Raw genomic sequence first — 57,113 nt, forward strand, 5'->3', positions numbered from 1 at the left:
CCAGGTGGGTTTCAACCGCCGCTACGACACCGGCTTCCGCGCCGCCCACGACAAGATCGTCGCCGGCGACATCGGTACGCCCCAACTGCTGCGCTCACTCACCCGGGACCCCGAGCTGAACGACCCGTCCCGCATCCCGCCGTGGACGATCTTCCTTGAGACCCTCATCCACGACTTCGACACCCTGCGCTTCCTCAACCCGGGCGCCGAACCGGTCGAGGTCTTCGCCTGGGCCGACGCCCTGGTCCGCCCCGACTTCAAGGACCGCGGCCTGCTGGACACCGCCGTGGTCACGATCCGCTTCGACAACGGCGCCCTCGCCACCGCCGAGGCCAACTTCCAGGCGGTGTACGGCTATGACGTGCGCGGCGAGGTCTTCGGCTCCGCCGGAATGCTCACCATGGGCGACATCCGCCGCACCCATCTCACCTCGTACGGCCCGGACGGCGCCGCCGCCGACTGCGTCACCTACGACCAGGACCTGTTCCACGACGCGTACGTCGCCGAACTCGCCGACTTCGCCGACAGCGTCCGTATCGGGCGCACCCCGTCGGCCACCGGTGAGGACGCCCGGGCCGCACTGTCCATCGCGCTCGCGGCCGTCCAGTCGGTCACCAGCGGCGTGCCTGTCGGTATCGCGGAACTCAAGGGGGAGTAAGGCCGTAGCCGTAGCTCACGTCCTTCAGTTCAGGTCCTTCAGACCCGTCGCCCGGCCCTCCTCGTCCCACTGGACCTCCAGGACGCGTTCGACGGCGTCGCGGTCGAGGGGGCCGAAGACGTGGGGGAACAGGACACCCTCGTCGACCCCCGGCGGCGGGGTGGGATCCGCCGCCCCCCATACGCACCTCGCGGCGAGCCGGCCCTCGTCGAGGAGCAGTGCCAGCAGGGGCCTCGGCGCGTCCCGGTAAAAGGCGTTGACCACGGCGAGGGTCGTCGCCTCGTCGGGGGAGCAGTGGACGAAACCCTCCTCCGCGAGAGAGGCGGGGGCGTACGGCTGGTCGGGACGGGCGGTCCAGTCACCGAGCGTCACAGCGTGGTAGATCATGGGCTGGTTATACAACGGCGGGCGGGCGTACGGACATGTCGGAGGCCCCTCCCGAGCCGGTTCCGCCACGTGTGCCCCGGGAGGCGTCGGGGGTTCTGCTCCGGGATGTGGCAGCGTGGGGGAGAGCCCCGTGGATCAGCAGAGGTGCGTGCTCCGGACGCCAGACGCACGGGGCGGGACCGTGCAGAACGCGAAGCCATGACGCACATGACGCAAAGGAGAGTCCGTGTCGAAGCCGCCGCTTCCCGAGGCCGTGGTCGCCATGCTGAAGAAGCCCAACCCCGCCGTCATCGCCACCCTCCGGTCCGACGGACAGCCGGTGTCCGCGGCCACCTGGTATCTGTGGGACGACGGGCGGGTGCTGGTCAACATGGACGAGGGCCGCAAGAGGCTCGACCACATCCGCAACGACCCGCGGGTCACCCTGACGGTGCTGGACGAGGCGGGCTGGTACACCCATGTGACCCTCATCGGCCGTGTCGCCGAGCTGCGTGACGACGAGGGCCTGGCCGACATCGACCGGCTGTCCACGCAGTACCTGGGCCACGCCTACACGAGCCGGAAACGCCGCCGGGTCAGCGCGTGGATCGAGATCGACCGCTGGCACGGCTGGGGCAGCCACCGGGACAGCAACCAGGCGATGGGCTAGCCAGAGGCTGCCGCCCTTCGCGACAGCCAGGGGGTGCCGCCCTGCACGACGGGGTCCGATGTCTGGTACCACCGACCCATGGGGATAGAGCGGTTCATCGGCATCGACCTCGCCTGGGCGCACGGCGGAGCGCGGGCCAAGCCCAACGAGACCGGCGTGGCCGCCATCGACGCTCGCGGCGCGGTGATCGACTGCGGCTGGACGCGTGGGGTCGAGGAGACGACGGAGTGGCTTGCCAGGACGGCCGTCGACGGATCGACGCTGGTCTTCGTCGACGCGCCGCTGGTCGTCGACAATCCGGCCGGCCAGCGGCCGTGCGAGCGTGACGTCGGCCGACGGTACGGGCGTTGGAAGGTGAGCGCGAACAGCACCAACCAGGGCTCTCCCCGCCAGGCCGGCGTCCTGCTGCGGACAGGTCTGGAGGAGTGCGGCTGGGTCTACGACGACGGCAGGGGCGGGCCCCCGACCGACGGGCTGGTCATGTCCGAGTGCTATCCGTACACGACCCTGGTCGGCGCCGCGGAGCTGGGTTACGACCAGGAACGCCCCAGGTACAAGCGGCAGGGACGGAGGCCGCCGCAGGGCTGGCGTGCGACGCGGGCCGACACGTGCGACGACCTGATCGCGCGTCTCGCGGCCCTGTCAAAGGCCGATCCGCCGCTGCTCCTCGCCTCCCACCCGGTCTCCCACCAACTCATGACCGAGCCCTCACCGGAGCGGGACGCCCTCTACAAGCACCGCGAAGACCTCATCGACGCACTCCTCTGCGCCTGGACGGCCGCACTGTGGTCGCGACACGGCCTGACACGCTGCCAAGTACTCGGAACGGACAGCCCCGCCCCGCCCGGCCACGCCCCCACGATCATCGCGCCCGCCCGCCCGGAACAGCGGCGGGGCGACGCGACGAACTGACCCGCGAGAAGCGTGGGTTGCCAGCCCGCGCGGGGCGACGACGAGGTCCGCGTCTGGTCACTGGCCGACGGGTGGTCACCGGCCGACGGGCTGGAAGTAGCGCCCCGCCGCCCAATCGGTCACCGCGCGGCCCAGTTGGTTTCCGTCGGTCATAGCCTTGCGGAAGTGGAAGCCCAGCCAGATCCGGGCGCTCATCGTCTCCCGGTTCAGCGCCTTCGCGGTGGTGTAGTGCCGGGTCGTGCCGGTGACGGCCGAGTCCACCGTCAGGTCGATGTGCCGCGCCCCGAACAGGTGGCTGAGGCCGGCCGTGGTGGGGCCGGTGAGGCAGGCGTGTCCGCTCGGGTACTCCGGATAGGGCGGGGTCGCGACGAGCGGGCTCCACGCCGGGTCGGGCGTGGTGGCCGGGTTGCCGTCGGTGCCTGCGAGCCGGATCGCCGTGATGGGCCGCCAGTACGCGTGGTCGTACTTGCCGCGCCAGCAGGCGATGGCCGCGTCCGCGGCGGTCGCGTTGAGGAGGGCGAACATCCGCGCACTGTCGTCCAGATCGAGATGGCGACGCGTGGCCAGGTCGCGGAACGCGGCCTGGTACTGGCGGGGCACGTTGTCGTTCCAGAACAGGGCGGTCTCGGTCTGCGCGGGCGTGCGCGCACTGCCGGAAGCCGCGCCCATCGCCTTGACCTCGGCGACGTCCCGTGCGTACGCCTTGCTGTTCAGCGCGTCGGGGCCGGGGAGCCGGATCTGGGTCGGCGACCTGAGCAGCAGCGGCCGTACGAACCCGAGCCAGGGCACGGCCATCGGCGCGAACGCGGGCGGCGTCGGACGCCACACCCCGGGCGCGGGAGTCACGTTCAGCGTGACGTCGGCGTTGCGGCCGTCGCCCGTACGCAGCCGCACGAGGGTGGCGGCGGCCGCCTTCCCCGCCCGGATGCCGTGTGTCCTGCCGACACCTTCGGGGATCTTCGCGAGCGACGCGGCGTAGTCGGAGCCGAGCGCCTGCGCGGACGCCGGGAAGTAGTGGCTGAGGACCTCGTACGCGGCTGTCGCCGCGGCGGCCTGCGGGGATGCGTGGCGGTGGGCGCGCGGCTGCTTCGCGTGCGGTGCGTATGTGCCGTCGACGGCCGACACCGCGTCGTGCACGGCGATCGAGACGAAGCCCAGGTACAACTGCCCCACGGGCGGCGCCTGCTGAGCCTCGGCGAAGATCGTCCGCACCGCGACGGCGTTCCACTCCGTGATCACCGCCGGATCCGCGGCGGCCGGGCGTGGAGCCGCCTGCGCGGTGCCCACCAGCGCGGTCGAAGTCGCGACCGCCATCGACGTGGCGAATCCGACGGCCAATCGAAAGAACGTTCTGGCAGCCATGATGCCCCCAACCGGAGCCGGTCGGCGGGGCCTTGAGGTGGATCTGCCGCGACGCCATCGGCTCGGTCACGCCAATCTCCTCGCGTCGCCGACCCGCGTCAAGGTTCCCTACCGACCGGTGAACGGACAGGTCCCCGACGGTCGAGGAGACCGTCGGGGACCTGTCCGTTGCGGACGGGCGGTATTTACTGGTCCAGCGCGTCCGGCACCTCCAGGACCGGTCCTGAAGCGGGATCGGGATTGAAAAAGTGGTGGTAGCTCTCCGGTGGTGCGAGGTAGCTGGTGGGCAGGCCGCCGGTGTCGATGACGAGTTGGTCCACGGCGATCGCGGGGTCGACCATGAAGAGCCTCAGGACGTGCTCGCCGGGTTCGGTGACGGTCACGGTGGTGGTCAGTTTCTCGATGCCGTCCTCGACGTTGCGGGCCCAGGCGTCGCCGCGGTTGCCGGTGGCGACGGACTGTCCCGACAGGACGGTGACCGGCTGGTCGTCGAGGGCGACGGCGACCCGGCGATGGCCGCGCTCGTCGAGAGAGGGCAGGCGGAAGACGGTGACCCGGAAGGTCCCGGTCGAGGTGAAGCGCACCCGGTAGCGCAACTCCGGTGCCCGGCTGGCGAGTTCCTCCGTGATCGGGGCCGCCGTCGACGGCACCGACTCCAGGGCGGCCGTGCGGCGGCCGAGTCCGCGTACCATCCGCCAGCGGGCTCCGCCGCGTGCCACCCGGCGATCGAAGTGCGCGGCGTCGATCGAGACGTACCCGTGCGACTCGACGAAGCCGCGGGACCGACTGCGCGCCCGTTCACCGCCGTTCAGCACCCGCAGGGGTACGTCGAAGCTCTGCTCTCTGCCGGTGAAGGTCACCTTCGCGTCGTGCGTGCCCTCGGGAACCCGCTCCCAGTCGATCTCCACCCACACCCGCGTCTGCTCGGTCATCGTGCCGCCCGAGGTGCTCAACCTGACCCAGGGGTGGGTCGCCTCAGCAGTCCAATCCAGCGCCAGGAAACCGGTGTTGAAGACGTCGACGAAGCGTCGGTCCCGGGTGTACGAGGAGAAGGACAGGGGACGCCCGGTCCCGGTCTCGTTGCCCTCGGCCGCCACCCCCAGCCCCGATGCCTCCTGCCGGGCGATCCGGGTGACACTCGGGCGGCCCGGCGCCTGGGGGATCTGCGAGGGGTACGGGTTGACGATCCCGTTCCATTTCCCGCCGGCCACCTCGGTGTTGTAGCGCCTGGTGATGGCCTGTTCCGCGGCGTGGGTGGCGTCGGACAGGTCCGCGAAGCGGTTCACCCCGGCCCCGCGGCCCTGGCGGATCGCGAGCGCGTTGCGTTCCGCCCAGTAGAACTTCAGGTTCATCAAGTACGCGCCGTGGACCGGGTATTCGACCAGCTCGTAGAAGGCGTCCCGGTAGGCGTCGGGCAGCTTGGCGCCGAGTGCCCGGGTCCGCTCCAGGAGCCGGTCGTACGCGGCCATCCGGCGGCCCGCCTCGTCACCGTGGTGGACCAGGGACAGCAGGCCGCGGGCGATGAACTCCGGACGCAGCTCCGCCGCGAGCCGGTAGTACTCGGTGCGGATCGAGGCGATCTCCCGGCCGTGGCGCCGCCCGAACTGCCGGCCTGCCCACTCGACGAGGAAGTCCTCCACGTCGTCGGCGCCCAGGCGGTCCACGTCCCAGGCCATGTCCATGGAAAAGGACAGCCCTGTCTCGATCGACTTGATGTCTCCCACGTTGAAGATCCACATACGGTCGGCGCCGTGCTCGTACACCCGTCTCAACTCCTGCCAGACCTTGGCGAGTTGGGTGGTGTCCAGCCATAGATAGCTCTTGGGGCGGCCCCAGTAGGAGAGGTGGTAGTAGATGCCGTTGCCGCCCGGGCGCCGCCGCTCCGCCTCGTCGGGCAGCTGGCGCATATTGCCGTGGTTGTCGTCCGGCCAGATCAGCGTGACGTCGTCGGGCACCCGGACGCCCGCGTTGTAGAGCTCCAGGACCTCCTTGTACGGGATGAAGATCTGCGGTTCGGCGGCTGCGCCCACCTCCTCGGCCAGGAGTCGGCGCTGGTCCGCGATGATGTCGTTCATCACCACGACCTTCTCGGGAATCGTGGTGGCGTACCGCGTCTCCAGCGGGGTGTCGTGCAGGCCGCGCATCCCCAGCGTCCAGCTGCTCTCGTAGCCGGCGTTCTGCCGCGCCCGCGCTCGCCAGTAGTCGGAGATGACGGCGGGGTTCACCGTGTAGTCGTACACCGGCAGGCTGCCGTCGGCGGACGGGTGTTCCTTGGCCCAGGGGTCCCACTCGTGAACGCCGTTGCGCAGCATGGCCTCTGGATGGCTGGAGCCGACGATGATGCCGTAGTGGTCGGCCAGTTCGGGATTCTCCCGGTGCTTGTTGAAGAAGTCGGAGTACGGATGCATGGCAGGCCAGAGGTAGTTGGCCTTCAGGCGGAGCAGCAGCTCGAAGACGTGCCGGTAGGTCTCGGGGCCGATGTTCTTGTCCGGCTCTTGGGTTCGACGGGACCAAGTGGTGAGGTTCTGCTCGTCGTTGATGAAGATGCCCCGGTAACGGACCGACGGCTCGTACCGCTTGAGCGGACCCGACGGGACCGTCACGGTGTCGCGGTGCTCGACCGGGACGTCGGCCCACCAGTGCCATGGCGAGACCCCGATGCGCTCCGAGGTGTCGTAGATCCCGTAGACGGTTCCGCGCCGGTCGCTTCCGGCGATCACGAGGGCGCGCTCCACTCCGGGCAGCGGGCGGTCGACGACCTGCGTCACCGACGCCTCCCAGCGGCCCTTCACCCGGGAGACGTCCAGCCGCCGGTCCGCCACGAGCCGGTCGATCACCGGGCTCGCGCCGATGGTGCCCACCAGGACCAGCAGTGCGGCCTTCTCCGGCAGCGTGTGCAGCAGTCGCGGCCGCACTCCGCCGACCCGCTCCACGTCCGCCTGCAAGTCTCCGGTCGCGCGGACCACGGCGGGATCATCCGCCGGGTCGACGAACAGGTCGACGGCCGCGCCGTCCCGCACCAGCGCGAAGCCGGAGCGGTCCGACGAGGCGGACGCGGCCCGGGCGGGCGAGGACAGCACCCCGGGGAGCAGCGGGGCCACCCCGACGGCCGCCATGCCCCGCAGGAACGACTTGCGGCTCCACGCGGGCGACGGGTTCCGTGACTCGGTGTACGGCGGTTCGGTGTACGGCAGATCATCCAGCGGCAGTTCATGGTGCAGCGGTTCGTTGTGCAGCGGTTCATTGCGTGGCGGTTCGTTGTGCAGCGGTTCGTTGTGCGGCACGAGGCGCTACCTTTCCGCGTCAGGCATGACCATGTCAGAAAGCGCTTGCTGTGGCACCCTAGGTCAGCCCGGTGGAGGCGTCCAGATCCTGGACCGGCATCCCGTGCGGGGGCTTGCGGAAGGACGCGGAGCAGAAAAACCCGATGCCCCGACCCCGCCCCGTTCCCTAAACTCGCCCCACAACGCGCACCGCACACCTCCGCGGCGCGCCCCGTGACCATCGAGGGGAGCCCAGCCATGCGTTACCGCACCGCTGTTGTTGTTCCCCCGTCGCGGTACGAGGTGATCCTCGTGTCTTCGGGTGTCCGGTGTCGGCTGCGCGGCCGGGACCGGATTGCCCTGACGAACGCCTGAACTCCGCTCGCCCCTCGCCCCACTTCACCCCGCCTCGCATGCGCATCCGCTCGCGGTTGCGATCGAGGTCGCGGGTTCGGGCGTGCCCATGGGACATGACGCGTAGGTCATGGCCCGTTCGTCCGGGAATTGCGCCGACCCCTTCTGGAACATCCCGAAAGGCCACGGGCCGTGCGTACCGAACCCCACCGAAATCCCGTCAACCCACTCGCCGCCGTCCGCAATCTGGGCATCCTCGCCCACGTGGACGCCGGGAAGACCACCGTCACCGAGCGGATCCTGTATGTCACCGGGACAACGCACAAGCGGGGCGAGGTCCATGACGGCACGACCGTCACGGACTTCGACTCGCAGGAGCGGGACCGCGGGATCACCATCTTCGCCGCGGCCGTGAGTTGTGGCTGGGACGGGCATCGGATCAACCTCATCGACACTCCGGGACACGTCGACTTCTCCGACGAGGTCGCGCGTTCGCTTCGGGTGCTCGACGGCGCGATCGCGGTGTTCGACGCCGTCGCGGGGGTCGAGCCGCAGAGCGAGTCCGTGTGGCGCCAGGCCGACCGGTACGGGGTCCCTCGCATCGCCTTCGTCAACAAGCTGGACCGGGCCGGCGCCGACCTCGACGCGGCGGTCGAGTCGATCCGGCAGCGGCTGCACCCGGCCCCGCTGGTCGTGCAGTTGCCGATCGGCGCCGAGGACGGGTTCTGCGGGGTCGTCGATCTGCTGCGTATGCGGGCGCTGGTCTGGGCCGACGGCCGTGACTCGGTCGAGGAGATGCCCGTACCCGATGCGCTGGTGGACGAGGCCCGGCGGCGGCGTCGGGTGCTGGAAGAGGCCGTTGCCGAACTCCATCCCGGCGCGCTGGAGGAGTTCTGCGCGGAGTCCGCCGTCTCCGCGCGGACCCTCGAAGGCGCCCTGCGCGACCTGACCCGTACCGGTGACGGCGTGGTCGTGCTGTGCGGCTCGGCCTACCGCAACCGGGGCATCGAGCCGCTGCTGGACGCCGTGGTGGCCTACCTGCCCTCGCCGTTGGACGTACCCGCCGTGCGCGGTGTCCGAGTCCGTGACCGGGACGGCGGGGAGGAGCAGCGGGCCGCCGACCCCGCGGCGCCGTTCGCGGCACTGGCGTTCAAGGTGAACGCCACCGCCACCGGGCGGCTGACCTATCTGCGTGTGTACTCAGGAACGATCCGGAAGGGAGAGGCCGTGACCGTATGGGACTCCGGCGCGCCACGCACCGAGCGGATCGGGCGGATCCTGCGCGTCCAGGCCGACCGGCATGCCCAGTTGGACCTGGCGGTGGCCGGGGACATCGTCGCGGTCGTCGGCCTGAAGACCGCCCGCGCCGGTGCGACCGTGTGCGCGCCCGGGGCTCCGCTGGTCCTCGAACCGCCGACCACCGCCGAACCGGTCGTCTCCGTGGCGGTCGAGGCCTGTGCCCGCACGGACACGGACCGCCTGGTGTCGGCGTTGACACGGCTGGTCGAGGAGGACCCCTCGCTGGTCGTCCGGACCGACCCCGAAACCGGGCAGACACTGCTGTCCGGCATGGGCGAACTGCATCTGGAGGTGGCGGTGGAGAAGATCCGGCGCGCTCACGGACTGGACGTCCGGGTCGGCCGGCCCAGGGTGGCGTACCGGGAGACGGTCGTACGTGGCGTCACCGGACACGTCCACCGGCACGTCAAACAGGACGGTGGCGCGGGGCAGTTCGCGCATGTCGTCCTCGACGTGGAACCGCTGCCGGACGCCTCGGACGCGGCCGGTGACAGTGCGACGGGCTTCGAGTTCCGGTCGGTCGTCGTCGGCGGACGCGTACCGCAGGAGTACGTGCGGGCGGTGGAGGCCGGTTGCCGGGACGCGCTGGGTGAAGGGCCGCTCGGCGGTCATCCGGTGACCGGGCTGCGGGTGGTCCTGAGCGATGGCGCGACCCATTCGAAGGACTCTTCGGAGATGGCGTTCCGGACGGCCGGACGGCAGGCGCTCCGGGAGGCGTTGCGCGCCTGCGCGATGGTCCTCCTGGAACCGGTGGTCGAGGTCACCGTCACCGTGCCCGAGGACTCCGTCGGCGGAGTGCTCGGCGACCTGGCCGCACGGCGCGGACGGGTCACCGACTCAACCACGCGCGGGGGAGCGGGAGTTGGCACGGGAGCGGGCACGGCGGTCATCACCGCCACCGTGCCCCTGGCTGAGCTGTTCGGCTACGCGACCCGGCTGCGCAGCCGGACGCAGGGCCGGGGAGTCTTCACCACCCGGCCCACGGGCTACGCCCCGGCTCCGGCCTCGGCGTCGGCAGCGGCTCCGGCCTAGGCATCGGCTTCGGCATCGGCATCGAGCCTGGCGTCCGGCGGGACACAGGCCCGATAGCCGGAGCTGAGGTCCGGTCCCGCCCGCAGTGACGGTCCTGCCCGTACGGGGGCGGGACCGTCACTCCGCCGGACCCGCCGGACCCGCCGGACCCGCCGGACCCGTCGGGGGCACTGGGCGTACCGGCGTCCCCTCAGCGCAACGCCTCGCGCAGCAACCTGGCGTTCTTCACCGTCAGGCTCGATCCCTTGCGGTCGGCCACCGCCGTGACCTCGGGGATCTCTCCCTTGGCCCCGCAGCGCGAAGCGCACTCGACGGCGAGGGCGAGCATGGCCGCCGCGCCCCGGACCGGGGTCTCGCCCAGCAGGCCGGGCGGGGCGGCTCTACACACCGCAGCAGCCCGAGAAGGACTCCATCCGCAGGCGGTCTCCGTCGGCCGTCACCACCGGGTCCAGCGAGGCGGACGCCGCCGGCTGGTAGTAGCGGGTGGCCGCCACATCGGCGACCGTCAGCAACGCCGCCGCGGCGGCGGCCGGCGCGGTCAGGAACCCGTGGAAGAACCGCGGGTTGGCGACCTCGCCGGCCGGGGTCGCGCCGCCCGAGGTCTCCAGCGCGAGGGTGCGTCCGGCCGCGGACTCGCTCACGGCCGAGGGCTGTAAGTAGGTGTACGAATGTATGAGTGATGTCACGCGGCCACGCCAGGACCGGCCACCGACAAGGGCGGTCGCGCCACCGCGGAGCACCGGTTCGTGGCCTCCGCCACGGGCCGGGGAGCGGACGGCGGTCCCGCCGCTGCCGACCGGCCACATCTCACCCGGCTGCCCCTCCCACGTCCGCTCGACTCGTGCGGCACACCCTAGAAGAGGCAGTCCGACGCCTCGGCGCCTCCCGGGAACGCTTGCCCGCTCGTCCATGAACGCTTGCCCCGCTTGTCCATCGACGAGGGTCGGATGTCGCGCACTCACGGTCGTGACAGGATTCGTCGCTTTTCTGTGAGGCTCGCTGTTGCGGCCGTGCAGTCGCAAAGCTGTGACTAGACTCGCGCCCCATGCGTAGCGCCAGCCTCATCCGGCAGTGGAAGACGACATCCCCTCGCGCATCGCGCGCCGACGTCCACGGCTGGAGAAGAACGACCCGGCACACGGATCCCCGAGGCGGCCGGACGCGTCTCGACCTGCCCGGGGAACCCGCCGAACACGCCACGCACGAGCCGTACTTCATAGCCGCCGAGAGGGGGGACGACGGCCCGTGAAGGCTCGGCACAAGCAGTCCCGCGACCCGCGCGCACACTGGCTGTTACTGATTCTCGTCCTGCCCGCGATGTTCGCGGCCCTGCTCTTCGAGGGCTGGACCACCCACGAGGTGGACGCCGCGACGACGCGGTCCGCCTGCACCTCACCCGCACCCGACGCCGTGGCCGGCGGTGGTCCCGTGGTGGGGATCAACGGCAACGGGATACAGACCGCCTCGATGCCCGCCCGTACCGTCGCGCTCACCTTCGACGGCGGCCCCGACCCCGTGTGGACCCCGCGCCTGCTCGACCTGCTGCGACAGAACCGGGCGCGCGCCACCTTCTTCCTCTTCGGCTCGCAGGCGGCCCGCCATCCGGACCTGGTGCGGCGCATCCGCGCCGAGGGGCACGAGATCGGTTCCAACACCTACACCGGGGGCGCCCTCGGTGAGGCGTCGTCCGTCCGCTTCTCCGCCGAACTGGACCTGACCCAGGCCGCGTTGGCGGGCACCACCGGCATCCGCACCAATCTGCTGCGGATGCCGCGGACCACCTCGCCCGACACGCTCTGTGGCCGCGAGTGGACCGCCGCGCGGCGGGCCGCCGCCCAGGGGTACGTCCTGGTCGCCGCCGACAAGGGGTCCCGGAAACCGGCTCAGGGCCTGGTCCGGCAGTTCAGCCAGACGGAGACCGCCTACCGGGAGACGGAGAAGCTCCTCAAGAACCCGGGCGTCGACCGCTTCACCACCGTCTCGGCCGGCCTGAGGCTGACCCCGTACGAGCCGGTCTCGGCCGTCGAACGATGGCGCGGCACCGCCCTCGTCTGGGCCACCACCCTCGGGCGCGCGTTCTCGAACGCGATGACCTGGACGCTCGGCATCGCGGGGGCTCTGGGGGTGCTGCGGATGGCGGCGCTCGTCTTCTTCGCCCGGGCGCATGTCCGCCGGCTCGAACGCTCCCGGCCCGGCGCGCCCTGGCTGCGGGAGGTCACCGAACCGGTGTCCGTGCTCGTGCCCGCCTACAACGAAGAGGCAGGGATCGAGTCCACCGTCCGCTCCCTGCTCGCGTCCGACTACCCGCAGCTGCAGATCATCGTGATCGACGACGGCTCGACGGACCGCACGGCGGAGCTCGCCGAAGGCGTCGGCGACCCGCGCGTCCTGGTGGTCCGCCAGCCCAACGCCGGCAAGGCCGCAGCCCTCAACACCGGTCTGGCGCACACGAGTCACGACATCGTGATCATGGTCGACGCCGACACCGTCTTCGAACCGGACGCCATCCACCACCTCGTCCAGCCGCTCGCGCACCCGGCTGTGGGCGCGGTCAGCGGCAACACCAAGGTCGGCAACCGGCGGGGCCTGCTCGCCAAGTGGCAGCACCTGGAGTACTGCTTCGGCTTCAACCTCGACCGCCGGATGTTCGAGGTGCTGGAGTGCATGACCACCGTCCCCGGCGCCATCGGGGCGTTCCGCCGGGACGCGATCCTGGGCGTGGGCGGGGTCAGCGACGACACCCTCGCCGAGGACACCGACCTCACGATGGCCCTGTGGCGGGCGGGCTGGCGCGTGCTCTACGAGGAGTCCGCCATCGCCTGGACCGAAGTGCCCACCTCGCTGCGGCAGTTGTGGCGGCAGCGCTACCGCTGGTGCTTCGGCACCATCCAGTCGATGTGGAAACACCGCGGTGCCGTCCTGGAGATGGGCGTCGCCGGACGCTTCGGCCGCCGCGGACTCACCTACCTCGCGCTCAACCAGGTCGCCCTCCCGTTGCTCGGGCCGGTCATCGACGTGTTCGCCCTGTACGGCGTGCTGTTCCTCGACCCACTGAGTTCGGCCGGAGTGTGGTTCGGCTTCATGGCCATCCAACTGCTCTGCGCCGGTTACGCGTTGAAGCTCGACGGGGAGCGCGTACGCACCTTGTGGTGGATGCCGTTCCAACTGGTCGTCTACCGGCAGCTCATGTACCTGGTCGTCATCCAGTCCGTGGTCGCCCTGCTCCTCGGCAGCCGGCTGAAGTGGCAGCGCATGAAGCGTTCGGGCACGGCCGCTGAACAGATCGAGGGTCCCTCGCCGTATAAGAGCGTGCCGACGAGATGACCCCATGTGATGAGGGACTGGACAGGCCGATGAGCGAAGGGACCGACCTGCCGGTGGGCTACGACCGGAGCGGTGGTGCGGCTCAGCCGCCCAGCGGAGTGACGGGCCGGGTGGCACGCGGGAACGCGTCCCCGCCCTCGACACGTACGGCACCACTGCCGGGCATGCCCTCACCCGCCACCCCGGGCCGCACCGGCCACGGCCGCCGGCCACCGGGGGAAGCGGGAAGCGGCAGGTCCCCCAAGCCGCCCCCCAGCCGGCGCCGCAAGGTCACACGCCTCGCGGTCCTCCTGGTCGTCGCGCTGGTCGCCTCGGCCGCCGGTACGTACGTGTGGGCCGACACCAAGCTCGACCAGGAGGTCGACCTCGGCGCGCTGCCGGACCGCCCGGCGGGGGGAAAGGGCACCAACTACCTGATCGTGGGCTCCGACAGCCGCGCCGGTCTCTCCGAGCAGGCCAGGAAGAGTCTGCGCACCGGCTCCGCCGAGGGCCGCCGCACCGACTCGATGATCCTGCTGCACACCGGCGCGAACGGCACCACGATGATGAGCCTGCCGCGCGACTCGTGGGTGACGGTCCCGCCGTACGTACGCCCCGACACCGGCAAGAGCTTCTCCGCCGAGCCGAACAAACTGAACGCCGCGTTCTCGCTGGGCGGCCCCGACCTGCTCGTACGGGCCGTGGAACGCAACACCGGGCTGCACATCGACCACTACGCGGAGATCGGCTTCGCGGGTTTCGTCGGGGTGGTGGACTCGGTCGGCGGTGTGGACATGTGCCTGGAGCGGGCCGTCAAGGACGAGAAGTCCGGGGCGGACCTGCCCAAGGGCTGCCAGACCCTCGACGGCGCCGAGGCGCTGGCGTTCGTCCGGCAGCGCAAGCAGGAGGCCGAGGGCGACCTGGGCCGTACCCGCAACCAGCAGAAGTTCCTGACCGCGCTCGCCAAGAAGGCGGTCACCCCGGGCACGCTCCTCAACCCGACCAGGTCCTTCCCGACACTCGGCGCGGGCCTCGACACGCTCGTGGTCGACAAGGACACGGGCCTGCGGGACCTCATGTCGCTGTTCCAGGCGATGCAGAGCGTCTCGGCGGGCAACGGCAGGCAGATCAACGTGCCCGTCTCCGACCCCGGTTTCGCCACCTCCAAGGGCAGCGCCGTGAAGTGGGACGACCGCCGGGCGCAGCAGCTCTTCGCGGAACTGCGGGACGACCGGCCGGTGACGCTCCCGTCGGGGAAGTGACGCTCCCGCCCGGGAAGTGGGTCTGCCCGGCCGGGACGCCTCGGAACGGCTGACCTCGGTGGGTCAGACCGGCTGCGCGGAGGAGTGCAGCGCCGCCGGGGTGAGGTCCGGGTCCCGCGTCTCGCGGGTGTGCGGGAAGTTGGCCGCCCGGTGCTGGAACGAGAGGATCTTCGGATTCATCACGACGCCGTCGCGGATCTCGATGGCCTTGCTGATCGTGGCGTCCGCGTCCCATTCCGCGGGGCCGCTCATCACCTTGCGCAGATAGGGGAGGAGCGCCTCACTGATCTCCCACGTGGCCGAGTTCCACAGGTGGGACGGGCTGTGGTCCACCCCGTAGTAGTGGCAGCCGGGGCCGACCGTGGGCATCGGATCGCCGAAGGTGGTCGGGCGGGCCCAGGTGAAGCCCATGCCCTCGTCGCAGGCGACGTCGATGAAGAAGGTCCCCGGCTTGAAGAGGGCGAGCTCCTTGTCGGTGACGAACGTCAGCGGTGCGTCGGTGTCCTGCCGGATGCAGTTGACGATGATGTCGAAGCCGGCCAGGTACTCCGCGAGCGGTACGGGGCCGAGCCCGGTGAGCGCCTGCAGACGCGAGGGATCGTCCGGCCGCTCCTCGAAGTGGCCCATCACGACGGACGGCATCGGCGAGGCCACCGCCGCCGCGGCGCGCTGGGTGAGCACCGTGACGTCGGAGACGCCCATGGCGCCCAGACCCGTGACCGCTCCGCGTGCCGTGGCGCCGAAGCTGAGGACCACCGCGCGCATACGGCGTCCGTAGCTGCCGGTCAGCCCGCCGAGCTGCAGGGCGTGCAGCACCGAGCAGTAGCCCGCGAGCTCGTTGTTCTTGTGGAAGACATGGACACTGAAGGCGCCCGTGGACGTCCAGTGGTTCATGGCCTCCCAGGCGATGAGGGTCAGCTGGCGGTCGATGCCGAGCTGGGTCATCTTCTCGTCCTGTACGCAGTGCGGCCATCCCCACAGCACCTGGCCCTGACGCAGCGCGGCCACGTCGTCGTGCATGGGCTTGGGCAGCAGCAGGACGTCGCACTCGTCGAGGAGCTCCTCGCGGGAGCGCAGGCCCGCCACCTGCGACCGCAGCGCATCGTCCGCGACGCCGAACCGTTCGCCGTAGCCCTGTTCGAGGAAGATCTTCTCGCGTACGTCGGGTGCGATCCGGCCGAGGTGGGCCGGGTGCAGGGGGAGGCGGAACTCGTTTTCCTTGTGGGAGGAGGCGAGTACTCCGAGACTCAGCAGGCTCATGCGCTTCCTCATCATCATTTCGTTCGTGTCATGGCGTTCGCGCCAGGTCGTTCTCGTGGTGCTCGTGCTTCTCGTCGTGCTGCGTGCTGCGTGCTGCGTGCTGCGTGCTGCGTGCTGCGTGCCGCGTGCGGCCGTCCGGTCTCCGGTCGGTCAGGAGGCGGCGGGCCGGTGCGCGCGGACGCGCTCGGTCAGCGGGAGCGGTGTCTCGTTGAGACCGTTCACCGACCCGCACGCCATGCGCGCGCACGTCCCGTGGCAGGCGAGCAGCTGCTTGTCGTCGCGGTGGGAGACCACCACCGCCTCCGGATCGGGCGCGTTGCGGTAGTCGGTACCGCAGATCAGACAGGCCAGCCCGGCGAGCATCTCGGCGGTCGGCTCGGGACGGCCGCGGCGGTGGCCGGAGATCGAGTCCTGTGAATACATGTGTCCGCATCCTCTTGATCGGTTCAGAGCCGTGCGCGGGATGCCGGGACGCGACGGAGGCATCCCGGTGGGCAGGAAGTTCGCTACCGCGCTGCGCGGGAACGGATACGGAAGGCGGCGAGACGGTACGAGCCAGAAGGCATGTGCGGCCCATTTCCGGCCGGATCCGAGGTGCGCCGGCCTGTGCCGTTCCCCGAGGGCGACGCCGAAACGGATGACGGCATGCGAGGTGCGCTCGGTGCTGCCAACCGTACTCCCCTCCGGACCCGCCACGTGCCGCATCGCACAGCCCGGGAACGTTGCCGACATCCCGGACGTTGTAGGGAACGGTTGTAGTTGAAGTTTGCGAACGTGGAAGCGCCCGCGGAGTTCCGGCAGCGGGCGTTTCGTCGTTTCGGGGGTTTTCTTCGACGGCTGACGACCAACAGCCCGGGATCGCGCGAGCGAGCGCGCGACCGCCCGACCGGCTCGTCATCTCGAAGGAGACAACACATGGCTCAAGGCACCGTGAAGTGGTTCAACGCGGAGAAGGGTTTCGGCTTCATCACCTCCGATGAGGGCGGCGCCGACATCTTCGTGCACCACTCGGCGATCGACACCGAGGGTTTCCGCTCCCTGGCGGAGAACCAGCGGGTGGAGTTCACCGCAAGCCAGGGCCCCAAGGGCATGCAGGCCGACCAGGTACGCGCCCTCTGAGGACATCTCGCAAGGACAGGCCCGCACAGCGGGCCTGTCCTGTGCTGCACCCGCCCGTATCCGTCCACACCCGTTCCCGCACCAGGCCGCATCGTTCTGCGTCCATCAGCTTCCGTACGGGCTTTCCGCGTTCGGCGCCCTGCCCCCGCGTCGGTGGTACCGGCCCGCGCATCCCGAAAGGAAAGCCGTGAGCACTGATTTCATCAACCGGGGCACCGATCCGACGGCCCAGCACGCCGAGACGACAAAACCCCCGCCCGGCACCCGGGGCAGCGACTACGCCGCGCTGTCCCGTGAGGTGAAGCAGCGCGGGCTGCTGAAGCGCCGCCGTGGCTACTACAGCGTCAAGGTCGGCGCGAACCTGCTTCTGCTGGCCGCCGGCTGGACCGCGTTCGCCCTGATCGGGCCCTCGTGGTGGCAGCTGCTGACCGCCGCCTTCCTCGCGGTGATGTTCACCCAGACCGGGTTCATCGGGCACGACGCCGGACACCACCAGATCGCGTCCTCCAAGCGCGTCAACACCCTGCTCGGCCGCCTCCACGTCGATCTGCTGATCGGCCTCAGCTACGGCTGGTGGATCGCCAAGCACAACCGGCACCACTCCCACCCCAACCACGTCGGCCGCGACCCCGACATCGCCGAGGGTGCGATCGCCTTCACCGAGGACCACGCCCGCGTCCGCAGCGGGGCGTACGCATGGCTCGCCCGTCACCAGGCCTGGCTCTTCTTCCCGATGCTGCTCCTGGAAGGGTTCGCCCTGCACGTGGCCGGTGTACAGGCGCTGTTCGACCGCACCGGGACCCCGCGCAAGACAAGGCTCGCCGAGGCCGGCCTGCTGGCGGCGCATGTCGGCGGCTATCTCGCCGCCCTGTTCTTGGTCCTGTCCCCGCTCCAGGCCGTGGTCTTCCTCCTTGTGCACCAAGGGCTCTTCGGGCTCTACATGGGGTGCTCGTTCGCCCCGAACCACAAGGGCATGCCCATGTTCGCCAAGGACGACAAAATTGACTTCCTGCGCCGGCAGGTGCTGACCTCACGGAACATCCGGGGGCGCCGGTTCACGGACTTCGCGCTCGGCGGGCTCAACTACCAGATCGAGCACCACCTGTTCCCGTCCATGCCGCGCCCCAGCCTGCGCCACGCCCAGGAACTCGTGCGCACGTACTGCGCCCGGCACGGCATCGCATACCACGAGACCGGCCTGCTCGACTCCTACGGCCAGGTGCTGCGCCACCTCCACGACGTCGCCGGGCCGCTGCGCCTGCGCCCCGAGCTGGAGTACTGACCGGGTCGGTAGGAACCGGGTCAGCGGGACGCGCGTACGCCGTCCAGTGCGACGGACAGGACCCGGTCGCGCTGGGCGTCGTCGTCGAAGGCCGTCGCGGTGATGCCCGCGACCATGCGCAGCAGGTCGACGAAGTCCATGTCCGTGCGTGCCGCGCCGGCCCGCTGGGCCCGTTCGAACAGCGGGCCGCCGGCCGCGTACATCGACTCGCGGCAGGCGGTGAAGATCTCCGACTCGTCGTTGAGTGCCTCCCGGACGGCCCGCTTGGTCACCATGTAGTCGGCGAACCGGTCGAGCCAGGTCGTCAGCGCCTCCCACGGCTCCAGGTCGGCGACCTCCTCGGCGACCCGGCACAGGGCGTTGACCTCGTCCGCGTAGACGCTCTCGAAGAGGTGCCTGCGGGTGGGGAAGTTCCGGTACAGCGTGCCGATGCCGACGCCCGCGCGACGGGCGACGTCCTCAAGTGAGGCCTCCGCGCCGTGCTCCGTGAACGCCTCGCGGGCGGCCGTGAGCAGGGCGTCGTAGTTGCGCGCCGCGTCCTTCCGGTGCGGTCGCCGGGACGCGACGATCTCGCTGACGGGGAACGACTGGGCGGTCACTGCTGCCTCCCGGGGCGGGACGAGGTTGAAGCGGAGGGGTGCCTCCGCTACAGTGGAGGGGTACCTCCACTTTAGCAGTGCGGGGTGCGTACGGCGTGGACGCGTGCGGCCGCACGCATCGACGACGCGACGCCACCCGCACATTCGGGCGGGCCCCCGGGCCACCCCGCATACGGACGGGCCCCGGGCCCGTACGGGTGCAGGTCCTGCGCCGGAGCGCATCGCCCGTCCCCTGACACTTTCCGCGACCTTCCCCCGGCTCTCGGCCGAGCCCGAATCCGGGGGGACCGCCACCCCGCGACCGTCGCCGTGCCCTGTGCTGCCCCCGGGCAGGCGCAGGGCTCGTACGGCCGCGGTCCGAGGCTCTCGGCCGCAACCAGTTCGGAGAGGCTCTTCATGCCCCGCAAGTCCACCCGCCTCACCTTCGCGGTCCTCGCGACCGGTGCGGGCGTGTTCTCCATGCTCCAGTCGCTGATCGCGCCGGCCCTGCCGACCGTCCAGCACGCACTGGGCACCTCCCAGTCCACCGCGACCTGGGTGATGACGGCGTACCTGCTGTCCGCCTCGGTCTTCACGCCGATCCTCGGCCGGGTCGGCGACCTGATCGGCAAGAAGCGCACCCTCGTCGCCGTTCTGGTGGCCGTGCTGCTCGGGTGTCTGCTCGCCGCGCTCGCCCCGACCATCGGCGTACTGATCGTCGCCCGGGTCGTCCAGGGCATCGGCGGCGCGCTGTTCCCGCTGTCCTTCGGCATCATCCGGGACGAGTTCGCCGCGAACCGGGTGAGCCCCAGCATCAGCAACCTGTCCGCCGTGATCGCCGCGGGCGGCGGTGTCGGCATGGTCGCGGCCGGTCCCGTCGTGTCCGCGCTCGGCTACCGCTGGCTCTTCTGGCTCCCCGTCGGCATCGTCGCGGTCACCACGCTGATCGCCCTCCGGTACGTCCCGGAGTCGCCCCGCCGTGCCGAGGGCCGCGTCAACTGGCTCGGCGCAGTCCTGCTGTCGGCATGGCTGGTGGCGCTGCTGCTGCCGCTCAGCCAGGCGGGCCAGTGGGGCTGGGGCTCCGCCCGGGTGATCGGACTGTTCGCCGCGGCCGTGGTGCTCTTCGCGCTGTGGCTGCTGACCGAGTCGCGGTCCCGCTTCCCGCTGATCGACCTGAAGGTCATGCGGCTGCCCGCCGTGTGGACCACCAACACCGCAGCGCTGCTGTTCGGCGCCGGCATGTACTCGATCTGGTCCTTCCTGCCCGGCTTCGTCCAGACGCCTACCTCCGCCGGGTACGGATTCGGCGCGAGCGTCACCGCGTCCGGACTGCTCATGCTGCCGATGCTGATCGCGATGTTCGTCTCGGGCATCCTCAGTGGCCGTCTTGAGCCGGTACTCGGAGCGAAGAAGCTGCTCACCACCGGTGCCGCACTCGGCGCGGTCGCCTGCGGCTTCCTCGCCCTCTGGCACGACGAGCAGTGGCAGATCGCCTTCGTGTCGGGCGTCTTCGGCCTCGGCATCGGTCTCGCCTTCGCCTCGATGGCCAACCTGATCGTGGGCAGCGTCCCGGCCGAGCAGACCGGCGCCGCGACCGGCATGAACGCCAACATCCGCACCATCGGCGGATCCATCGGCGCCGCCGTGACCAGCGTCCTGGTGACCGGCCACCTGCAGCCCTCGGGTCTGCCGTACGCCTCCGGCTACACCCACGGATTCACCCTGCTCGCCCTGCTCTGCCTCGCCGCGGCCCTGGCCGCACTCCTCGTCCCGGTCCAGCGCGCGAACCGTATGTCCCGCGCGCCCCGGGCTGCCGCCGCCAACGACCACGAGATGTCGCGTACGGACCAGGAGACCGTCACACCCGGCGTACGCGGCTGACGTGATCGCGGACCGCCGCACCGGCCGCCGCCCGGACCCTCACCAGGGCCCGGGCGGCGGCCGTCACTGCTCGTCGACGGCCTGGTGCTCGTCGGCGCCGGTCGGCTTCCGGCTCTCGCCGGAGGAGGTCGCCGTCAGACTCCCGAGTATGGCGAGCAGTTCGGCGTCCCGGCTGCCCGGTTCGGCGTGGAAGACCTTGAGGATCAGGCCGTCCGTGCCGTTGATGGCCAGCTTGTTGGACTGCAGGTCGAGGTCGCCGACCTTCGGATGGCGCAGCCGCATGACGCGCGCGTGCTTGGGCCGCACGTCGTGACGGCCCCACAGACGACGGAAACGCTCACTGCGTACGGACAGTTCGCCCACGAGTTCCACCAGGCGGGGATCGTCGACGTCGGGTCCGACGTTGGCCCGCAGGGCGGCGACCCCCGCCTCGGTCAGTTCCTCCCAGTCCCGGCGCAGTTCCCGTTCGGCCTCGTCGAGAAGGATGGCCCTCAGGATGTTGACGCCGGGGGAGTGGGTCGGGGACAGGGCCGTCGCCAGTGCGTTGGCCGCGAGCACATCGGTGAACCTGTTCTCGACGTACGCGGGATTGCTCGGCCATCCGTCGATGAGCTGGAGGATGCCGGGCGGCACGGGCTCGGGCTTTCGTGCGGCCGGTCCACGGTCTGTGGAGCGGCGCGACTGACGCGCCTGGGACGGGCGCGCCTGGGTCAGGCCGATCAGGTGCGCGGTGGCGGGCGCGTCCAGGTCCAGCACGTCGGCCAGGGCTTCGAGGACCTGGAGCGACGGGTTGCGGTCGCGGCCCTGCTCAAGGCGCAGGTAGTAGTCGGCGCTGATCCCGGCCAGCATCGCGACCTCCTCGCGCCGCAGTCCCGGCACGCGCCGCAGACCGCCGTGGCGGATCCCGGCGTCCTCGGGCCGTATCAGCGCGCGACGGGCCCGCAGGAACTCTCCGAGGGCGTTCGTTGCGTCCATGACTCAACCGTAGGTCCGTCCCGGCGCCGGTGACTGCCCCTGTCACTACCAGGAACAGCGGGGTACTGCCGACCGCCGTCGACCAGGCGCAGAGTCGGCATCGGCAGAGGACGAATCAGTCCACTCGGATCAAGACGAACCCGTCTCCCCACAAACACACGCAGAACAGCCATGGATACGCAGTGAAAGGCACACCATGACGGACGCAACCGGCACCGTTTCCGGCGGAACCCTGACCCTGGCGGACGATCTGACGATCACCCGCATGGGATACGGAGCCATGCAGCTGGCGGGCCCCAACGTCTTCGGGCCGCCCAAGGACCGGGACGAGGCCGTCGCGGTCCTGCGGGAGGCCGTCGAGCGGGGCATCACCCACATCGACACCAGCGACTTCTACGGGCCCGTCGTCGTCAACGAGATCATCAAGGAGGCTCTTCACCCCTACCCCGCCGACCTGCGCATCGTCACCAAGGTCGGCGCCCGCCGCGGCGACGACGGCAGCTGGATCCTGTCGCGGGACCCCGAGGACCTCAAGGCCCAGGTCCACGAGAACCTCCAGCACCTCGGAGTGGACGCCCTCGACGTGGTGAACCTGCGCGTCGGCTCCAACGACGGGGGAACGGACGAGGAGCCGCTGAGCGAGCAGTTCGGCGCCCTGGCCGACCTGCGGAAGGAGGGCCTGATCCGCCACCTCGGCGTCAGTGCCGTCTCAGACGCCCAGCTGACCGAGGCCCAGGCCATCGCCCCGGTCGTCACGGTGCAGAACCTCTACAACCTGGCCAACCGCCACGACGACGCCCTCGTCGAGCGGTGCGCGGCGGAGAACATCGCGTTCGCCGCGTTCTTCCCGCTCGGCGGCTTCAGTCCGCTCCAGTCGCAGACGCTGACCGACGTGGCCGCCCGCCTGGACGCCTCGCCCCAGCAGGTGGCCCTGGCCTGGCTGCTCCAGCGCTCCGCGACCACGGTTCTGATCCCGGGTACGTCTTCGCGGGCCCACCTGCGCGACAACATCGCGGCGGCGGAACTGGTCCTGCCGGCCCACGAGATCGCGGAACTGGACAAGATAGGCCGCTGATTCACCACCTAAGGGGCGCGGGGAACTGCGCGCCCAGCCTCCACCGACCCGCAGCTGAGGTATGCCTTCACTGCGGGTTGTGTGTGGCTGGGCGCGCAGTTCCCCGCGCCCCTCAGGTGTGGGCCCTGCCCCTACGGGGCGCCCACACCCGCGGTCTCCCGGTGAAGGAGCTCCACCTCGACCGCCGCCACCTCGCGCCCGGCGGAGCCCCTCGTGCGCCACAGCCAAGCGATGTCCCGCCCGAACGACCACGTCAGCAGGCCGAGGGCGAGGGCGACGACGCCGAACGTGGGGGCGTACGGGAGGATCCCCGAGCCCGCGAGCAGCAGCAGGACGCCCTGGAGGGCGGCCACCGTCTTGCGGCCGGTGCTCGGCGGGAGGGCGTTGTTCAGCCACGGCAGGAACCTGGCCGCCGCCACGAAGGCGTAGCGCATGCCGCCGATCAGCAGGGCCCAGAGGCCCACGGTCGTGGAGACGTACACGCTGAGCACCAGGATGAGGAACGCGTCGACCTCCATGTCGAACCGCGCGCCCAGCGCGGAGGAGGAACCCGTCCGGCGGGCGACCTTGCCGTCGACCGCGTCGAGGATCAGGGCGACCGCGGTGAGGGCGACGAGGACCGTCACGGGCGGCGGGCTCTGGAAGGAGTCCGCGACGAGCGCGGTCACTCCGCCGACAAGGGTGGCCCGGCCCAGGGTCACGCGGTTCGCTGGTCCGAAGGAACGTGGCCGCGTGCGATGCAGGGCGCGTGAGAGCACCGCCCACGTCGCGAGCGCGAACGCCAGTCCCGTCAGCCAGCCGGCGGGCCCCATGCCGAGCGCCGTGCCGAGCACGGTGAGCAACAGAAGCTGCACACCTGCTCCCACGGCCGTCTCCTGCTGCAAGAGCCTCGCGTCGTACGTGTTGTTCAGGGCCACCGCACATCCTCCGGCCAGGTGACAGAGTCGATCAATGCCGCGTACCTTGTGCGCGGCTTCGCAAAGGTCGGTACGTGGCTCGCCGCCCGATCGTTCAGCTGATTTGCTCAGCCCATTCACATGGACCACCCAGGAGGATGCCGAATGGACCGCTCCGCCCGCGCCTTCTGGCTCCGCTCTCCCGGCCTCGGTGAGATCCGGGACGCCCAACTGCCCGAACCCGCCGAGGGCGAGGTCGTGGTGCGAACACTTTTCTCAGGGGTGAGCCGCGGAACCGAGACGCTCGTCTTCCGCGGAGGCGTGCCGGAGAGCCAGCACGCCTCCATGCGGGCGCCCTTCCAGGAGGGCGACTTCCCCGGCCCGGTCAAGTACGGCTACCTGAACGTAGGAGTGGTGGAGGCGGGACCGACGGACCTCCTCGGGCGGACCGTCTTCTCCCTCTATCCGCACCAGACCCGGTTCGTCGTCCCGGCGAGCGCCGTGACGCCCGTGCCCGAGACCGTGCCCGCCTCGCGCGCCGTGCTCGCCGGAACCGTGGAGACCGCGGTCAACGCCCTGTGGGACGCGGCACCGTTGATCGGCGACCGGATCACCGTGGTCGGCGCCGGCATGGTCGGCGCGAGCGTCGCCGCGCTCCTGGCCCGGTTTCCCGCGGCCCGGGTCCAACTCGTCGACGCCAACCCGGCGCGCGCCGACATCGCGCAGGCCCTCGGCGTCGACTTCGCACTCCCGGCGGACGCGGCAGGCGACCGTGACCTGGTCGTCCATGCCAGCGCCACCGAGGCCGGGCTCGCCCGCTCGCTGGAACTCCTCGCCCCGGAGGGCACCGTCCTCGAACTGAGCTGGTACGGCGACCGGAAGGTCAGCCTGCCGCTCGGCGAGGCGTTCCACTCCCGCCGCCTGGTCATACGCAGCAGCCAGGTCGGAACCGTCTCCCCGGCCAGGAGCGCCCGCCGCACCTACGCCGACCGCCTCGCCATCGCCCTCGACCTGCTCGCCGACCCGGCACTCGACGCCCTGATCACGGGCGAATGCGCCTTCGAGGACCTGCCGGAGGCGATGGCGGAACTCGCCGCGGGACACACGACAGCGCTGTGCCACCTCGTGCGGTACGACACCACTCCCGCCCCGGATCACGACACGCGACCCGTCGGGCCCACCGGCCACCCCGAAGACACCCCGTAGTCACCTGGTGTCCATCGGGTGACCAAGTCCTCACACCGGTAACCAAGTTCGCACTACACGTCTCTCTGGCCCGGCTGTCCTGGGCACCATTGTCCGAAACTCCGAGCCGAACCCCCTGAACACGGAGAACGGACCGGCCGTACTACACGGCACGCCCCGGCAGAGGGGTCAGACGCGCCGCACCTGGAGGGTCGTCCGTTGTTCAGCATCACCGTCCGCGATCACCTGATGATCGCCCACAGCTTCCGCGGAGAGGTCTTCGGACCCGCGCAGCGCCTGCACGGAGCGACGTTCCTCGTGGACGCCACGTTCCGCCGCGCCGAGCTGGACGACGACAACATCGTCGTCGACATCGGACTGGCCACCAGGGAACTCGGGGAGGTGGTGGCCGAGATGAACTACCGGAACCTCGACAACGAGCCGGTGTTCGCCGACACCAACACCTCGACGGAGTTCCTGGCCAAGGTCGTCGCCGACCGCCTCGCCGAGCGAGTGGAGAAGGGCGCGCTGGGCGAGGGCGCCCGCGGCCTGGCCGGCATCACCGTCACCCTGCACGAGTCGCACATCGCCTGGGCGAGTTACGAGCGTGCCCTGTGAGCCACAACGCCGACATCATCCCCATGTCCCTGCGCGCCATGCACTTCGTGATGCCCGGCGCGGTCAACGACCCGACCATGCCGAGCGGCGGCAACGTCTACGACGCCCGGGTCAGCCTCGACCTCCCCGGCTTCGGCTGGCAGGTCCACAAGCACGCCATCGACGGCAGCTGGCCCCAGCCCGAGGCCCCGGCCCGCGCCGAACTGGCCCGCACCCTAGCGGACCTGGCCGACGACACCGTCGTACTCCTCGACGGCATCGTCGCCTGCGCGGTCCCCGAGATCGTCATCCCGGAGGCCGAACGCCTGCGGCTGGTCGTCCTCGTGCACCTGCCGCTCGGCGACGAGACGGGACTCACGCCCGCGCTGGCCGCGGACCTCGACGCCCGGGAACGCCGCACGCTGCGGTCCGTGCCCGCCGTCGTCGCCACCAGCGAGTGGGCGGCCCGCAGGCTCGTCGCCCACCACGGCCTCGCGCCCGACCGGGTCCATGTCGCCGCGCCCGGCGCCGACATCGCACCACTGGCCTCCGGTACCGACGGCGTCTCGCGACTGCTGTGCGTCGCCTCGGTCACCCCGCGCAAGGGACAGCACCGACTGGTCGAGGCCCTCGCCGCGGTCACCGACCTGCCCTGGACCTGCGTCCTCGTCGGCGGCCTCGACCACGACCCCGAGTACGTGGCCGGGTTGCGGGCCCTGATCGACCAGCACGGCCTCGGCGACCGGCTCCAGCTGGCCGGCCCCCGGTCCGGCGCCGCGCTCGACGCGAGCTACGCCTCCGCCGACCTCATGGTCCTCACCTCGTACGCCGAGACGTACGGCATGGCCGTCACCGAGGCGCTCGCCCGCGGTATCCCCGTGCTGGCCACGGACGTCGGCGGACTCCCCGAGGCGGTCGGCCGCGCCCCCGACGGCGGGGTGCCCGGGCTGCTCGTACCGCCGGAGAACCCCGCGGCCCTCGCGGCCGAACTGCGCGGCTGGTTCGGCGAGGCCGACGTACGCCGACGCCTGAAGGCCGCCGCGCGCGCCCGCCGGGCCTCCCTCGGAGGCTGGGCCGCCACGGCCCGGAGTCTGTCTGGTGTCCTGGGGCGACTGAAGAGCGAGGCAAGGATCGGGGCGGCATGAGCAGTACGAGCACGACGCCGGCCGGGACTCCGGGGCACGGCACGACGACGGCCGAACCGGGCCTCGACGAGGAGACGACCACCGCCTCGCTGGGACGTGGTGAGGGGACGCACACGGCAGGGCGGGGACGCGACGCGATGACGACGACCGAGACCGAAGCAGTGGTGCCCGGCCAGGGGCGGGACAGTCAGGGACGGGACACAGGAACGATTCGGCTCGGGGACCGCACCCGCGGTGAGGCCACCGACGACACGACCCGCTACGCCCCCGAGTGGCTGGAACTGCGCGAGCCCGTCGACGCGGCCGCCCGGGCGGCCGAGCTCCTCGACCCGCTGCGGATCCGGCTCGCGAACCTGCCGGGGCGTGGCGGGCTCGTCATCCACGACCTGGGCTGCGGCACCGGCTCCATGGGCCGCTGGCTCGCGCCCAGGCTCGACGGGCCCCAGCACTGGGTGCTGCACGACCGCGACCCGTATCTGCTGCACTTCGCCGCCGTCGGGTCGCCCCGGTCGGCCGCCGACGGCAGCCGCGTCACCGTGGAGACACAGCGCGGCGACGTCGCCCGGCTGACCGCGGACGCCCTGGCCGGCGCCTCGCTGGTGACGGCCTCCGCGCTGCTGGACGTACTGACCCCGGACGAGATCGAGGCGCTGGCCGCGGCCTGCGCCGGAGCCGGCTGCCCCGCGCTCCTGACGCTCTCCGTGGTCGGCCGCGTCGAACTCACCCCGGCCCACCCGCTGGACGACGAGATCACCGCCGCGTTCAACGACCACCAGCGGCGCGGCGATCTGCTCGGCCCGGAATCGATCAACGCGGCCTGCGACGCCTTCGCCCGGCACGGCGCTACGGTCCGGGTGCACCCGAGCGCCTGGCGCCTCGGCCCGGACGAGTCCGCGCTGACCGCGGAGTGGCTGCGCGGCTGGGTCGGCGCGGCCGTCGAGCAGCGCCCGGAACTGGCCGCGCGCGCCGACGCCTACCTCAAGGAGCGCCTCGCGGCCTGCGAGGCGGGCGAGTTGAACGTGGTGGTGCACCACAGTGACCTGCTCGCACTGGCCCGCCCGACAGGGGGAGCCTGATGAGCACGCCGGCGATGGCGGACGAGGCACAGTCACTGGCCGCCCTGGACGACGAACTGTCGTCCGCGGTCCGTGACGGCGGTGCGGAGGAACAAGAGACCGGACGAGCACGCCTCGACGGTGAGGACGGCGGGGACAGGGGGGACGGCGAGACCGGTCCGGCCCGCGCCGACGCGGCCGCGGACACGCCCGCCGCGGGTCCGCGCAAGGTCCTGGCCCGCTTCGCGGGTCCCGTCCTGGCGCGCCTCGATTCCCGCGTCCTGCGCACCCACTTCGGCACCATCGCCGGCATCGTCATCCTCACCGTGCTCACCTGGCGGCTCGGCACCGGGGTCTTCCTGGACGGCCTGCGCCGGATCGACGGCCCGACACTCCTCGCGGCGCTCGGCATCGGCCTGCTCACCACCGTGTTCAGCGCCTGGCGCTGGTGCGTGGTGGCCCGCGGGATGAAGCTCAGGCTGCCGCTGGGCCCGGCGATCGCCGACTACTACCGCGCGCTGTTCCTCAACGCGGCCCTGCCGGGCGGCGTGCTCGGCGACGTGCACCGCGCGGTACGGCACGGACAGAGCGCCGGTGACGTCGGCCGCGGAGTGCGCGCGGTCGTCCTGGAACGGGTCGCGGGACAGGCGGTCCTGGCCGCCGTCGGCGTGACCGTGCTGCTCACCCAGCCCTCGCCGGTACTGACCGAGACCCGGCACCTCGCCGTGCTGCTGGTCGCCGTCTCGCTGTGCGGGGTCGTCACCGTGGGCGCGGTCCGCAGCAGGGGCCGGGCGCCGCGCGCGTCCCGCCGCTACCGGGCCGTGCGCGCCGCGCTCACCGAGGCGCGCGGGGCGCTGCTGGCCCGCGGGAGCTGGCCGGGCGTCCTGATCTCGTCGGTCGTGGTGCTCGCGGGACACGTCCTGATGTTCCTGCTCGCGGCCCGGGCGGCAGGCTCATCCGCGTCCGCCGCCGAGCTGGTGCCCCTGGCACTGCTCGCCCTGATCGCCATGGGGCTGCCGCTGAACGTCGGCGGCTGGGGACCCAGGGAGGGCGTCACCGCCTGGGCGTTCGGCGCGGCGGGCCTGGGCGCGACCCAGGGCCTGACCGTGGCCGTGGTCTACGGCGTGCTCAGCTTCGCCGCGAGCCTGCCCGGTGTCGCCGTACTGGTGGCGCGTTGGTACGCGGGGCTGCGGCGCCCGCAGGAGAGCGTGGCCGCCGAGCCGGGCCCGGACTCGCACCTGGAGTCACCGGAGCCCCGGATCCCGGCCCGCGCGGAAGGAAACGGGGACACTCAGTGCCGATCGACGACCGCAGGAAGCCCGGCCTCCGATGTCAGCAGCGAGAAGTACGCTCCGAAGGAGCCGGCCAGCGAGGCGAGGAGTTCCTTCCCCTTCTCGGCGGACGCCCTCGAAGGGCGGCCGATGACACCGGACTTGGTATAGGCAGACATGCCCAGCGTGAGCAGTTGCCGGCGGTCGTCGGCCTCGAAGTCCGAGGTCTCGTAACCCGGCCTGACCAATTCGGGATGCCTGTGCAGCAGAATGGAGGTCTCAATTTCCCCCGCGTGCATATCAGTGAGCAGCGAGGTCTCTATACCGGCCTGCTCCCGCGCCGTCTCCCAGTCCTCCGCGGCCGGGAAAAGCGCCATCCGGGCACCGGCGGCCGTGGATTCCTGCACGACATTGCCCAATACGTAATTGCCGCCATGTCCATTGACCACGACGAGGGTGTCCACACCCGACCGACGCAGCGAGTCGGCGATGTCCCGCACCACCGCATGGAGCGTCACGGAGGAAATGCTCACCGTTCCCGGCCAGGCCGCGTGTTCGTGCGAGCAGGAGATCGTCACCGGAGGAAGGAGGTGAACGGGGAATGCGGCAGCTACCTCTTGGGCTATCGCGCAGGCGACGAGCGTGTCCGTCGACAGCGGAAGATACGCACCGTGCTGCTCGAAGCTGCCCACGGGAAGCACGGCGACCTGCCGGGCAGCGCCGGCACCTCGTGCGCGTACGTCTTCCGTGGTGTCTGTCGGCAACTGCCCTGACACCGTGAGTCGTATTTCCGAACCGCCCGAATTGCCCATGTTCTCGCGACCTTTCGTCTCTGCTTAGGAACCAGAATCATGACAGAAATAGATGGCGTACTCGCCGGGAAAGCCCACTCCGCCGGTGTCGAGCGGGTCGTGAATGCCCCGCTGCCCACGGTGTACGGCGATTTCCAGGCCGTCGGCTACCTGGACCGTACCCGCGGAGACGAACAAGTGGCTCTGGTCTACGGTGACATCCAGAAAGACGGAATGCTCACCCGGCTGCACTCCGAGTGCCTGACGGGTGACGCGTTCGGATCCCGGCACTGCGAGTGCGGTCCCCAACTCTCCACCGCACTGCGGGAGATCGTGGCCGAGGGGCGCGGCATCCTCATCTATCTGCGGGGCCACGAGGGCCGCGGTATCGGCCTGCTCGCCAAGCTCCAGGCGATGAAACTCCAGGCGGAGGGCCTCGACACCGTCGAGGCGAACCTCGCGCTCGGGCTGCCCGTGGACGCCCGCGACTACGGCGTGGCCGCGGAGATCCTGCACGACCTCGACGTCCGTTCCGTGAGACTGCTGTCCAACAACCCGCGCAAGCGCGAGGCGTTGCTCCGCAACGGCATCAAGGTCGACGCGCAGGTCCCGCTGCTGATCCCGCCCTGCGAGGACAACATCACCTATCTGCGCACCAAGCGGGAGCGCCTGGACCACGACCTACCGCACCTGGACGCCGTGGTCGGTCACCGCGTCTGACCCGGTCGACCGGGCCCGCAGCAGGCCCCGCGCGCCGCGCGTCCCCAGTGGCGCGCGGCGGCCGGGGCAGCGGTGTGATCAGGACGAGTGTCACCCGGACGCCCCGACCGCGGTGACATCGGCGCGGACAGGGGAAGGGAAGAGGGATGACCGACGACGTCCTCCACCTCTCCCGCAACCAGGTGGCAGCGCTGCTCGACACCGACACCGCGATCCGGTCCCAGCGGGCCGCCTTCACGGCGCTGGGCGAGGGCACCGCCGAGCTGCCCGGCAAGATCATGCACCCGAGCGGGTTCGACGACAGTGTCGTGTTCGCGTACCTCGCGCGGCTGTCCGCGGACACCGGGCCCGTCGCCAAGATCGGCAGTGTCAACCCGGGCAACGCCGCCGCCGGGCTGCCGACGATCCACGCCGTGATCAACGCGCTCGACCCGGTCACCGGGCAACTCGTCGCCGTCATGGACGGCACGGCGGTGACCACCCTGCGCACCGCCGCGGCCAGTGCCGTGGCCTTCGACGCACTCGCCACCCCCGACAGCACCGAGCTGGGCCTGATCGGCTCCGGCACCCAGGCCCTCGCGCACGCACGCTCCGTCGCCCGGGTCCGGGACCTGCGAGCCGTACGGATCTGGAGCCCGAACCCGGACCGCAGAGCACGGGCGGCGCGGCTCCTCGCGGCCGAACTCGGCATTCCCGTCAAGGCCGTCGGCTCGGCGGAGGAAGCCGTCTCCGGACTGCCCATGGTCGCCGCCTGCACGCTCAGCAGCACGCCCGTCGTCCGGGGCGAGTGGCTCGCGCCGGGCTGCACGGTCGTCAGCGTCGGATCCTTCGAGCCCAGCCGCAGCGAGGTCGACACCGAGGTCGTACGGCGGGCCTCGGCCGTCGTCGTGGACGACCCCGAGACCGCGGCGGAACACGCCGGACCGGTCGTGGACGCGCTGCGCGCCGGAACGCTCACCCGCCAGGACCTGATCCCGCTCGGCGAGGTACTCACCGGCCGCCGCGAGGGACGTACGACCGGGCGGGACATCGTCTACTACAACAGCGTCGGCGTCGGTGTCCAGGACGCGGCCGCGGCCTGGGCGGTCATCGACGCCGCTCGCGAGCAGGGGGTGGGCTTGTGACCGGGGTGCCCGGGCGTGCGGGGGTCGTCGTCATCGGCGGCGGGGTGATGGGCACGAGCATCGCCTACCACCTGGCGCGGGCCGGAGTGGCGGACGTGGTGCTCGTCGAGCGGGACGAACTCGCGTCCGGGTCCACCTCGCGGGCCGCGGGCGGAGTGCGCGCGCAGTTCTCCGACGAGCTCAACATCCAGCTGGGCGCGCGCAGCCTGGAGGCGTTCGCCCGCTTCGGCGAGGAGACGGGCCACGACATCGGGCTGCACCGCGTCGGCTATCTCTTCCTGCTGTCGACACCGGAGGAGGTCGAGGCGTTCGAGGCAGGAGTGCGGCTGCAGAACGGACTCGGCGTGCCCAGCCGCATGCTGGACCCGGCCCAGGCGCGCCGCCTCTCGCCGCTGATCACCACCGACGGACTGCTCGCCGCCGCCTTCTCCCCGGACGACGGCCACTGCACGCCCGAGGCCGTGGTGCACGGATACGCGGCAGCCGCCCGCCGCCACGGCGTCAAGGTCGTACGCCACTGCGAGGTCACCGGCATCGAGACACGCGGCGACGACATCACCGCCGTCGTCACGGACCTGGGCCGGATCGACACCTCGGCCGTCGTCTGCGCGGCGGGCGCCTGGTCGCGGGCCGTCGGCGCGATGGCCGGCGTGGACCTCCCGGTGGAGCCGCTGCGCCGCCAGATCGCCGTCACCGAGCCGGTCCCGGACCTCCCGCCCGGCCTCCCCATGACCATCGACTTCACCAGCAGCCTGTACTTCCACACCGAGGGCCCCGGTCTCCTCGTCGGCATGTCCGACCCGGACGAGACCACCGGCTTCGCCACCGAGACCCACGACCGCTGGATCCCCCGTCTCTGCGAGGCCATGGAGCACCGCGCACCGGCCCTGCTCGACCTGCGCAGGACGGGCGGCTGGGCGGGCCTGTACGAGATCACCCCGGACCACAACGCGCTGATCGGCGAGGCGAGTTCGGTCTCCCGCTTCCTGTACGCGACCGGGTTCTCCGGGCACGGCTTCCTCCAGGGGCCCGCCGTGGGCGAGGTCGTCCGCGATCTCTTCCTGGGGCATGATCCTTTCGTCGACATCACCCCGCTGCGTGCCGAACGGTTCGCCGCCGATGCCCTGAGACCGGAGGTCAACTGCGTATGACCGAGCTCCACTTGTGGCTGCGCCACGAGACCCGCACGACCGAGCGACGCACCCCGATCGTGCCGTCCGACGCCCGGCGGCTCGTCCGGGACGGCGTGACGCTCACCGTCGAGGACTCCCCGCAGCGGGTCTTCCCGACCGGGGAGTACGAGGAGGCGGGCTGCCGAGTCGTCGAGGCGGGGTCCTGGGTCGACGCCCCGGCGGACGCGGTGATCGTCGGACTCAAGGAACTCCCGGACGGGCCAGCCGAGTTGAGGCACCGTCATGTCTTCTTCGGGCACGCCTACAAGGCGCAGCCCGGGGCGGAGGCGTTGCTGCGCCGGTTCGTCGCCGGGGGAGGGGCGCTGTTCGATCTGGAGTACCTGGTGGACGACAACGGCCGCAGGCTCGCCGCCTTCGGCTACTGGGCGGGCTATGTGGGCGCGGCCCTCGCGGTACTGCACCACCGGGGCAGGCTGAGCGCTCCACTGCGGCCGACGTCCAAGGAGGAACTGGACGCCGAACTCCAACCGGCCCCCGGCGACGCCGAGTTCGCCTCGCTGGTGATCGGCGCGCTCGGCCGCTCCGGACGCGGTGCGCGGGTGGCGCTCGCCGAGGCGGGGCTCGGCCCCACCTGCTGGGACCTCGCCGAGACCCGCGACCTGGACCGACAGGCCCTGCTGGAGCACGAGTTGATGGTGAACACCGTCCTCACCACCGGGCCCAGCACCCCCTTCCTCACGGACAAGGACCTGGACGAACCGGCCCGCCGACTGCGCACGGTGTGCGACGTGACCTGTGACGTCGGCTCCCCCTACAACGTCCTGCCGGTCTACGACACGGTCACCGACTGGGCCGACCCCGTGCGGCGCCTGCACGAGGAGCCCGCCCTCGACCTCATCGCCATCGACAACCTGCCGTCCCTGCTGCCCAAGGAGGCGAGCACGGACTTCTCGGCGGCACTGACGCCACAGCTCCTGGAGTTCGGGGTGGCCGGGGCGTGGGGCCGCGACCTGGACCGGTTCCACGAGACATGCCGTGAACTCGGCCTGACACGAGGAGAGTTGCGCGATGTCTGAGACCACCGCCCAGCCTGCCGGCGTCCCCGTTCCCGCCTCCGGCACCGTCCACTGGATCGGCGCGGGCCTGTCCACCGGCAGCGGACTCGCCGCGCTGTGCGACGCGGCCGACCGCGTACGCCTGTGGCACCGCACCGAGGAGCGGGCCGCCGAGAGCCTGGAGAGCCGCGGCCTCACCGGCCGCGCAGAGCCCCGCGCGTACACGCTCACGGCGTTGACGGCCGAACTGGCGCCCGGCGACGTGGTGGTGTCCATGCTCCCGGCGCCCGAACACGCTGGCCTGCTCGCCGCCTGTGTGAGCCGCGGGGCCCACTTCGCCTGCTCCAGCTATGTCTCGGAGGCGGTCCTCGACCAGGTGCCCGCCGCCACGGCCGCGGGGGTCGTCGTCCTCACCGAGTCAGGCCTCGACCCGGGCATCGACCACCTCTTCGCACACAGCCTCATCGCCAGGGCCCGCGAGGAGATCGGCGCGGACACGACCGCCGAGGTGAGCCTCACCTCGTACTGCGGTGGCATCCCGGCCGTCCCGAACGACTTCAAGTACCGGTTCAGCTGGGCCCCGGCGGGTGTCCTCAACGCCCTGCGCTCGCCCGCCCGTTACATCGAGGCCGGTGCCGAGACGACCGCCCCGCGTCCCTGGGAGGTCACACGCCCGCACGTGGTGGACGGCGAACCGTTCGAGGTCTACCCCAACCGCGACAGCATTCCCTTCGTCGACCAGTACGGACTGCCCGCGGCCTGGAAGCCCCAGACCTTCGTCCGCGGCACCCTCCGCCTCGACGGCTGGCTCGACGCCTGGCAGCCGGTCTTCGAGGAACTCCGCCACGGCGACGACCGGCGAATCACCGCCCTCGCCCAGGAGTTGGCCGCCCGCTACCCGACCACCGACGCCGACCGCGACCGTGTCGTCCTCGCCGTGTCCCTGGACGTACACGCCGGCTCGGACCGCACCTGGTCGGGCCGCTACCTGCTGGACCTGGTGGGCGACGCGGAGGAGAGCGCGATGGCGCGGTGCGTGTCGCGGACGCTGGCGCTCGGGGTGCGGCGGATCCTCGGCGACGGTCTGCCGCCCGGCCTCAACCGGGCGGCGGAGACGGCCGAGCGGTCCGAGGACTGGCTCGCCGAACTCGCCCGGGACGGCGTCGACTTCACGCTGCGGACGGACGAGCCGTCCTGATGTCCGGGCCACCACTCCGGAAGTGGGCCTGGGAGTCGGCCGGCGGGCTCGTGCGGGATCGCCGGGCGTGAGGTGGCCGCGCCCGCGAGCCCGGCCGAGGTCGAGGCCGTGGCGCGGGTCGTGCACGAGGGAGTGCTCGGCGATCCACGACTCGCCCGCGCCTGGGCCGAGTTCGCGGGCGGAGTGCGACCACCCGGCCGCACGGTCGGGCGGCCCACACTGCCCCCGTCCATACGGTCCTTCACCGACCCGCGCGACGCGCTGAAGCGGCTCGACGAGGAGGCCCGGCGCACGTCCGACGGCCGGCCCCGGCTCGCCCCGCTGTACGGACCGGAGGGCATGGGCGTCACCACCCTCGCCACCCACTGGGGCGTACGGGCCGCCGAGCGGTTCCCGGACGGCCAGATCCATGTGGACCTGCGCGGCGGCGGCACGGGCACGCCCCTCGACGCGGCCCGGGAGCTCGCCGAGGGACCTGCGGCAACTGGTCCTGCGGGACGAGGAGTTGCCGCCCGCCTTCACGGAGCGGCACGATGGTCAATGCCCTGCCGGGCCCTCCTCAGCCGCCGAGCGCCTCGCTCACGAACCCCTTCAGCTCATGGAAGGACAGCATCCCCGCAGGCCTGACCTGCGTCATGAGCTGGACGGTCAGATCGTTGCGCGGGTCGACCCAGAAGGTCGTACCGCCCGCCCCGCTCCAGCCGTAGGAGCCCTCGCTCTCCGGGGACTCCGTGCGGTCCGCGTCCACCACGACGGAGACGCCGAGGCCGAAGCCGAGTCCCGCGTTGCCCGGCTGGCCGTGGATGGGTTTGCTGCCGAAGGCGTGGAGGTCGGTGGGGAGGTGGTTGGCGGTCATGGTGTCCACGGTCTCGGGGGACAGCAGCCGGACGCCGTCGAGTTCGCCGCGTCGGCGGAGGAACTCCATGAAGCGGTGGTAGTCGCGGGCCGTCCCCACCAGCCCGCCGACGCAGGAGAGCAGGCGCGGGCGCTCGTGCACCGGCGGGCCGGGGATCGGTGCGAACCCGCCGTCCTCGTTCTCCTGGTAGAGGACGGCCAGCCGGTCCGCCTGCTCGTCGGAGACCCAGAAGCCGGTGTCCGTCATCCCGAGGGGTGCGAAGACCCGTTCGGCGAGGAACTCGTCGAGCGGCCGGCCCGTCACCACCTCGATGAGCCGTCCGACCACATTGGTCGCGACCGAGTAGTTCCACTCGGTCCCCGGCTCGAACTGGAGCGGCAGACCCCCGTACACCTCGCAGGCCTCGGCGAGATCCGCGTCCTTCGGTGCCGAGGTCTCGACTCCGGCCGCCAGGTAGAGGGAGTCCACGGGGTGGGTGCGGTACGCGCCGATGGTCAGGCCCGCGGTGTGGGTCAGGAGGTGCCGGACCAGGACGGGGCCCTCGGCCGGGCGGGTCCTGATGTCGTCGCCCGCGCCGCTCTCGTAGACCTGGGGGTCCGCGAAGGCCGGCAGGTGGCGGGCGACGGGGGTGTCGAGGTCGAGCAGGCCCTCCTCGTGGAGCATCAGCGCGGCGACGGACGCCACCGGCTTGGTCATCGAGTAGAGCCGCCACACGGTGTCCGCGGTGACCGGGACGTTGGCCTCCCGGTCGCGCAGGCCGTACGACGTGAGATGCGCTACACGGCCGTGACGAGCCACGGAAATGAGGTACCCGGGCAGTAGGCCGTCGTCCACGCGACGGGCGTAGAACCGGTCGAGACGGTCCAGCGCCACCGGATCGAGACCGACCTCGACCGGATCCACTTCTTGCTGCAACTGATCCATGGTCTGCCTCCGGTTGACAGTCGGAAAGGGCGGAAACGGGTTGGAAGGGGACTGCGGCAAGGGGTCGGCGATGGGGCGGGGAGATCGGAAAGCGCTACGAGAGTAGCCGTGAGGGGGGTGTCCTCCGAATGAAATTAATGGCCACGGCCGGGCATGTACGACGACTTGTGGTGCGGCGCGCCCAGGCGCCGCCGGACCAGGGGCACCACACCGGCGCGCGAGGCGTTCGAAGGGTGAAGGTGTGCGCCAGTGCGCTGAACTGCGGCTCGACCCCGGATCCGTAACCCCGGGGCGTGCGTCATAAGAGTCGAATGGCTGCCCCATGCACGCAGGATCGGCCCGGTCGGATCACGTCACGGACCGTACTGGTCCGATGACTACGCTGCGTGAGGCAACCATTCGCCTGTTCGATTCGTATATCTCCGTGGAAGCCCTGCAAACCTGTCAGGCGACGTGACGCCGGAGCGTCACGATCCGCTTCACCGGGTTCGCACCGAGCAAGGAGAACCGATGCGACCGTTCGCGCTCAACTACGCCCGTCCGGCCCAGCAGTTGGAGGTCAGCGTTCCGTATGCCTATGACTCCAGACTGCAGTTGAACGTGCTCCCGGACGGGCGGCTCGCCGCTCATGACTACGCCGTGTTGCGGGAGTTGGGGGCCACCACCTCCACGGCAGGCTCGAAGACCCACTTCGACGACTGAAGCCGGACCACTGACGATGACGGTTCTGATCCTGACGTGCGAACAGGATGTGACCGCGGACATGGTGGTGGCCGAACTCGACGGGACCGGTGTTCCGGTCGTCCGCCTTGACCCCGCGGACCTGCCGGGCCCCGTGGCCCTGTCCGGGGAGTATGTGCACGGCGTCTTCCGCGGACATCTGTCCGTCGGTGGCCGGCTGGTGAGCATGAACGGGTTGCGGTCCGTCTGGGTCCGCAGGCCCGGCGTGCCCGCGAGCCGGGTCGCCGAGCCCTCCGACTGGCTGACCGAGGAGTCCGCCCAGGCGCTCTACGGCATGCTGCGCTCCACCGACGCGCGCTGGATGAACCACCCCGACGCGGCCCGGCGGGCCCGGCACAAGCCCTGGCAGCTCCACCTCGCCCAGCTCAGCCGACTGCCCGTACCCGCCACCCTGATCACCACGTTCCCGCAGGCCGCGCGTGACTTCGCGGACCGCTTCCCGGACCTGGTGGTCAAGCCCGTCTCGGGCGCGCACCCGCAGGAGCCGCCCCGGGCGGTCCCGACCAGCAGGGTCGCGCCCGACGCGGACTTCGCGGCCGTCGCCTACGGCCCGACCCTGCTCCAACGGCGGGTGGCCAAGCGGGCCGACATCAGGCTGACCTGTGTCGGCGACCGGATCCATGCCGCCCGCAAGGCGGTCGACCCGGACGCCGACCCGGACGAGGTGGACGTACGGTTCGCCACCTCCGACGCTCCCTGGCGCCCCGCCGACGTGCCCTCGTGCATCGCCGCCGGCGTGGTCTCCTATCTCCGGGAGGCCCAACTGGCATACGGCGCCTTCGATTTCGCCGAGGACGCCGAGGGCATGTGGTGGTTCCTGGAGTGCAACCAGTCCGGCCAGTTCGGATTCATAGAGATCGACTCGGGCCAGCCCATCGCGCGCACGGTCGCCGACTGGCTGTCCGCTCCCATCCCACCCACACCTCCGACCAACGGCAGCAGAGCGTGGCTCCTGGAGGGCCACTGACGAGGACCGGCGCCGGGCAACATCCCGGCGCCGGACACGAACAGCGCCCCTCCAGGGGCGCGGGGCCGTGCCATGTGCGGCTCCGCCGCGTGGGCGCGACCGGCCCCCACCGACCGGCAGATTCATCAAAAGAGCTTCCGGCAAACTGCCTACGCAATCCGCACGGACAACCCACGCGAGGTGAACACCTGCTCGGCCCGGACCCCGTCCACAGTCACGCTCGCGAACCGCCCCTGCAACACCCGGCTCTCGATCACAGGAAGAACCGCACCCCGCCGAGGCCGGTATGAGCCATCCAGCCGAACGACAAGCCGACTACCCCGGTCGAGCACCACACGCCGACCCACCTTCAGAGCCGCCGAGCGATCCTCGTCGAGCGTCACGTCGAGAACCGAGCCGGACGCCTGCGCGTACACGCCCCGAACCCGAAGCGGCGAAGTCGCCCGCAGCGTCCCGCCCTTGACCCGTACGTCACCACACCCGAGCGCGTCCGCCGAGCCGGTCGCGAGGACACCGTCCTCCACCGTGCTGCCACCGGAGTACTCGTTGTCGCCGGTGAGCGTCAGCGTGCCGCTGCCGCGCTTGACGAGCGCGCCCCGGCCGCCGATGTCGTTGCGCCAGGTGTCGGAGGCACCGAAACCACCGGCCGAACCGTCCAGCGTGACGCGCACATCCGTGTCGAAGGCCCCGTACCCGTCGGCGGCGGCGAAGAGGTTCAGGCGCCCCCACTGCTCGAAGCCGTCCAGCAGGACGTAACCGGCGGGCAGCGCGGTCGTCCGCAGCACCTCGCGCCGCTGGGCCGCCGTGAGATATGGCAGACGCGTCTCCAGCAGAACCTCCGCGCCCTTCGGCACGGTCATGCGGTCGTGCGAGTGCCGCTTGGGCAGGACGTACGTCAACCGGGGCTCGACAGCTGCCCAGTTGGCCGAACGGTCCGCGTACGGGTCGGTGTCCCGGCCCGCCGAGTGCGCGTAGGCATACAGCGTGTCCGCGGTCGTGCCCGTCCTCTCCTGGAAGTACGCGGAAGCCTGGGCGCGGGCCGCGGCCTTGAGGCCGGCGTTCTTCGGGTCGGCGAGCGCCGCCGCCGCGAGAGCCGTGGCGAGGAGCCGGCCACCGACCACGTCCACGGTGTTGTGCATGCCCGCCACGATGCGGGTGTGGGCGAGCTCGGAGGCGCGGGCCACCAGCTCCTGGAACCGCTCGGGGACCGCGTACCCCATGGCCAGCGCCGCCAGATAGAAGGCGTTCGTGTGGCCGCTGGAGAAGCCGCCGTCGTCGGCCGGGTCGCTGCCGCGCTGCCTCAGCAGCTGCGGGACGACCACGACGTCGGACTCGTAGACGGGATAGCCCAGTTCGTCGGTCCTCCCCGTGTCGACGACCTCGCTGTCCTCGTTCATGCGCCACGGGCGCGGGTACTGGTAGGCGAGCTTGGAGGGGTTGCTCGACGCGAACGGGCCGCGCACCGTGTCGACCAGTTCGGCGACCTTGCCCAGGTCCGAGGTGTAGGAGCCGGCGCCCAGCGCGGAGCCCGCGGGCGCGTCGGCCGGGAGTGTGTCGTTGATCTTGCCCGCGGGGATGCCGTCCGGCGCCGAGGTGATCCCGGTGACGGCCTTCGCCCCGCTCCGGTAGAGGTCCGCGAGCGGGCCCAGGCCGGCGATCACCGCGTAACTCTGGTGCTGGCGGTCCTGGATGAACGCCGTCCGGGCCTCGGCGTCCGTGCGGCGCCGGGTGACGTGCACGCTGTACCGCACGTTGGCGCGCAGGACCTCGGGCATGAGCGGGGTGCCGGTGTTCCAGGCCGCGCCCGTCTTCCAGATGCGCGCGAAGCCGTCGAGGATGTGCACGGCCGCGTTGGTGTCCGACGTGAGATTGCCGATGACGTTCGTGGTGTACGAGTCCACGAACGCGGCGGACGCGTTGGTGGCAGCCGCGTCGGTGGCGGCCGAGGCCGTGGCGGCGGGCCAGGCCACCACGGCGGGGCCCGCGACCAGTCCGGCCGAGACGCCCACGGAGGTCCGCAGGAACACACGCCGGTCGATACCGGATCTGCCACGCGGGGGACGGGGGTGCGCACCGGGCATGGAGGTGCCTCTCCTTCTGAAGTCACAACGGGAGGAATGAACTCGACCATCACGACAGCGAGAGTGACGGCCTCAAAAGCGATGAACTCGAACTGATCACGTGAGCTGAACCCGGTCCCCTGAACGAGAGTTGAACGCGTGGACGCATCCAGGAGCGGTCAACTCAACGGTCCGGGAAAGAGATCGGCCCGGATCGCCTCACCGAAGCGACCTGGCCAGTGCCACGGCGCCCTCCACCGGCGGTACGCGCAGCGGCCGGGGCCGCGCCGACGGCAGCGCCTCTGCGAGCGCGTCGGTGAACGCCTCGTACAGCGCGGGCTGGACGAGCACCGTGCTGCCCGCCACCACCACGTCGTCCACGGGAACCCCGCGCCCGGCGAGCCGTACGACGAGCGACGCCAGCGCGCGGCCACCCTCGGCGATCACCCGGCGGGCGAGCGGCGAGCCGTCCTCGGCCGCCGCGAACACACTGGGCGCGTGCCGCCCCCACTCGGCGGACGGCTGGACCGCGCTCTCCAACGCGGCGCCCAGCGCGGGTACTTCGGGAACGCCGAAGGCGGCGATCAGCCGGGCCGCGAGGGCATCCGGCGGATCGCCGCGGTCATGAGCCGCCCAGAGGGCCCGCGCGGCCTCGCGTACGAGACCGGCCGAGCCGCCCTCGTCGCCGAGCACCGCGCCCCAGCCGCCGACCTGGACGGTGTCGCCGCCGGGCAGCCGACCCACAGCGACCGAACCGGTGCCGGCGACGAGGCCGACCCCCTTGTCCAGACCGGCGGCGGGTACGAGGAGTTCGGCGTCTCCCACGACGAGGCAGGGGACACCGAGAAGAGTGTGGAGCGCGGAGCGGATCTCCTCGCACTGGCGAGGCGTCTCGCAGGCGTGCCCGCCGACGGCCACCGCGGCCGGGCGTGCGCCCCGGGGCAACGCCTCGTCGATCAGTGCGGCCAGCCACGCGGCGGCGGACACGGGATCGTGCGGCTGCCATCCCCTGCTCATACGCACGTGATCGGCGACCGCACTCTGCCCGGGGCCGGGGTTTCCCCCGGCCTCCGCACGGAGATGCGTCTTCGTGCCGCCCACGTCGATGCCGACGGCGATGGGCGTGGAGTCCTGCACGGAGCCTCTTTCGTCGTTGCGCGGTACCGCGCATGCGGAGCGAACGGCGGGCGAACCGTGTCTTGGCACGAGCGATCGTGTCTTCGGACGAGTTCTCGGGAAGCCCCGGGACGGGCTTCTGATGAGCGCGGCAGGCGTGTACCGCTTGAGTTCGTTAGGAAGTTAACTAACGAAGTAGGGTGCGTCAAGGGGTACGGAATCCCGGTGCCGTACAACCATTGCGACCACATCGCCGCGGCATGACCTGAGGGAGCCCATGAACCTGAGTGAGAGTGCCCGCGCGGTGTTCGCCGTGCTGGCCGAGGCGGGCACCGCGACCCGCCCCCAGTTGGCGGCCGGCGCGCGTCTGTCCAAGCCGACCGTCTCCTCGGCCGTGGCCGAGCTGGAGACCGCCGATCTCGCCACCCACTCCGGCACCGTCTCCGGCGGCACCGGCCGTTCCGCCGCCGTCTACGGGCTCGGACCGGCCGCCGGCAGCGTGCTGGCCGTCGACCTCGGCCCCGCCCAGACCCGTGTGCGGGGCTGCGCCCTGGACGGCACGCTGCTGGCCGAGGGCACCGGCACCCGGCCGGAGGCCGCCGACACCGTACGCAAGGTCCTGGACACGCTGCCGGTCGGAGTGCCGCTGCGCGCCATCGTCGTCGCCGTCGGCGATGTCACCGCCCAGGACCGGGAGGGCGCCGGTATGCGCCCGGCGACCGAGAAGGCGGGCCCGATCTTCGACGCCGTGACCGTCGCCCTGCCGCCGGGTGTTCCCGTGCACCTGGAGAACAACGTCAACTGCGCCGCGCTCGCCGAACTGCACGAGGGTGCCGCCCGGGGCCGCGAGACCTTCGGCTATCTGCGGATCGGCGTGGGTATCGGCCTCGGCGTCGTCATCGGCGGCCAGGTGCTGCGCGGGGCGAACGGCGCCGCGGGTGAGGTGGCCCGGCTGCCGTACCCCTGGGACGACGGCCGTGAACCGCGCCACGAGGCCCTGGAGGAGCGCATAGGTTCGCCGTCCCTCCTGCGCAGGGCCGCGGAGGCCTGGCAGGGCGCCGACGGCCCCTGTCCCCGTACGGCGGAACGGCTCTTCGCGCTCGCCGAGGAGGGCCATGCGACGGCCCGCACGGTGGTTGCTCTGCACGCGGCCGAGGTGGGCCGGCTCGCCGCCGCCGTGGCCGCCGTACTGGACCCGGGACTGATCGTGCTGGGCGGCGGAACCGGCGCGTTTCCGCAGCTCCTGCCCGGTGTACGGGCCGAACTGGGCCGGCTGAGCTGGCCCACGGAAGTGGTCAGCAGCACGGTCGGCGACAGCGGCACGGTGGTGGGCGCGAGCCGACTTGCCGTGGCCCGTGGACGTCAAACCGTGACCGGTGGTACGGGGGCGAAGCATTGACGGCTTACGTGTGGGTCTGCCAATGTCCGGACAAGCGCTTTCCATAGCCGGTGGGACCCGGCTCTGGATGAGGCGTCCCGCTGTACGTGACGTACGGCAGCCGTGCGAGGGCGCGCTCGTACGACTGCGGCCCTCAGTGGCCGGGGACCCCCATCCGTCAGTGCGCAGCGGCCGGGCGAGGCCGAGCGCGGGAACGCGTACTCCAGGGAAAAGACCCGAGCCGCTCTGTTCGGCCAGGGGATCCGTAACGCACATCCAGGAGGACCCGGTGGGTCACCAGATCTCGCGCAGAACTCTGCTCCGGACCACGAGTGGTATCGCCGTCGCCGGCGCGCTCGGCAGCGCGCTGAGCGCCTGCAGCGGAGGAACCGGAGCCGGCAGCACCAGCAGCGACCTGACCATGATTTGGTGGGGCAGCGACGACCGGCACGCGGCCTACAAGAAGGCGCTGGCCGCCTTCCAGAAGAAGAACTCGAAGATCAAGATCCGGGAGACCTACTCCGGCTACGACGGGTACTTCGACAAGTTCAACACCAACATCGCCGGCGGCAGCGCCCCGGACCTGTTGCAGATGGACACCGCCCTGGTCGCGCAGTACGCCCGCAAGGGAGTCCTCGCTCCGATCGACTCCTACGTCGGCAAGTCCCTGGACCTCACCGGCTTCTCCAAGACGCTCCTCGCCGCGGGCACCGTCGACGGCAAGCTGTACGGCGTCCCGTCCGGCATCGGCGTCAACCAGCTCACGGTCAACCGCACCGGCCTGGAGAAGCTCGGCCTGAAGCTGCCCGACCGCGAGTGGACCTGGGCCGACCTGAAGAAGATCTCCCAGGACGTCTACAAGAAGAGCGGCGGCAAGATCTACGGCGTCGACGACGGCGGCGGCTCCACCCTCCAGTGCTTCGAGGTCTTCGCCCGGGAGAAGGGCGAGACGTTCTTCTCCGACGACGGCAAGAAGCTCGGCTTCACCCCCGCCACGCTCCAGGAGTGGTGGGAGTTCTGGGCCGACATGCGCAAGGCCAACGCCTCCCCGCCGCCGGCCATCACCTCGGCCGCGCACAACGACCTCACCAAGAACGCGGTCGTCATCGGCAAGGCCCTGTTCAGCTTCGACTCCGGCATCTACGGCGCGGGCGGCTCCATCACCGACGCACAGCTGGACTTCCTGCCCACCCCGCAGGGCGACTGGTCCGGCGCCCGCGAGGGCAACTTCGTCAACGGCGGTGTCCTGCTGAGCGCCACCAAGGCCAGCAAGAAGGTCGCCGACTCCGTCAAGATCATGTCGTTCTTCGCGCAGGACGCCACGGCGATCAAGGACATGCAGCTGCTGCGCGGCATCCCGCCGACGGAGAAGGCCCGCAACCTGATCGCCTCGGGCCTGACCCCGACGGACAAGCTGAACATGGAGAACGCCGACTACATCTCCCAGCGCGTCGGCAAGGCGACCAACGCGCTGCCCGCGCCGGTGCCCCCGCCGCAGGGCGCCGACCAGATCTGGGACCTGCTGTTCCAGTCGAACCTCGCGGTGGCCTTCGGCAAGAAGTCGATCAAGGGGCAGCTCGGGGAGTTCTTCGACCAGGCGTCGGGGATTCTGGGCGGCTGACGCTCCGCTGGGCGCGATCATTCGGCTGCGGGCCGGCCGTGGCCGGTCGCGCCCACGCGGCGGAGCCGCGAATGTCACGGACCCGCGCCCCTTACGGGGCCACGACAGGCCGCCGAGTAGTGCCGCACCACCGCAAGACCGGGAGAGGGCCAGGGAGATGAGTATGACCACCGCGAAGACAGACGAGGTCGTGGAGGAGCAGGCCGCTCCATCGACCCCGTCCGACCAGCGGGAGCGCGACCGTATGCGCCGCCGCCTCGCCAGACGGCGGGGCGGGGGCTGGTGGCCGTACGCCTTCCTGGCCCCCTGGTTCATCGGCCTGTTCGGCCTGACGATCTACCCGATGCTGGACTCGCTGTATCTGTCCTTCACCAACTTCGACCTGCTGACGCCGGCGCAGTGGGTGGGGATGGACAACTACAACAAGATGTTCACCGACGACCCGGTCTTCTGGGACTCGGTGCACGCCACGCTGCTGTACGTGGTCGTCTCGGTGCCGCTGAAGCTGGCGCTCGCGCTCGGTGTGGCGATGCTGCTCAACCGCGACCTGAAGGGCATCGGCCTGTACCGGGCCGCCTTCTATCTGCCGTCGCTGCTCGGCGGAGCGGTCGCCATCGCCATCGTGTGGCGGCAGGTCTTCGGCGGCGACGGTCTGTTCAACGACTTCCTCGCCTGGTTCGGCATCAAGGGCCAGGACTGGATCTCCAGCCCCGACACCGCGCTCTACACGCTGATCCTGCTGGCCGTCTGGCAGTTCGGCACCCCGATGGTCATCTTCCTCGCCGGACTGAAGCAACTGCCGAAGGACGTGTACGAGGCTGCCGCGATCGACGGCGCCTCGCCCGTCACCCGGTTCTTCAAGATCACCCTGCCGCTGCTGACCCCGATCGTCTTCTTCAACGTGGTCCTGCAGATCATCGACGCGTTCAAGACGTTCACCCCCGCCTTCGTCATCAGCAACGGCTCCGGCGGACCGCTCAACTCGACCATGCTGTACTCCCTCTACCTGTACAAGAAGGGCTTCACCGACCTCCAGATGGGATACGCCTCGGCTCTCGCCTGGGTGCTGTTCCTGGTCATCGCAGGCTTCACGGCGGTCAACTTCATCGCCAGCCGCTACTGGGTCCATTACGACGACTGACGCTGCCTGACGTCTGAGCGAGGAGTCCTTCAGCCATGTCCGCCATCACCTCGGCCCCCGCACCGAAGTCGCCGTTGCAGAAACTGCGTTCGGCCACCGGATCGCGCCGCATCTTCATCCACACCGTGCTCATCGGCGTGGCGATCGTCATGCTCTACCCGCTGCTCTGGATGCTCAGCAGCTCGTTCAAGCCCGACACCCAGATCTTCACCCAGCCGGGGCTCATCCCGAGCTCGGTGCGCCCGGAGAACTACTCCGAGGGCTGGAGCGGCTCCGGCAACTCCTTCTCCCTCTACATCACCAACTCGCTGATCGTCACGATCGGCGCGGTGATCGGCAACGTGATCTCCTGCTCGCTGGCGGCCTACGCCTTCGCGCGCTTCGAGTTCCGCGGCAAGAAGATCTGGTTCGGCCTGATGCTCGGCACGCTCATGCTGCCCACCCAGGCCGTGCTGATCCCGCAGTACACGATCTTCTACAACCTGACCTGGATCAACACCTATCTGCCGCTGATCGTGCCGAAGTTCCTCGCGGTGGACGCCTTCTTCATCTTCCTGATGGTCCAGTTCATCCGCTCCATCCCGCGCGAGCTCGACCACGCGGCCATGATGGACGGCGCCAACCCCTTCCAGATCTACTGGAAGATCATCCTGCCGCTGATGAAGCCGGCCCTGATCACCACCACGATCTTCACCTTCATCTGGACGTACGACGACTTCCTGCACCAGCTCGTCTACCTCCAGCAGAACGACAAGTTCACCGTCCCCCTCGGTCTGACCCTGTTCCTGGACCAGACGAGCGGCTCCTCCTACGGTGCGATGTTCGCCATGTCGACGCTTGCCCTCCTGCCCACGCTCATCTGCTTCCTCATCTTCCAGAAGAGGCTGGTAGAAGGCTTGGCGACCTCGGGCATGAAGGGCTGATCCCGTGCATCTTCCCCACCAGCGCGGCCAGTTGCACCACCTCCCCGACGACCCGGCCGCGTACGACGCCGTGCTGGCCGCCGTCACCGAGGCGGCCCTGGCCCGTCTCACCCCCGAGGGCAACCTCGAGAACCCGGCCGCCGTCGACGACATCGGCGACACCTCGCTCGGCATCACGTCCCTGCTCGCGCTCGCCTGGCACCGCACCAAGGACCCACGGCTGCCCGAGGCGGTCCGCCGCAGCCTCGCCTTCCACCTGAACTCGCGCGTCTACACCGAGGACAACCCCGGCTACCCGAACCTGAAGGCACGCAACTCCGGTCTGCCGTACGCCCGTTACACACTGGCGGCGGGCGCCCACCCCATCGGCGACTGGCCGAGCACGGTGTGGGCGCTGCTCCAGGCCGTCAACGTCCTCGACGCGGCGGATGGCCTCGTCGACGAGGACCAGTACCGCGAACTCCTGGACGTGGCGGGCGGTTACTGGCGCTGGCTCACCGAGGCCACCTTCTTCAACCCGCAGGACGCGGCGAACCAGGCCATCGGCTGCGTGGTCGGCGGCCTGATGCTCGCCCGCCATCTCCCGCCCGAGGAGGGCGAGCCGGTCCGGCAGCGCGCCCTGCGGCTGTACACGGACGAGATCCGCGCCCGGCGTGTACGGGACCGGGGCGCGCCCCTGCCTCCGGAGCACGGCGGCGCCTACGACAACAACTACGGGCCCATCTCCCTGTCCTTCCTCGCCCAGGCCCACCGGGTCAGCGGCGAGGAGGTCTTCGCGGAGGACGGCGACACGCTCGCCCGGTACATCGACGCGCGGGTCTGCGGGAGCGGCTTCGACATCGGCGGGCCGCGCTACAGCGAGCAGCACTCCGCCTTCGAATCCGTCCTCGGGCTGCGGTACTTCGGCCATCGCATCGGCGCCGACATCGGCCGCTACGCCGGTGACACGCGCTGGGCCCGGCACGCGGTCGGGGCCGACGGAGGCGTCGACGGGCACTTCGCGTACATGCTCGTCTGGCAGATCCAGGACACCACGAGCTGGCACCGCACCCCGAGCACGGCGCCCGCCCGCCACCAACTGCGGTCCGGCACCGTCACCGTGTCGTTCGACGACCGGATGACCCCCTCCGTGATCGAGGTCGGCGGCACGGCACTCGTGGCCGCCGCCGTCAACCGGCAGCACGGATTCGGGCCCGTGACGGACGACTTCCTGCTGTGCCGTCCGATGGGGGCGGTGCGGGTGGCGGACGTGCGCGCCGGCGGGCTCGCGGCCAAACTCGTGACCAAGCCCGTCGTCGGACGTGACCATGTCCTGCGCCATCTCCGGTCGCTGTACGTCACGGACGGCACGCGGCTGTGGACGACCGTGGTCGTCGAACGGCTCGACGGGGAGCGGTACTTGCTCGCCGGGATGCCGTATGTCGCCGCGGACGGTGACCGGTTCCGTCGGGTGGGCGACTTTCCGCTCGTCGCGGCGGCCGGTTCACTGCGTCTGACGCACCCTCCGGAGGGGAGTCCGGACTCCTTCGACGCCCGTGCCGAAGTCACCCAGCAGCAGGCCGCGTTCGCGTTGGCCGCCGATCCGCGTGGGTACGGGGACCCTGATGCCGGGTGGCGGCACGTGCGGACTACGACCGCCCTGGAGGCCGGGCCCGCGCCCGATGCGCCGGAGGGGCTCGACGTCTTCGCCGTGCGGTACGGGGAACCGGCCGCTGAGCCGCTCGACTTGGTCTGCGAGTGGGGGGAGGAGGGGCTGGTGTTGCGCACGACCTCCTTCACCGCGGTGCTCGGCGAAGCGGACGAGCATGGCGAGCCGCGGCTCACGTTGACTCCCGCGGGGACCTGACCTCCTCGGCGGATGCGCCCGAGCCCCCGGACAGCTTTTGCTGCCGGGGGCTCGGGCGTTCCGGAGGGATCTCGCCCCCGCCGCCCCTACCCTTTCCCGTCCCTTTTCGGGGGCCAGCCCCCGAACCCCCGCTCCTCAAACGCCGGAGGGGCTGGATTTTCCGCAGCCCGGGCCGCCACCTTCAGCCCGTCCGGCGTTTGAGGACGAGGCCGTTCAGGCCGATAGCGGGGGTCTGGGGGCGGCAGCCCCCAGGGACGGGAACGGGAAGGGGCGGCGGGGGCGAGAATGGGTTGGTTGGTGCGGTCAGGCCGACACCGGCTCGCGGTTCGGGGACTCCTGGGGTGCCCGCTCGCCCAGGTGTTCCGTCGGGACCTTGTGGGTCTCGCGGGCCGTGAGCGCCGCGATCACCGGCGGGACGCACAACGCGGCGGTGAACAGCGCCACCGCCCCCCAGTCGTCGCCGTCCGGCCCAGCGATCTGGGCGGCGAAGGTCACCGCGAACCCGGCGATGGCGAAGCCGATCTGCGTGCCGATGGCCATGCCGGAGAGGCGGACCCGGGTGGAGAACATCTCGCCGTAGAAGGACGGCCAGACCCCGTTCGCGGCACTGTAGACGACACCGAAGGTGACGATGCCGAGGACCATGACCAGCGGGTAGGAGCCCGTGGAGATGGCCCACAGATAGGCGACCATCAGCCCGCCACTGCCCGCGGCGCCGATCAGGAAGACGGGCCGACGGCCGATGCGGTCGGAGAGGGTGGCCCAGAGGGGGATGGCGCCCAGGGCGACCAGGTTGGCGAGTGCACCCACCCACAGCATCGACGTACGGTCCATGCCGACCGAGTCACTGGTCGCGTACGACAGTGCCCACACCGTGAAGATCGTGCTGACCGAGGCGACGAGCGCGGCGGCGACCACCCTGAGGACGTCCGCCCAGTGGTCCCGCAGCAGCACGGCGAGCGGCATCTTCGCGACGCCCTCGGTGGCGGCCTGCTGGGTGAAGGTCGGGGTCTCTTCGAGGGTGCGGCGGATGACGTAACCGACGACCGCGACCGCGATGCTCATCCAGAACGGGACCCGCCAGCCCCAGGAGAGCAACTGGTCCTCGGGGAGCGCGGCGACCGGGATGAACACGAGTGTGGCGAGGAGCTGGCCGCCCTGCGTGCCGCTGAGCGTGAAGCTGGTGAAGAAGCCGCGTTTGTCCGGTGGCGCGTGCTCCAGCGACATGGAGTTGGCGCTGGCCTGCTCGCCCGCGGCCGAGATGCCTTGCAGGACGCGGCAGATCACCAGGAGCACCGGGGCCAGCGTGCCGACCTGGTCGCGCGTCGGAAGACAGCCGATGAGGAACGTCGAGAGCCCCATCAGGATCAGCGTGAAGACCATGATCTTCTTGCGGCCGACCTTGTCGCCGAAGTGGCCGAGGAACAGCGCGCCGACCGGCCTGGCCGCGTACGCGACGCCGAACGTGGCCAGTGACAGCAGGGTCGCGGTGGCCGGGTCCGACTCGTCGAAGAAGACCTCGGGGAAGATCAGCGCCGCCGCGCTGCCGTAGATGAAGAAGTCGTAGTACTCCAGCGCGCTGCCGATCCAGGCGGCCGTCGCAGCCTTCTTTGGCTGGCCGGGTGGCGCGTCGAGGGGCGCTGCGGGGACGGACACGGCTTGCTCCTTCGGGGGAACTCCAACGTAAGCGGAGTGAGCGGAGGGGGAGAAGTGCCGGATCCCTGGGGTGACGGGGCGGCCGTGCCGGGGGCTACCCGGCTAATTAACCCACTGGATAGTTAGTAGCGGTTGGCTACGGATGTTGCGCTCACGTTTCCCGAGTGTCAAGAGGTCGTGCCGAAGGATCTTGCGTTGCCCTGTCGGCGCCCCGCCTGCGCCCCGCCTGCGCCGCGCCGCGTCTCTCAGTCCGCCGAGCGGTCCGCTGTCAGATAGGCGATGACCATGTCGCCCAGCATGTTCCGGTAGTGCTCGCGCTGGGCGGGGTCGACCAGGTCGCGGCCGAACAGGGCCCCGAAGGTGTGCCGGTTGGCGACCCGGAAGAAGCAGAACGAGCTGATCATCGCGTGCAGGTCGACGGCGTCCACGTCGGCCGTGAAGAGGCCGGACTCCTGCCCCGACTCCAGGATGCGGCGGATCACGTCCAGGGCGGGCGAGCCGATCTTGCCGAGCTTCTCGGAGGCGGCGACGTGCTCGGCCCCGTGGATGTTCTCGATGCTGACCAGCCGGATGAAGTCGGGGTGCGCCTCGTGGTGGTCGAAGGTCAGCTCGGCCAGCCGCCGGATCGCCGCGACCGGGTCCAGATGCTCCACGTCGAGCCCCTGCTCGGCCTCGCGGATGACGCTGTACGCGCGCTCCAGTACGGCGGTGAACAGCTGGTCCTTGCCGCCGAAGTAGTAATAGATCATCCGCTTGGTGGTCCGGGTGCGGGCGGCGATCTCGTCGACCCTGGCCCCGTCGTAGCCGGCCCGGGCGAACTCGTGCGTGGCGACGTCGAGGATCTCGGCCTGGGTGCGGGCGGCGTCACGGATGCGCCCGTTCGGTCGTGCCGGTTCTTCGACGCTGGTCATCGGGCTTCCTTCGGGCGAGGGGCGTGTGCCCGAGATTCTAGAAGCAGGCCTTCGTGCGGGGTTCCGGGTTACGGGCCGGGCCTTCCCGTGGCTCCGGGATGCTGGTATAGCTAACGTACTAGTTCGTACATTAGTGAGCCGCTCTGGAGGTCCGTCGTGGTCGCCCTGGTCAAGGACTCGTATCTCGTCGGACTGATCGGCGCCGGGATCGGCCCGTCGCTCAGCCCGGCACTGCACGAGCGGGAGGCCGACCGGCAGGGCCTGCGCTATCTGTACCGGCTGATCGACATCGACACGCTCGGCGTCGGGCCGGAGGCGGTCGGGGACCTCGTACGCGCCGCCCGTGACCTGGGCTTCGACGGGCTGAACATCACGCACCCCTGCAAGCAGCTCGTCATCGAGCATCTGGACGCGCTCGCCCCGCAGGCCGAGGCGCTCGGCGCGGTGAACACCGTCGTCTTCGAGGGCGGGCGCGCGGTCGGGCACAACACCGATGTCACCGGGTTCGCCGCCTCGTTCGCCCGTGGGCTGCCGGATGCCCCGCTGGAGCGGGTCGTGCAGTTGGGCGCGGGGGGAGCGGGGGCGGCCGTCGCGCACGCCATGCTCACGCTCGGGGCCGGGCACGTCACCGTCGTGGACGCCCTGCCGGACCGATCGGCCGACCTCGCCGCCTCGCTGAACGCCCACTTCGGTGCGGGGCGGGCCGCTGCCGCGGGCCCGGAGAGGTTGGCGGCGCTGCTCGGCGGTGCGGACGGCATCGTGCACGCCACGCCGACGGGGATGGCCGCGCATCCGGGGCTGCCGCTTCCCGGTGAGTTGCTGCATCCCGGGTTGTGGGTGGCCGAGGTGGTGTACCGGCCGTTGGAGACCGAGTTGCTGCGTGCCGCTCGGGGGTCGGGGTGTGCGGTGCTCGACGGTGGAGGGATGGCTGTTTTCCAGGCCGCGGACGCGTTTCGGCTGTTCACGGGGCGGGAGCCGGACGCGGTGCGGATGCTGGCGGACATTGCGGAGTTGGCCGGTGCGGCTGGTGCCGCGGGGGCCGCCGGGGCGCGGAGTTGAGGACGCCTCGGGGGTGAGGGGCTTGGAGGGTGCGGGCCCTTCGGGGTTGAGTGCGCAGTTCCCCGCGCCCCTTGGATACAGGGCCTCAGCCGTGTCGTGAAGTGGAACCGGAGGAGCATCAACGTGCGTACGTCCATTGCCACCGTCTCTCTCAGCGGAGCCCTTACCGAGAAGCTCACGGCCGCGGCGCGGGCGGGCTTCGACGGTGTCGAGATCTTCGAGAACGACCTGCTCGCCAGCCCCCTCACACCCGAGGAGGTGCGGGCCCGCTGTGCCGACCTCGGGCTGAGCATCGATCTCTACCAGCCGATGCGTGACATCGAGGCGGTGCCGGCGGAGGAGTTCCGGCGGAATCTGCGGCGGGCCGAGCACAAGTTCCGGCTGATGGAGCGGCTCGGCGCCGACACCGTGCTCGTGTGCTCCAGCGTGTCGCCCCTCGCCGAGGACGACGACGCACTGGCCGCGTTCCAGCTGCGGCGGCTCGCCGAACTGGCCGAGGGATTCGGCATCCGCGTCGCGTACGAGGCGCTGGCGTGGGGGCGCCACGTCAGCACGTACGACCATGCCTGGCGCATCGTCGAGGCGGCCGACCATCCCGCGCTCGGGACGTGCCTGGACAGTTTTCACATTCTGGCCCGCGGTTCCGATCCCAAGGGGATCGAGGACATCCCCGGGGAGAAGATCTTCTTCCTGCAGCTGGCCGACGCGCCGCTGATGGCGATGGACGTGCTGCAGTGGAGCCGGCACTACCGCTGTTTCCCCGGGCAGGGCGGCTTCGATGTCGCCGGGCTCGTCGGGCATGTGATGCGTGCCGGATACGAGGGGCCTCTCTCGCTGGAAGTGTTCAACGACGTGTTCCGGCAGGCGGAGGCCGGGCCGACCGCCGTCGACGCGCTGCGCTCGCTGCTCGTGCTCCAGGAGAGCGTCGGCCTGAGCGAGCCGCCCGCCCCCGTCGTACCGACCGGTGTCGCCTTCGCGGAGCTGGTCACCCCCGATGTCGAACCGCTGTCGGAGATCCTCGAAGCGCTCGGCTTCGCCCGCACCGCCCGGCACCGCAGCAAGCCGGTCGACCTGTGGCAGCAGGGCGAGGCCCGGCTGCTGCTCAACACGGGTCCGGCCGCTCGACGGGACGGTACCCAGCTGGCCGCCGTCGGTCTGGAGTCGCCGGATCCGGCGGGCGCGGCCCGGCGGGCCGAGGCACTGCTCGCCCCAGTGCTGCCGCGCAGGCGCGCCCCCGAGGACGCCCCGCTGGACGCGGTCGCCGCACCCGACGGCACCGAACTCTTCTTCTGCGCCACGGACCGACCCGAACTGCCCAGCTGGACCGGCGACTTCGAGCCCGTCGCGCACAAGTCGCCCATCGCCGGGGGCGTACACCGCATAGATCACCTGGCCCTCACCCAGCCCTGGCACCAGTTCGACGAGGCGGCCCTCTTCCATCACAGCGTCCTCGGACTCGGCGCGCAGGAGAGCGTGGACGTCGCCGACCCGTACGGACTGCTGCGCAGCCGTGCCGTCACCAACGCCGACGGCAGTGTGCGGATCGCCCTCGGAGTCGGAGCGGCCCCGAGCGCCGACGAGGGCGGCCGTGCCCAGCACATCGCCCTCGCGACCGACGACATCGTCACCGCGGCCCGCCGGTTCCGGGACGCGGGCGGCCGCCTGCTGCCGATCCCCGCGAACTACTACGACGACCTCGCGGCCAAGTACGAGCTGGCCGACGGCGAGCTGGAGGCGTACCGCGAACTCGGCATCCTCTACGACCGGGACGCGGACGGCGCCTTCCGGCACTGCTACACGGAGACGATCGGCCGTCTCTTCTTCGAGCTCGTCCAGCGCGACGCGGGCTACCGCGGTTACGGCGCCCAGAACGCCCCGGTGCGGCTGGCCGCCCAGCACGTACGGCGGCCGGTGCGCTGACTCCACACCGGGGGACTTTCTCTCACCGGATTCTCAACCTCCGCCAGGCCGGGCCCGATCACACGGGCCCGGCCTGCTGTGTGCGCTACCACCGTGGATCGGCGGTGCGCAAGGAGGCGGACATTACCCACGAGTTGACATTGAAACGTCAAGAGCCGCCGCTATCATCACTCCACTACGGAGCGACCGTCCGCCGCCGACCACCACCACGGCTGCACGGAATCGGCCATACCTCCCACTTACACCTGGCGCGTGCGGGCATGCCCGTACGCACTTCGTGCAGGACGGAAAGCAGCGCATCCATGGGCAACAACAGGGGCAGAGGGCTCCAGGCCAACGTCCTCGGCACGTTCGACACGGTTGTGATGGCGGTCGCCGGCAGTGCCCCGGCGTACTCGCTCGCCGCGACCACCGCGGTCCTCGTCGGCGCGGTGGGCCTGGCCAGCCCCGCCGCGCTGCTGTACTGCGCGATACCCATGCTCGGCATAGCCCTGGCCTTCAGCTATCTCAGCCGGATCGACACCAACGCGGGCGCCAGCTACTCCTGGGTCGGCCGCACGCTCCACCCCTTCCTCGGCTTCATCAGCGGCTGGGCGCTGGTCGTCTCGGCCACCATCTTCATGGTCGCCGGTTCGCTGCCCGCCGGTTCGATGACGCTGTCCCTCTTCGACGAGGGGCTCGCGGACAACACGGCCCTGTCCACCCTGGTCGGCGCGGCCTGGTTCGTCGCCATGCTGCTGGTCGTGCTGGGCGGCGCCCGGCTCACCGTCCGCGCCCAGCTGATCATGTCCGGAGTCGAGCTCGCCATCCTGGCCCTCTTCGCCGTCGGCGCCGTGCTCCACACCGACAACGCCCGGCCCTTCGACTGGTCCTGGCTCGGCTTCAGCCACTTCGACGGGGTGAGCGGCTTCGCGTCCGGCGCGCTCATTGCCGCCTTCTACTACTGGGGCTGGGACGTCACCTCCAACCTCAGCGAGGAGACCAAGGACAGCCGCCGCACCACGGGCCTCGCGGGCCTGATCGGCGTGGGCATCGTCTTCCTCCTCTTCGAGGCCTTCACCATCGCGGTGAACGTCATCCTCACCTCGCAGCAGATCCAGGACAACGACGCCAACGTCCTCGCGGTGCTCGGCGAGGAGATCTGGCCGGGCTGGGGCGGCAAGCTGCTGATCGTCTCCGTGATGCTGTCCACCATCGCCACCCTGGAGACCACACTCATCCAGGTCACGCGCTCGCTGTTCGCGATGGGCCGCGACCACACGATGCCCAGCGCCCTGGGCAAGGTCCACCGCACCTGGAACACCCCGTACGTCGCCATCACCGTGGTCGGCGCGGTGGCGCTGCTGATGCTCGTGGCGTCCAACGCCCTCGGCAGCGTCGGCGACATCCTGGAGAACGCCATCGCCGCGATCGGCCTCCAGATCGCCGTGTACTACGGCCTCGCGGGGCTCGCGGTCGTCGTCGCCTACCGCAAGATGCTGCTGAAGTCGCCGTCCAACTTCCTCTTCGGCGGGCTGTGGCCGTTCCTCGGTGCCCTGTTCATGTTCTGGATCTTCATCGAGTCACTGAGCGACCTGAGCAACGCCTCGATCGCCATCGGCATCGGCGGCCTGGCCGTCGGACTCGTCCCCATGCTCTGGTACTGGCGTCAGGGCAGCGACTACTACCGGCCGGCGGACCTGGACGCCAGCGACGTCGTCGAGACGGACTACATACCCGACGGCTACACCGCCGCCGAGGCGGAACGTTCCCGCGTCCACGAGGGTCTCCCCACCGACTTCTGAGAGGGGCCCCGATGGCGAGAGACCGCTTCAAGCCCGAGTTCGACCCCGACTGCGGGGACGCGCCCCTCACCTCCGCCAAACAGGACATCGTCATCGGCCGCTGGCAGGGACTGCGGGAGCTGCTGCGGACCACCGGCCCCGCGTGGCTTGCCCGGGGCCACCGGATGCGGCTGCTCGCTCAGGCCTGCGCGAGCACCTCGACCGCCGAGTCCTGGCTGGCCGCCGAGCCCCACAGCGGGGACGCGCTGGTGCTGCGGGCCGCGACCGAGACGGCACGGGCCTTCAACCTCGCGATCGCCGCGGGCCGGGGTGTCCCCATCGACCTGAACCGCGTCGACGGCGCGGTCATGGCCTGCCTCCAGGCCGCCGAGGCGTACGTCGACGACCCCACGCCCTGGATCTCGCTCATCGCCGTCGCGCGGCTCTATCCCACCGGGGTGCGGCGACAGGAACTGGGGCGCTGGTGGGACGAGTTGCACGCGCGCGACCCCTACAGCGTGGAGGGTCATCTCCAGGTGCTGCACTACTACTCGGCGCGGTGGCACGGTACGCACGGCGTGATGTACGACTTCGCCCGGGACGCGGCCGGGGTGGCTCCGCCGGGGTGTGCGCTGCCGGTTCTCGTGCAGTTCGCCCGGGTGGAGGAGTTCCGGTACATCCTGGAGGGGGCGAAGGGGCAGCAGGGGTCTCTGACCGGGGTCAGCCAGCACTGGAACCACGACGGGGCCGTCAATGATGTGCGGCGTACCTGGCAGCGGTGGATCACGGGGCGTCCCGACGCTCCCGTCGAGCCGGGGGAAGTCCACCAGCTCAACCACCTCACGCACGCGGCCTGTCACGCCGGGGTGCCGGACATCACCGCCTCGCTGTTCCGCCTCCTGGGCCGACGGGCCACGCGGACGCCGTGGTCGTACACGGGCGACCCCGAGAAACAAATCACGAGATGGCACAACAACCCGAAGCACCGTGCGTGAGCAGTCGAGGGTAGTTTTTCGCCCCCGCCGCCCCTACCCATTCCCGTCCCTTACTTGGGGGCCAGCCCCCAAACCCCCGCTCCTCAAACGCCGGAGGGGCTGGGGGGGGAGGGGGCTGCTGGGGGTGGGTGGGTTGGCCGTGGGTGGGTAATCGGCCTGGCTGCCTCGTCCTCAATCGCCGGACCGGCTGGGTGGTGGGGGCTTGTGGGGTGGGTTGTGGGTGCGGGTTGGCTGTGGCTGGTAGCGCAGTTCCCCGCGCCCCTTTTTAGGGGCGCGGGGAACTGCGCAGTCTTTTGGGGGTTCGGGGGCGGAGCCCCTGAGTTAAGTGACGGGAATGGGTAGGGGCGGCGGGGGCGAGGAGAACTACCCCGGCGGCAGGGTGTTCCACTCGCTGACGACCGGACGGTCGTGCTCC

General features: G+C 70.9%; 48 protein-coding genes and 2 pseudogenes (2 of these 50 only partly in view). 33 read left to right on the top strand and 17 right to left on the bottom strand.

The features are described 5' to 3' along the window. Window positions 1-658: the 3' portion of a Gfo/Idh/MocA family oxidoreductase gene (locus tag ACN20J_RS40685; RefSeq protein ID WP_419667880.1), read on the top strand. 380 nt of this gene lie to the left of the window's left edge; only the last 658 of its 1,038 coding nucleotides appear in the window; its start codon lies beyond the left edge, outside the window; its stop codon occupies window positions 656-658. 24 nt (window positions 659-682) lie between these two features. Here ACN20J_RS40685 and ACN20J_RS40690 read toward each other — a convergent pair whose 3' ends face one another. Then, on the bottom strand, window positions 683-1,045 hold the full coding sequence (locus ACN20J_RS40690; protein ID WP_419667881.1) for a DUF952 domain-containing protein: 363 nt from the start codon (window positions 1,043-1,045) through the stop codon (window positions 683-685). A gap of 226 nt (window positions 1,046-1,271) precedes the next feature. Here ACN20J_RS40690 and ACN20J_RS40695 point away from each other — a divergent pair, with 226 nt between their 5' ends. Both ACN20J_RS40695 and ACN20J_RS40700 read left to right on the top strand, forming a co-directional pair. Next, window positions 1,272-1,694, top strand: coding sequence for a PPOX class F420-dependent oxidoreductase (locus ACN20J_RS40695; protein ID WP_189839660.1), 423 nt, complete (start codon window positions 1,272-1,274; stop codon window positions 1,692-1,694). A 78-nt stretch (window positions 1,695-1,772) separates the two neighbouring features. Continuing rightward, window positions 1,773-2,606 (top strand): DUF429 domain-containing protein, encoded by an 834-nt coding sequence (locus ACN20J_RS40700; protein ID WP_419667883.1) that lies wholly within the window; start codon window positions 1,773-1,775, stop codon window positions 2,604-2,606. A 75-nt stretch (window positions 2,607-2,681) separates the two neighbouring features. On the opposite strand, the gene ACN20J_RS40705 is transcribed toward ACN20J_RS40700, so the two are convergent. Both ACN20J_RS40705 and ACN20J_RS40710 read right to left on the bottom strand, forming a co-directional pair. Then, on the bottom strand, window positions 2,682-3,968 hold the full coding sequence (locus ACN20J_RS40705; protein ID WP_419667884.1) for a vanadium-dependent haloperoxidase: 1,287 nt from the start codon (window positions 3,966-3,968) through the stop codon (window positions 2,682-2,684). A 185-nt stretch (window positions 3,969-4,153) separates the two neighbouring features. Next, window positions 4,154-7,084 carry a glycosyl hydrolase 115 family protein gene (locus ACN20J_RS40710; RefSeq protein ID WP_419669044.1) on the bottom strand — a complete coding sequence of 977 codons (2,931 nt, stop codon included), beginning with the start codon at window positions 7,082-7,084 and terminating at the stop codon, window positions 4,154-4,156. A 693-nt stretch (window positions 7,085-7,777) separates the two neighbouring features. Between ACN20J_RS40710 and fusA the strand changes: the two genes are divergently transcribed. Beyond that, window positions 7,778-9,916, top strand: coding sequence for an elongation factor G (gene fusA, locus ACN20J_RS40715; RefSeq protein WP_419667885.1), 2,139 nt, complete (start codon window positions 7,778-7,780; stop codon window positions 9,914-9,916). 190 nt (window positions 9,917-10,106) lie between these two features. On the opposite strand, the gene ACN20J_RS40720 is transcribed toward fusA, so the two are convergent. Both ACN20J_RS40720 and ACN20J_RS40725 read right to left on the bottom strand, forming a co-directional pair. Continuing rightward, the gene (locus tag ACN20J_RS40720) at window positions 10,107-10,304 is read right to left on the bottom strand and encodes a hypothetical protein (RefSeq protein ID WP_419667886.1); all 198 of its coding nucleotides are present in this window, start codon (window positions 10,302-10,304) and stop codon (window positions 10,107-10,109) included. After that, window positions 10,300-10,590: pseudogene (locus tag ACN20J_RS40725) on the bottom strand (SWIM zinc finger family protein); the annotation flags it as partial. The gene ACN20J_RS40720 and the pseudogene ACN20J_RS40725, both read right to left, overlap by 5 nt. A 371-nt stretch (window positions 10,591-10,961) precedes the next feature. Between ACN20J_RS40725 and ACN20J_RS40730 the strand changes: the two are divergent. The 3 genes from ACN20J_RS40730 to ACN20J_RS40740 all read left to right on the top strand — a co-directional run bounded on the left by ACN20J_RS40730 (window position 10,962) and on the right by ACN20J_RS40740 (window position 14,481). Then, on the top strand, window positions 10,962-11,165 hold the full coding sequence (locus tag ACN20J_RS40730; protein WP_419667887.1) for a hypothetical protein: 204 nt from the start codon (window positions 10,962-10,964) through the stop codon (window positions 11,163-11,165). Window positions 11,166-11,233: 68 nt separating this feature from the next. After that, window positions 11,234-13,240: a glycosyltransferase gene (locus ACN20J_RS40735; protein WP_190227641.1), complete on the top strand. Its 2,007-nt coding sequence runs from the start codon at window positions 11,234-11,236 to the stop codon at window positions 13,238-13,240. Between the two features lie 29 nt (window positions 13,241-13,269). Next, window positions 13,270-14,481 carry an LCP family protein gene (locus ACN20J_RS40740; RefSeq protein ID WP_190227293.1) on the top strand — a complete coding sequence of 404 codons (1,212 nt, stop codon included), beginning with the start codon at window positions 13,270-13,272 and terminating at the stop codon, window positions 14,479-14,481. 63 nt (window positions 14,482-14,544) lie between these two features. Here the strand turns inward: ACN20J_RS40740 and ACN20J_RS40745 are convergent, their stop codons facing one another. Together ACN20J_RS40745 and ACN20J_RS40750 are read right to left on the bottom strand one after the other, a co-directional pair. Continuing rightward, the gene (locus ACN20J_RS40745; protein WP_419667888.1) at window positions 14,545-15,741 is read right to left on the bottom strand and encodes a N(5)-(carboxyethyl)ornithine synthase; all 1,197 of its coding nucleotides are present in this window, start codon (window positions 15,739-15,741) and stop codon (window positions 14,545-14,547) included. A gap of 150 nt (window positions 15,742-15,891) precedes the next feature. After that, window positions 15,892-16,164 carry a hypothetical protein gene (locus ACN20J_RS40750; RefSeq protein WP_189839651.1) on the bottom strand — a complete coding sequence of 91 codons (273 nt, stop codon included), beginning with the start codon at window positions 16,162-16,164 and terminating at the stop codon, window positions 15,892-15,894. A 492-nt stretch (window positions 16,165-16,656) separates the two neighbouring features. Between ACN20J_RS40750 and ACN20J_RS40755 the strand changes: the two genes are divergently transcribed. Continuing rightward, the gene (locus ACN20J_RS40755; protein WP_143640829.1) at window positions 16,657-16,860 is read left to right on the top strand and encodes a cold-shock protein; all 204 of its coding nucleotides are present in this window, start codon (window positions 16,657-16,659) and stop codon (window positions 16,858-16,860) included. Window positions 16,861-17,047: 187 nt separating this feature from the next. Continuing rightward, the gene (locus ACN20J_RS40760) at window positions 17,048-18,142 is read left to right on the top strand and encodes a fatty acid desaturase family protein (RefSeq protein WP_189839650.1); all 1,095 of its coding nucleotides are present in this window, start codon (window positions 17,048-17,050) and stop codon (window positions 18,140-18,142) included. A gap of 20 nt (window positions 18,143-18,162) precedes the next feature. Here the strand turns inward: ACN20J_RS40760 and ACN20J_RS40765 are convergent, their stop codons facing one another. After that, complete coding sequence (locus ACN20J_RS40765; protein ID WP_189839649.1) at window positions 18,163-18,741, bottom strand: TetR/AcrR family transcriptional regulator; 579 nt, start codon at window positions 18,739-18,741, stop codon at window positions 18,163-18,165. A gap of 396 nt (window positions 18,742-19,137) precedes the next feature. Here ACN20J_RS40765 and ACN20J_RS40770 point away from each other — a divergent pair, with 396 nt between their 5' ends. After that, the gene (locus ACN20J_RS40770; protein WP_419667889.1) at window positions 19,138-20,601 is read left to right on the top strand and encodes an MFS transporter; all 1,464 of its coding nucleotides are present in this window, start codon (window positions 19,138-19,140) and stop codon (window positions 20,599-20,601) included. A gap of 63 nt (window positions 20,602-20,664) precedes the next feature. On the opposite strand, the gene ACN20J_RS40775 is transcribed toward ACN20J_RS40770, so the two are convergent. Beyond that, entirely contained in the window at window positions 20,665-21,576 is a 912-nt protein-coding gene (locus ACN20J_RS40775) for a helix-turn-helix domain-containing protein (RefSeq protein WP_189839648.1), read from the bottom strand. Between the two features lie 196 nt (window positions 21,577-21,772). Between ACN20J_RS40775 and ACN20J_RS40780 the strand changes: the two genes are divergently transcribed. Then, a complete protein-coding gene (locus ACN20J_RS40780; protein ID WP_419667890.1) occupies window positions 21,773-22,651 on the top strand; it encodes an oxidoreductase in 879 nt (292 codons plus the stop codon). A 131-nt stretch (window positions 22,652-22,782) separates the two neighbouring features. Here ACN20J_RS40780 and ACN20J_RS40785 read toward each other — a convergent pair whose 3' ends face one another. Beyond that, entirely contained in the window at window positions 22,783-23,568 is a 786-nt protein-coding gene (locus ACN20J_RS40785; RefSeq protein ID WP_189839646.1) for a CDP-alcohol phosphatidyltransferase family protein, read from the bottom strand. A gap of 144 nt (window positions 23,569-23,712) precedes the next feature. Here ACN20J_RS40785 and ACN20J_RS40790 point away from each other — a divergent pair, with 144 nt between their 5' ends. From ACN20J_RS40790 to ACN20J_RS40810, 5 genes and pseudogenes are all read left to right on the top strand, one after another. After that, complete coding sequence (locus ACN20J_RS40790; protein WP_189839645.1) at window positions 23,713-24,753, top strand: zinc-dependent alcohol dehydrogenase; 1,041 nt, start codon at window positions 23,713-23,715, stop codon at window positions 24,751-24,753. A gap of 198 nt (window positions 24,754-24,951) precedes the next feature. Further along, window positions 24,952-25,350, top strand: a complete 399-nt coding sequence (locus tag ACN20J_RS40795) for a 6-pyruvoyl trahydropterin synthase family protein (protein ID WP_055513514.1) — start codon at window positions 24,952-24,954, stop codon at window positions 25,348-25,350. Window positions 25,351-25,373: 23 nt separating this feature from the next. Beyond that, complete coding sequence (locus ACN20J_RS40800; RefSeq protein ID WP_189839769.1) at window positions 25,374-26,474, top strand: glycosyltransferase family 4 protein; 1,101 nt, start codon at window positions 25,374-25,376, stop codon at window positions 26,472-26,474. Then, a complete protein-coding gene (locus tag ACN20J_RS40805; RefSeq protein ID WP_189839643.1) occupies window positions 26,471-27,550 on the top strand; it encodes a class I SAM-dependent methyltransferase in 1,080 nt (359 codons plus the stop codon). Before ACN20J_RS40800 ends, ACN20J_RS40805 begins: the two co-directional genes overlap by 4 nt. A gap of 14 nt (window positions 27,551-27,564) precedes the next feature. Then, window positions 27,565-28,617 (top strand): annotated as a pseudogene (locus ACN20J_RS40810) (lysylphosphatidylglycerol synthase transmembrane domain-containing protein); the annotation flags it as partial. 203 nt (window positions 28,618-28,820) lie between these two features. On the opposite strand, the gene ACN20J_RS40815 reads toward ACN20J_RS40810, so the two are convergent. After that, on the bottom strand, window positions 28,821-29,612 hold the full coding sequence (locus ACN20J_RS40815; RefSeq protein ID WP_107102442.1) for a creatininase family protein: 792 nt from the start codon (window positions 29,610-29,612) through the stop codon (window positions 28,821-28,823). Between the two features lie 39 nt (window positions 29,613-29,651). Between ACN20J_RS40815 and ribA the strand changes: the two genes are divergently transcribed. The 6 genes from ribA to ACN20J_RS40845 all read left to right on the top strand — a co-directional run bounded on the left by ribA (window position 29,652) and on the right by ACN20J_RS40845 (window position 35,448). Further along, the gene (ribA, locus tag ACN20J_RS40820; RefSeq protein WP_055613684.1) at window positions 29,652-30,311 is read left to right on the top strand and encodes a GTP cyclohydrolase II; all 660 of its coding nucleotides are present in this window, start codon (window positions 29,652-29,654) and stop codon (window positions 30,309-30,311) included. A gap of 146 nt (window positions 30,312-30,457) precedes the next feature. Continuing rightward, complete coding sequence (locus ACN20J_RS40825; protein ID WP_419667891.1) at window positions 30,458-31,435, top strand: ornithine cyclodeaminase family protein; 978 nt, start codon at window positions 30,458-30,460, stop codon at window positions 31,433-31,435. Window positions 31,436-31,440: 5 nt separating this feature from the next. Beyond that, window positions 31,441-32,586, top strand: coding sequence for an NAD(P)/FAD-dependent oxidoreductase (locus ACN20J_RS40830; protein WP_419669045.1), 1,146 nt, complete (start codon window positions 31,441-31,443; stop codon window positions 32,584-32,586). Beyond that, a complete protein-coding gene (locus tag ACN20J_RS40835; protein WP_419667892.1) occupies window positions 32,583-33,644 on the top strand; it encodes a saccharopine dehydrogenase in 1,062 nt (353 codons plus the stop codon). Before ACN20J_RS40830 ends, ACN20J_RS40835 begins: the two co-directional genes overlap by 4 nt. Then, window positions 33,637-34,821, top strand: a complete 1,185-nt coding sequence (locus ACN20J_RS40840) for a saccharopine dehydrogenase family protein (protein WP_419667893.1) — start codon at window positions 33,637-33,639, stop codon at window positions 34,819-34,821. The genes ACN20J_RS40835 and ACN20J_RS40840 overlap by 8 nt, the downstream gene beginning before the upstream one ends. 72 nt (window positions 34,822-34,893) lie before the next feature. After that, the gene (locus tag ACN20J_RS40845) at window positions 34,894-35,448 is read left to right on the top strand and encodes a hypothetical protein (protein ID WP_419667894.1); all 555 of its coding nucleotides are present in this window, start codon (window positions 34,894-34,896) and stop codon (window positions 35,446-35,448) included. Here the strand turns inward: ACN20J_RS40845 and ACN20J_RS40850 are convergent. Next, a complete protein-coding gene (locus ACN20J_RS40850; protein ID WP_419667895.1) occupies window positions 35,381-36,601 on the bottom strand; it encodes a serine hydrolase domain-containing protein in 1,221 nt (406 codons plus the stop codon). The two genes, ACN20J_RS40845 and ACN20J_RS40850, sit on opposite strands and share 68 nt — an antisense overlap. Window positions 36,602-37,111: 510 nt before the next feature. Here ACN20J_RS40850 and tgmA point away from each other — a divergent pair. Both tgmA and tgmB read left to right on the top strand, forming a co-directional pair. Beyond that, window positions 37,112-37,303 carry a putative ATP-grasp-modified RiPP gene (tgmA, locus tag ACN20J_RS40855; protein ID WP_033325990.1) on the top strand — a complete coding sequence of 64 codons (192 nt, stop codon included), beginning with the start codon at window positions 37,112-37,114 and terminating at the stop codon, window positions 37,301-37,303. Between the two features lie 16 nt (window positions 37,304-37,319). Next, window positions 37,320-38,309: an ATP-grasp ribosomal peptide maturase gene (gene tgmB / locus ACN20J_RS40860; protein WP_419667896.1), complete on the top strand. Its 990-nt coding sequence runs from the start codon at window positions 37,320-37,322 to the stop codon at window positions 38,307-38,309. A gap of 149 nt (window positions 38,310-38,458) precedes the next feature. Here the strand turns inward: tgmB and ACN20J_RS40865 are convergent, their stop codons facing one another. Further along, a complete protein-coding gene (locus ACN20J_RS40865; RefSeq protein ID WP_419667897.1) occupies window positions 38,459-40,390 on the bottom strand; it encodes a phosphatase PAP2 family protein in 1,932 nt (643 codons plus the stop codon). A gap of 198 nt (window positions 40,391-40,588) precedes the next feature. Then, on the bottom strand, window positions 40,589-41,506 hold the full coding sequence (locus ACN20J_RS40870) for an N-acetylglucosamine kinase (RefSeq protein WP_419667898.1): 918 nt from the start codon (window positions 41,504-41,506) through the stop codon (window positions 40,589-40,591). 256 nt (window positions 41,507-41,762) lie between these two features. On the opposite strand from ACN20J_RS40870, the gene ACN20J_RS40875 reads away from it, so the two are divergent. From ACN20J_RS40875 to ACN20J_RS40895, 5 genes are all read left to right on the top strand, one after another. Beyond that, window positions 41,763-42,884 (top strand): ROK family protein, encoded by a 1,122-nt coding sequence (locus ACN20J_RS40875; RefSeq protein WP_190227307.1) that lies wholly within the window; start codon window positions 41,763-41,765, stop codon window positions 42,882-42,884. Window positions 42,885-43,152: 268 nt separating this feature from the next. Further along, window positions 43,153-44,484: an ABC transporter substrate-binding protein gene (locus tag ACN20J_RS40880; RefSeq protein WP_189839633.1), complete on the top strand. Its 1,332-nt coding sequence runs from the start codon at window positions 43,153-43,155 to the stop codon at window positions 44,482-44,484. A 163-nt stretch (window positions 44,485-44,647) separates the two neighbouring features. After that, window positions 44,648-45,625 (top strand): carbohydrate ABC transporter permease, encoded by a 978-nt coding sequence (locus tag ACN20J_RS40885; protein WP_055613696.1) that lies wholly within the window; start codon window positions 44,648-44,650, stop codon window positions 45,623-45,625. A 35-nt stretch (window positions 45,626-45,660) separates the two neighbouring features. Then, complete coding sequence (locus ACN20J_RS40890) at window positions 45,661-46,548, top strand: carbohydrate ABC transporter permease (RefSeq protein ID WP_189839632.1); 888 nt, start codon at window positions 45,661-45,663, stop codon at window positions 46,546-46,548. Between the two features lie 4 nt (window positions 46,549-46,552). Continuing rightward, window positions 46,553-48,394, top strand: coding sequence for a hypothetical protein (locus tag ACN20J_RS40895; RefSeq protein ID WP_419667899.1), 1,842 nt, complete (start codon window positions 46,553-46,555; stop codon window positions 48,392-48,394). 303 nt (window positions 48,395-48,697) lie between these two features. On the opposite strand, the gene ACN20J_RS40900 is transcribed toward ACN20J_RS40895, so the two are convergent. Both ACN20J_RS40900 and ACN20J_RS40905 read right to left on the bottom strand, forming a co-directional pair. Next, window positions 48,698-50,050: an MFS transporter gene (locus ACN20J_RS40900; RefSeq protein ID WP_189839630.1), complete on the bottom strand. Its 1,353-nt coding sequence runs from the start codon at window positions 50,048-50,050 to the stop codon at window positions 48,698-48,700. A 245-nt stretch (window positions 50,051-50,295) separates the two neighbouring features. Further along, window positions 50,296-50,961, bottom strand: coding sequence for a TetR/AcrR family transcriptional regulator (locus tag ACN20J_RS40905; protein ID WP_143640805.1), 666 nt, complete (start codon window positions 50,959-50,961; stop codon window positions 50,296-50,298). Between the two features lie 165 nt (window positions 50,962-51,126). Between ACN20J_RS40905 and ACN20J_RS40910 the strand changes: the two genes are divergently transcribed. The 4 genes from ACN20J_RS40910 (at window position 51,127) to ACN20J_RS40925 (ending at window position 56,698) form a co-directional block, all read left to right on the top strand. Further along, the gene (locus ACN20J_RS40910) at window positions 51,127-52,020 is read left to right on the top strand and encodes a shikimate dehydrogenase (protein WP_189839766.1); all 894 of its coding nucleotides are present in this window, start codon (window positions 51,127-51,129) and stop codon (window positions 52,018-52,020) included. Between the two features lie 123 nt (window positions 52,021-52,143). Then, on the top strand, window positions 52,144-53,940 hold the full coding sequence (locus ACN20J_RS40915; RefSeq protein ID WP_419667900.1) for a bifunctional sugar phosphate isomerase/epimerase/4-hydroxyphenylpyruvate dioxygenase family protein: 1,797 nt from the start codon (window positions 52,144-52,146) through the stop codon (window positions 53,938-53,940). A gap of 302 nt (window positions 53,941-54,242) precedes the next feature. Then, a complete protein-coding gene (locus tag ACN20J_RS40920) occupies window positions 54,243-55,724 on the top strand; it encodes an APC family permease (protein ID WP_189839628.1) in 1,482 nt (493 codons plus the stop codon). Window positions 55,725-55,735: 11 nt separating this feature from the next. Continuing rightward, window positions 55,736-56,698, top strand: a complete 963-nt coding sequence (locus ACN20J_RS40925; protein ID WP_189839627.1) for a hypothetical protein — start codon at window positions 55,736-55,738, stop codon at window positions 56,696-56,698. A 363-nt stretch (window positions 56,699-57,061) separates the two neighbouring features. Here ACN20J_RS40925 and ACN20J_RS40930 read toward each other — a convergent pair whose 3' ends face one another. Beyond that, window positions 57,062-57,113, bottom strand: the 3' portion of a protein-coding gene (locus tag ACN20J_RS40930) for a histidine phosphatase family protein (protein WP_419667901.1). The gene runs 542 nt beyond the window's last position; the window shows 52 of its 594 coding nt (coding positions 543-594); its start codon lies off the right edge, out of view — the gene reads right to left on this strand; its stop codon occupies window positions 57,062-57,064.

Origin of the sequence: Streptomyces sp. 2-1 (assembly GCF_048564895.1) — a bacterium.
In the GTDB taxonomy this organism is placed as follows: Bacteria; Actinomycetota; Actinomycetes; order Streptomycetales; family Streptomycetaceae; genus Streptomyces; species Streptomyces phaeochromogenes.

Excerpts from the sequence above, each read along its gene's own strand:
- ACN20J_RS40750 (WP_189839651.1), bottom strand. The coding sequence starts at position 16,164 with ATGTATTCACAGGACTCGATCTCCGGCCACCGCCGCGGCCGTCCCGAG.
- ACN20J_RS40770 (WP_419667889.1), top strand. The coding sequence starts at position 19,138 with ATGCCCCGCAAGTCCACCCGCCTCACCTTCGCGGTCCTCGCGACCGGT.
- ACN20J_RS40875 (WP_190227307.1), top strand. The coding sequence starts at position 41,763 with ATGAACCTGAGTGAGAGTGCCCGCGCGGTGTTCGCCGTGCTGGCCGAG.
- ACN20J_RS40920 (WP_189839628.1), top strand. The coding sequence starts at position 54,243 with ATGGGCAACAACAGGGGCAGAGGGCTCCAGGCCAACGTCCTCGGCACG.
- ACN20J_RS40865 (WP_419667897.1), bottom strand. The coding sequence starts at position 40,390 with ATGCCCGGTGCGCACCCCCGTCCCCCGCGTGGCAGATCCGGTATCGAC.
- tgmA (WP_033325990.1), top strand. The coding sequence starts at position 37,112 with ATGCGACCGTTCGCGCTCAACTACGCCCGTCCGGCCCAGCAGTTGGAG.
- tgmB (WP_419667896.1), top strand. The coding sequence starts at position 37,320 with ATGACGGTTCTGATCCTGACGTGCGAACAGGATGTGACCGCGGACATG.
- ACN20J_RS40800 (WP_189839769.1), top strand. The coding sequence starts at position 25,374 with ATGTCCCTGCGCGCCATGCACTTCGTGATGCCCGGCGCGGTCAACGAC.
- ACN20J_RS40805 (WP_189839643.1), top strand. The coding sequence starts at position 26,471 with ATGAGCAGTACGAGCACGACGCCGGCCGGGACTCCGGGGCACGGCACG.
- ACN20J_RS40815 (WP_107102442.1), bottom strand. The coding sequence starts at position 29,612 with ATGGGCAATTCGGGCGGTTCGGAAATACGACTCACGGTGTCAGGGCAG.
- ACN20J_RS40710 (WP_419669044.1), bottom strand. The coding sequence starts at position 7,084 with ATGGCGGCCGTCGGGGTGGCCCCGCTGCTCCCCGGGGTGCTGTCCTCG.
- ACN20J_RS40735 (WP_190227641.1), top strand. The coding sequence starts at position 11,234 with ATGTTCGCGGCCCTGCTCTTCGAGGGCTGGACCACCCACGAGGTGGAC.
- ACN20J_RS40755 (WP_143640829.1), top strand. The coding sequence starts at position 16,657 with ATGGCTCAAGGCACCGTGAAGTGGTTCAACGCGGAGAAGGGTTTCGGC.
- ACN20J_RS40745 (WP_419667888.1), bottom strand. The coding sequence starts at position 15,741 with ATGAGCCTGCTGAGTCTCGGAGTACTCGCCTCCTCCCACAAGGAAAAC.
- ACN20J_RS40825 (WP_419667891.1), top strand. The coding sequence starts at position 30,458 with ATGACCGACGACGTCCTCCACCTCTCCCGCAACCAGGTGGCAGCGCTG.
- ACN20J_RS40740 (WP_190227293.1), top strand. The coding sequence starts at position 13,270 with ATGAGCGAAGGGACCGACCTGCCGGTGGGCTACGACCGGAGCGGTGGT.
- ACN20J_RS40850 (WP_419667895.1), bottom strand. The coding sequence starts at position 36,601 with ATGGATCAGTTGCAGCAAGAAGTGGATCCGGTCGAGGTCGGTCTCGAT.
- ACN20J_RS40790 (WP_189839645.1), top strand. The coding sequence starts at position 23,713 with ATGGACCGCTCCGCCCGCGCCTTCTGGCTCCGCTCTCCCGGCCTCGGT.
- ACN20J_RS40840 (WP_419667893.1), top strand. The coding sequence starts at position 33,637 with ATGTCTGAGACCACCGCCCAGCCTGCCGGCGTCCCCGTTCCCGCCTCC.
- ACN20J_RS40700 (WP_419667883.1), top strand. The coding sequence starts at position 1,773 with ATGGGGATAGAGCGGTTCATCGGCATCGACCTCGCCTGGGCGCACGGC.
- ACN20J_RS40690 (WP_419667881.1), bottom strand. The coding sequence starts at position 1,045 with ATGATCTACCACGCTGTGACGCTCGGTGACTGGACCGCCCGTCCCGAC.
- ACN20J_RS40705 (WP_419667884.1), bottom strand. The coding sequence starts at position 3,968 with ATGGCTGCCAGAACGTTCTTTCGATTGGCCGTCGGATTCGCCACGTCG.
- ACN20J_RS40730 (WP_419667887.1), top strand. The coding sequence starts at position 10,962 with ATGCGTAGCGCCAGCCTCATCCGGCAGTGGAAGACGACATCCCCTCGC.
- ribA (WP_055613684.1), top strand. The coding sequence starts at position 29,652 with ATGACAGAAATAGATGGCGTACTCGCCGGGAAAGCCCACTCCGCCGGT.
- ACN20J_RS40905 (WP_143640805.1), bottom strand. The coding sequence starts at position 50,961 with ATGACCAGCGTCGAAGAACCGGCACGACCGAACGGGCGCATCCGTGAC.
- ACN20J_RS40775 (WP_189839648.1), bottom strand. The coding sequence starts at position 21,576 with ATGGACGCAACGAACGCCCTCGGAGAGTTCCTGCGGGCCCGTCGCGCG.
- ACN20J_RS40885 (WP_055613696.1), top strand. The coding sequence starts at position 44,648 with ATGACCACCGCGAAGACAGACGAGGTCGTGGAGGAGCAGGCCGCTCCA.
- ACN20J_RS40890 (WP_189839632.1), top strand. The coding sequence starts at position 45,661 with ATGTCCGCCATCACCTCGGCCCCCGCACCGAAGTCGCCGTTGCAGAAA.
- ACN20J_RS40780 (WP_419667890.1), top strand. The coding sequence starts at position 21,773 with ATGACGGACGCAACCGGCACCGTTTCCGGCGGAACCCTGACCCTGGCG.
- ACN20J_RS40925 (WP_189839627.1), top strand. The coding sequence starts at position 55,736 with ATGGCGAGAGACCGCTTCAAGCCCGAGTTCGACCCCGACTGCGGGGAC.
- ACN20J_RS40835 (WP_419667892.1), top strand. The coding sequence starts at position 32,583 with ATGACCGAGCTCCACTTGTGGCTGCGCCACGAGACCCGCACGACCGAG.